The following is a 57,671-nucleotide window of genomic DNA, read 5'->3' as shown; positions in this document are numbered from 1 at the left end:
CGGTGGATGCCGCGACCTGAATGCGCACGTCGTCCGCCCCCAGCGGCTCCGGTTCCAGGGAGACGACTTCCAGCACCTCGGGCCCACCGTAGGCACGGAAACCAACGGCCCGTACTCGCTTGCCCGCATCGGTCGACATCACACGCGTTTCGTCTCGCACACGCGCGATCTTACACTTCGATATAAATATTTTGGCGGCGGCTGGTGCGGCGGACGGCGGGGTCGGCGTGCGAGTCATGCACTTGTGCGAGGTCACCGGGCAGATGGTGGCACTGCGCGCACCTGGCCACCAGCACCGACGGGGCCGATCTCAGGCGACTCAGCGCGCGAGAGCTTCACCCGTGCGCAGTTTCACCCGTGTGGCGTTCACCCGTGCGGTGTTCACCGGTGCAGATGATCACCGTGCGGAGTGCATCGACCGGGAGGCGGCGGACGGGCGCAAGCGCCGATCGGAGCGGGTCGTCCGGCGGACGCCCGTCACTGTGACCGCCTGCACGGGGTGGCGGTCGTGCCGACCGCGTGCGCTACCGGCACGACTCCCACCACGTGCGCTAGCCGGCTGGTATCCCTGCCACATGCACGAGCCAGGCTCGCATCCCCACGACCCGCAGCGACCAACCCGCATCCCCACCGCGCCCACTGAATGACCGGCGCTCCCACTGCATGCCCAGCCGACGGGCGTTGGCCGACGGGCGTTCCGACCCATGCCACTGAGCGGCACGAGTCCCCGCCACATGCACGAGCCAGCCCGCATCGCCGTACCCCGCGCTGACCAGCGGGCGTTCCCACTGCGCGCTGACCAGCAAAGGTTCCGGCGTGCGCTAGTTGGCCGGCGCGAGTGCCGCGGCCACGTCGTCGAAGCACCGCTGCACGGTGCGCACGACGTCTCCGCCCGGGTCGGCCAGCTCGGGCAAACCCGACCTGTCCACCAGCAGGCTGCCCAGCACCAGATCCACGAACGTCGCCCCGATCTGCTCCGCGGTCAGCTGACCGTCCGGCCGGAACCACGTCCACGCCCAGTGGCTGGATCCGAAGATCAGCAAGCTGCGCACGTCGACGTGCCCGGGACGGAACACCCCCTCCCGCACCCCGCGACGCAGCACGTCCCGCACCAGCTCCAGGTACTCGTCCCGCAGCGGCTTGCCCGCCGTGCCCGCGATGCGCGCGACCTCCCGCTGGAACGCCACCGTCGCATCGCGCTCGTGCACCTGGTACATGATCGAGGCGAACAGCAGCCCGGCAAGCTGCCGCTGCGGCGTGCCCAGCCGGCGGCAGATCAGCCTGGCCTCGGCCAGTCTGGCCTGCATGTACTTCTCGTGCAGCGTGGCGAGCAGACGGTCCTTGGTGCCGTAGTGGTGCACGATCGTGCCTTTGGAGATGCCGAGTTCGGCACCGATCTCGCTGAAGTTCGCCGCGTCGTAGCCCCGCTGAGCCACCTTGCGGGTGAACGCGGCCAGGATGTCGGATGCTCGTCCCCGGCGCTTGGCGCCCCCAGCACTCACCACGCCTCCCTCAGTCGGCCGTCGACCGCACTCGATGCGGGCACTCCATTCTTGCCCGGTCGTCGTCGCGGGAACCGTCCGCCTCTTCCTGTTCCAGATCGTCCGTTCCGTGCCTCCCGGATCGTCTGCCGTTGCGTGTTCAGGACGAATCTCCCTTCGCCGCCGCCCGGCCTCCCCGGACGGCCTTCCGCACATCGGATGCCCGCCTCCCCGGCATCCGGGCGCTCGCCCTCCTCCCACGTGGAAGGTCCGGTGCGGCATCACGGACCGTCCGAAGCACAGGCATCCCGGACCGTCCACCTGGTGAACCCGAGCGGAGCGGTCAGTAGCCCCGACGGATCCACTCCTCGCGGTGCGGAGCCTCCTCCCCGACCGTGGTGCTCTCGCCGTGGCCGGGATGCACCACGGTTTCCGGCGGCAGGCTCAGCAGCCGCCTGGTGATCGACTCGATGATCGTGGGGAAGTCGCTGAACGAGCGGCCGGTCGCGCCAGGGCCGCCCTTGAACAGCGTGTCCCCGGTGAAGACCACACCGAGATCGGGCACCGCGAAGCAACACGCACCCGGCGCATGCCCGGGCGTGTGCAGCACCTCCACGGTCGTGCCGCCCAGCGCCAGCCTGGCCCCGTCCACCAGGTCGGCGTCCGGTTCCAGATCGGGATGCGTCAACCGCCACAACGGCAGGTCGTCGGGATGCAGCCACAGCTCGGCACCGGTGCGCTCGGCCAGCGCGGGAGCAACCCGCACGTGATCGTCGTGTGCGTGCGTCAGCAGGATCGCCTCCACCGTGCGGTCACCGACCACGCGCATGATCGCGTCGACGTCGTGCGGGGCGTCGATCACCACGCACCGCTCGTCGTCACCGAGCACCCAGATGTTGTTGTCGACGTCGAACGTCTGGCCGTCCAGGCTGAACGTCCCCGAGACGACGGCGTGATCGATACGCACGCTCACAGCATCACCACCGAACGCAGCACGGCACCGGAGTGCATCTTCTCGAAGGCCTGTTCGACTTCGTCCAGCTTGATCTTCTCGGTGACGAACGCGTCCAGGTCCAGCCTGCCCTGCAAGTACAGATCGATCAGCATCGGGAAGTCGCGCGACGGCAGGCAGTCGCCGTACCAGGACGACTTCGTCGCCCCGCCCCGGGAGAAGACGTCGATCAGCGGTAGCTCGATCTTCATGTCCGGCGTCGGAACGCCGACCAGCACGGCCGTGCCCGCCAGATCACGCGCATAGAAGGCCTGGCGGAACGTTTCCGGCGTGCCGACCGCGTCGATCACGACGTCGGCGCCGAAACCCCCGGTCAGCTCGCGGATGGCCTCGACCGGATCGGCCTGACGGGCGTCGACGGTGTGGGTGGCGCCGAATCCGCGCGCCCACTCCAGCTTGGTGTCGTCGATGTCCACGGCGATCACCGTGGTGGCACCGGCCAGCACCGACCCGGCGATCGCCGCGCTGCCGACCCCGCCACAGCCGATCACCGCGACGGAATCGCCGCGGCCGACCCCGCCGGTGTTGATCGCCGCACCGATCCCGGCCATCACCCCGCAGCCGAGCAGCCCGGCCGCGGCGGGCGAGGCCGCCGGGTCGACCTTGGTGCACTGCCCGCTGTGGACCAGCGTCTTCTCGACGAACGCGCCGATACCCAGCGCGGGCGTCAACGGGGTGCCGTCCTCCAGCGTCATCGGCTGGGCGGCGTTGTGGGTGTCGAAGCAGTAGTGCGGCTTGCCCTTGCGGCATGCCCGGCACTCGCCACACACCGCGCGCCAGTTGAGAATGACGAAGTCGCCCTCGGCGATCGTGCTGACGCCCTCCCCGACCGCCTCGACCACGCCCGCGGCCTCGTGGCCGAGCAGGAACGGGAACTCGTCGTTGATCCCGCCTTCCCGGTAGTGCAGATCCGTATGGCACACCCCGCAGGACTGGACGCGCACCACGGCCTCGCCGGGGCCGGGGTCCGGCACCACGACGGTCTCCAACGTCACCGGCTCGCCCTTGCGGCGAGCGACGATGCCTCGAACCTGCTGCGACATGGGCGGCCCTCCTCGCGACGCTGCGGAAGTGTCGATCAACTCGGCTCGACCTTACGTCGTCGGCGGCCGCAACGGGATGCTCCGAACGAGTCGCGCTACCCCCGCGAGCTGGGCAAACGTCGATGACCGGCCGGCCGGATCACGCGAGTAGGTGACAGAGTGGTGTTGCGACCGGCGCACTCGCGTCACACCGCTGGTCCAAGGGGCGGCGGGCAGTGCGCCGGCCGGACAGCGGTCACCCCGACGACCAGCCCGCCAATGTCGCGAGAGCCCCCGACCGCGGCCGCAACGCCGCCGACGACGGCCGTGCCCGCAGGTATCCGGCCATGGCTCCGCCGCCGAACGCAGATGCACGAACCAACGGCATCGCGGCCGAGGAGTGACCGTACGAATGACCGCGGGTGACATACGAACACGGTGCAGGCGTACCTGCCGCACCACCGGTGCGAGCGGAATGCGGCCGAAGCCGGTCCGGCAGACCAACGAGGCGGGGCCCGGCCCGGCCAGCGGCGGTCAGGTCCGCACGGTCACCTCGTCCACCGCCCGGCGCGGTGTCGGCGCGACCGGGTAGCCGTAGCCGACCCGCAGCAGGGTGTGGATCTGATGCGGCCGGAACAGCTCGGTCAGCTGGGCGCGGGTCTGCGGCACCTCGAACGGCTGCGTCAGGAACGACGTGCTCAGCCCGAGGTCGCTCGCGGTGAGCAAGACCCGTTGCATCGCCATGCCCGCGACGACGTCCGCCGCGATCCCCTTGCCGTAGGTCAGCACCGCGGCGACCAGTGGCTGTTGCTCGAACTCCCGGCGGGGCGGCGCGGTGTCCCGCGGGAAGCTGCGCAGTCGCAGGACGCGGTCGTCGTCCGGCTCGGGACCGAACGCGGAAGCGGGCACACCGTCGGCCCGCTCCGGCCCCCCGCCGGACCAGCGCCGGGCTTCCCACTGGTACTCCGGGTCGTTCTGCTGCACCGAGTCGGCTTGCCGGACCAGCTCGGCGATGATCCGATAGCGCGGCGCGGTCTTGCCCTCCGGGTCCACCAGCTCCACCAGCGCACCTTCGGCACGGGCCGCCGCCACCAGGCCGCTGCGCAGCGGCGGCTCCACCTGGCGGTTCAGAAACGGCCGCCGGTTGGTGTGCCTGCGCTCGATCGCCCTGGCCAGCCGGTCCTCGGTGAGCGTCTTGGCCTGCGGGCCGGAGATGCGGACCGACGCCAGCAGATCGGGCTGCTCGGGGTCCGGAACGAGGTCCACCACGACGGCTCGCCCGTGCACCCGGATGCCGAGCCGGAGGTTGAACAGCGCCGCACCACATGCCAGGCGGGCCTGGCGCCCGTCCGGGTCGGACACCCGCAGTACCCGCTCGGGGTCCAGGAACAGGTCGATCCGTTCCCCGTCGACGACGAACCGCCACGGCTGCGTGTTGTAGGGCGAGGGGGCCTGCACGGCCTTGCCCAACGCCTCGGTCACTTCCGGTGCCAGAGCACTCATGGTCGCCTCCACCCGCTGCACGTCACCGTCGGCCTCGCCGTCGGACACCAGGCTCAACGTCAGGCACCACTGCACCGTCGATGCTGCCGAGCCGCACCGGTCTCTCGGCACGGCTGGAGGTCACCGGTCGGAGGGACCTTCGGCCGCTTCCGGCTCCGTCTGCTGCGTCTGCCGCACCAGCGCGACCGGGCAGTTTGCCCGGTGCAGCAGGGCGTGTCCGACCGAGCCGAGGGTCAGCCCGGCCACCGCTCCCCTGCCGCGCGAGCCGACCACCACCAGCTGGGCACCGTTGCTCAAGTCGACCAGGACCGGCTCCGGCCGCCCGGTCTGCACCGCGATGCGCACGTCGACCGTCGGGTACTTGTCCAGCCACGGCCGAAGCTGTTCGGCGACCGCCGACCGCACGGTCTCCTCGGCCTGCTCGCGCTCCTGCGCCGAACGGTCTCCCCGGCCCGCGCGGACGTGCACCACCAGCAGATCGGCCGCGCGCACCGAAGCGGTGTCGAAGGCCAGGTCCACGGCGGGATCGGACAATGCCGTGCCGTCGACCCCGACGACGATCGGCCGGCCCTCCCATGCCGATTCGTCGTCGCCGCGCACCACGACGACGGGGCACCTGCTGTGTGCCGCGGTGCCGACGGCGACCGATCCGATGAACAATCCGGCCACGCCACCCAGCCCGCTGGAGCCCACCACGACCAACTGCGCCTGGTGCGAAGCCGTGATCAGCGCCGGGGCCGCGGCCGTGACTTGGAGGTCGTGATCGACGTGGAGGTTCGGCGCAACCGCGAGCGCTTCCTGCTCGGCTTCCCGCAACGTCTCCCGCGCCTGGTCCAACAGCGCATGACGGGCGTCCGGCGCCAGCATCGCCTCGAACCGGTTCGGGCGGGGCAGTGCCCTGGCGGTCAGCAGCCGTAACGGAACGTCCCGTAGCGATGCCTCGCGGGCGGCCCAGCGCACGGCGCGCATCGCCGCCGCCGAACCGTCGACCCCGACCACGATGGCTCGCTTGTCGTCCATGCCGCCTCCCCTTGCTGTAGTGCGTCCGCGCTGCGGACGCGTCAGCCTCGAGTCACCCCGGCTTCGTGTCCGGCGACGAAGCCGTTACCGATTCACCCACACGAAGTGGGACACGGCACAAACACACCGCCGGTACTGCTGGTGAACGCAACACCGGCGGTGTGTCGGATCCGGAGTCAGGCGGTGGTGTGCCCTCCCGCGTGGCGCGGACGCAGGGCCATCGCCAGGCCGATCATGCCCACTCCGAGCACCAGGTGCAGCCAGTTGTCGGCCGCGTTCAACGGCACGAAGTTGGCGGCGCTGTCCTCGCTGATGACCAGCCCGTAGACCACCAGGCCGAGGTAGATGATCCCGCCGACCAGCAGGAACGCATTCGCCCCCGCCGCGGTGCGTGCCAGGGCCAGGCCGACCACGCCGAAGGCCAGGTGCACCAGGTTGTGCAGCACCGACACGTTGAACAGGCCCAGCAGCATGGCGCCGGATTCGTGGCCGGCGAACGTCATGGTGTCGAAGTCGCTGGTGATTCCCGGAATGAACCCCAGGATGCCGACCAGGAGGAACACCGCGGCCACCACCATGGCCGCCATCCGTACGGGTTCTTGCTTGCTTCGTGGCGTGACGTTCTGAGGGGGGATGCGCTCAGCCATGGGAACCTCCACAAATAGGCGCGCAACAAGTACGTCGACGCGACGTGAACCGCGATTACCCACTCTCGAGAATTTCGACACGCGCGCGACCTGTCCGTGCTCTTCCCGTGGCATTCGCTGCACCCTGCCCGGGCGACGACCACACCGAGGTTCAGCGGTCCGGACGGATGGGTATCCGTGGCCTGACGTGAACCCACCCGCTGCCCGTCGGCAGCACCACGCATGCGAGTCGAAAGGACGACGATGACCTCGGGCACCCCGATCACCGGGCCACTCAACGACGCCGATCAGCAGATGACCGGCAAGTACCTGCAGCAGATCCTGGTCGACCTCATCCAGCTGCACCTGCTGGCCAAGCAAGCCCACTGGACCGTGGTCGGCCGGTTCTTCCACGACGTGCACCTGCACCTGGACGAGCTGGTGACCTTGGCCCGCGAGTACGCCGACCAGGTCGCCGAACGCGCCGCGACCATCGGCGTCGTGCCGGACGGCCGCGCCCGCACGGTGGCCGAGACGTCCGGCTTGGCGGACCTGGAAGCCGCCTGGACCACCGACAAGAAGGCCATCGAGGTCACCGTCTCCGCCCTGGCCACGGCCATCGGCCACGCCAGGGAAGCGATCGACCCGCTGGACAAGGCGGACCCGGTGACCCAGGACCTGGTCATCGAGATCGCCTCGAAGCTGGAGGAAGCCCACTGGATGTGGCAGGCGCAGCTGGCCACGGTGTGACCTGCCTGCCCGTCCGCGACGGGTGAGCCTTCGTCCAGCTTGCCGGTGGGCGCCAGCCAGCCCACACAAGGGCGCCGAACATGATCGAGACCCCGCTTGTCGTCTCTGCGCCCACCGGCAAGCTGGTCCGATGCCGTCCCGAGCACGACCGGCTCCGCCGATCGGCGGCCGGCACGTCCTGCCGACGCTGTGACCAGGGAACCCGGTCGTGTGACGCACCTGCCCCACGGCGGGTGTTTCGCTCCGCCGATTGCCGGACACCAAGTAGACAAACCTGTCTGTCCGCGCCTATGGTGGGTCCGCCGGTTGAGAAGACAGCCGCTCATGACGACTAGAGGCTGCACGGAACCCGGCGGCCTCCGGCTGGAGGGACGCCATGACTACCAGCGTCACCGCACCGAGCGCGGGCGTGGTCGGCCAGCTCGCGGGCTCACCGGCACGGCCCGATCCCACCGACGCGGAAAGCACTGCAGGCGAGACGGAAGCACGTCCGGCTCGCCACGGCGAATACGACGAGTACGAGCCGCTGTTCCGGCAGATGCAGGACATTCCCGCCGGAGATCCGCGCCGGGAGGAGCTGCGCGAGCGGTTGATCGCCGCGCACCTGCCGGTCGCCGAACACATCGCACAGGTCTACCGGCACCGCGGCGAGCCCAGCCAGGACCTTCGCCAGGTGGCCACCATCGGACTGATCAACGCGGTCGACCGCTACGAGCCGCAGTACGGCCGTGGCTTCCTGCCGTTCGCCATCCCGACCATCCGCGGGGAGCTGCAGCGGCACTTCCGCGACTCGACGTGGACGCTGCGGGTGCCGCGGCGGCTGAAGGAGCTGCGGCAGACGCTCAACGAGGCCGCCACCGAGCTCACCGAGCTGCTCGGCCGGTCACCCCGGCCGAGCGAGCTGGCCGAACACCTCGGGCTGAGCACCGAGGAGGTCTACGAGGGCCTGTCCGCGTCGGCGGCCTACCGCCCCGAGTCGCTGAACCGGTCGCTCGGCCAGGGCGACACCGACACCGAACTCGGCGAGCTGATCGGCGACGCCGACCACGAGTTCACCACGGTGGAGAACCACGCCGTGCTGCGCCGCGCGCTGAGCCAGCTCGCACCACGCGAACAGCGCATCGTCGCCCTGCGGTTCTTCCACGACATGACGCAGAGCCAGATCGCGCAGGCCGTTGGCGTGTCCCAGATGCACGTCAGCAGGCTGCTCGCGGCGTCACTGGCCCGGCTGCGCGCGGCGCTCACCGAGCACCAGCCGAGCTGACCGAGCCGGCTGCCGCCGGCCTTTCCGTTCACCCACTGCCGTTGCTCCTGCCCGAGGACTGCCCATGACGACCGCCCCCATCCTTCCGACCGCAGGCGCGCCGGGCGACGAACCGACGCCGCACCAGACAGAACACGGGCTGCGCGCCTACGTGCGTCAGGTCGCCGCCGAGGTCGGCGCCGGGCCGGAAGCGCAATGGTGCGAATGGGCCGAGTCCGCCAACGCCTACATCGCGCTGGAGAACCGGCTGCCGGACAAGCCGACCCGCGACCTGGCGCTGATCTGGGACGACGAATGTGGGTGGGCGGTCGGTATGGAAACCGGCTCGGGCGAGGACCTGTTGATCCTGGCCTGGTACGTCGAGGATCTGCTGCCGCCGCCGAGGGCGGTGGCCACGTTCGTCCGCTGCGTGGTCCACGGCATCGCAGGCAGCAAGCACCCACCCAGCGGCGTTGCCGACCGCAGGAGTCTCGCCGGTCGCCTCGCCGCGTACGCGTAGCTCACGCCAGCCAGACCAGCGCCGCGATCAAGCAGCACAAGGTCATCGCGACGCCGGCGATCAACGCCGGGAGGCGGCCGTCGTCGAGCACGGCCAGCCCGTGCGGCGGCGTCGCGGACGGCCTCCGCCATGGCCGGCGGCGCATGGTCAGCCGGAGGACCAGCACTGCGACCGCGATGGTCGCCAGGCCCGCCACGCCGATCACCGGCTGGCCGGCGACCAGAGCCGTGCGGGTGATCAGCACGCTGATCACGACGAACCCCAGCGCGCAGCGCCGCCAGGCCAGGATGGTGCGCTCCTGCTGCAAGCCGTCCGGCCGGTAGACCACGCGCTACCCCCACACGCTCAACACGGCCAGCGCGGCGGCGATCAGCACGACGACCGCCACGACCACGATGCCGGTCCGGCTGGACGGCAACGGCCGCCGCTCGCGCAGGGCGCGTTCGGTCCTCGCCCATCCCCGCCATGCCTGCGCGGCGCAGAGCAGCCCGGTGACGGCCAGCAGCGCGGCGCCCGCCCTGGCAACGCCTTCGTAGCGGCCGAGATCGACCAGATGCACCGCCAGCGACCCGGCGAGCAGCCCGAGCGACGTGCGGATCCAGGCCAAGAACGTCCGTTCGTTGGCCAACGAGAAGCGCGGGTCGGGCTCGTCCCCGTGCCCGTACACCGAGCGTGGCCAGCGCCGATCGCCCGCCACCGGTTCGTCAGCACTCATCGCACAGCAGTATGCCTGCCGTCCCGCCGGCCCGCGGGGCGCGATCGTCGCGGCCGGTGACATGCCGGAACCTTGCGTACCGTGAGCCTATGGCGAGCAAAGGGAAGCCCCCGGCGGCCGAGCTGACGGTCGGCGAGCACACCGTGCGACTCTCCCATCCCGACCGGGTCTACTTCCCGAAGACCGGCGCGACCAAGCTCGACCTGGCGCGGTACTACCTCAGCGTCGGCGACGGCATCGTGCGCGCGCTGCGCGAACGGCCGTGCATGCTGCACCGGTATCCGGACGGGATCGAAGGCGAGAAGGTGCACCAGAAGCGGGTGCCGCGCGGCGCCCCGCCGTGGCTGGAGACCGTCCGGCTGTACTTCCCCCGGTTCGGCCGGCATGCCGACGAGCTGTGCGTGACGAAGCTCGCCGACGTGATCTGGGCGGTGCAGATGTCGACGGTGGAGTTCCACCCGTGGAACTCCCGGCGGTCCGACCCCGAGAAGCCGGACGAGTGGCGGATCGACCTGGATCCGATGCCCGAGTGCCCGTTCGACGTCGTGCGCCGGGTGGCCACCTCCGCCCACGAGGTGCTCGACGAGCTGGGCATCACCGGGTATCCGAAGACCTCGGGCGGCCACGGCCTGCACATCTACGTCCGTATCCGGCCCGAGTGGGAGTTCGGCCAGGTGCGGCGGGCCGCGCACGCCTTCGCCAAGGAACTCGAGCGGCGCAACCCCGACGTGGTCACCACCGCGTGGTGGCGGAAGGACCGCGACCCGAGTGCCCTGTTCGTCGACTTCAACCAGAACGCCCGCGACCACACCATGGCCAGCGCCTACTCGGTGCGTGGCACGCCGGAGGCCACCGTGTCCACGCCGATCAGGTGGGACGAGCTGGCGGACGTCGACCCGAGGGACTGCACGATGGCGACGGTGCCGAAGCGGTTCGCCGAGTTCGGCGATCTGCACGCCGGGATCGACGACGAAGCCTTCTCGCTGGAGGCACTGCTGGAATGGGCGGACCGCGACGACGCCGAGGGCGCCGGGCTGCCCGGCTGACGACCGGCGCCGCCGTCGGCGACGGGTGCACGGCCGCAGGTACCTTCAACGGCAACGCGGCAACACTTTCGCCGGATGCCCGCGCGGTCACCGGGTGGTAGCTTCCGGCATCGTTTCCACAGGGCGGAACCCGATCACGGGAGGGGGCATCCGATGACTGCGTCGCAACGGGATGGTGGCAGGTCCGGTATTTCCCGAGCCACGCTGCTGCGGGGCACCGTGGCGGCCGGGGCCGCGATCGCGGGCGCAACCGTTGCCGGGAACGCGGCACCTGCTGCGGCGGTCGACCTCGGCGGCTCACCGGTGCAGAAGATCCGGCGCGTGTATCGGCGCGAGATACGCCGCGCGGGAGGCCGGTGGCTCTCCTACGTCACGCTGCACACGGGGGAAGCCGAGCCGGTCGTGGTGATCGACGAGGACCGCGACACCGAGATCCGCGCCGCGAGCGTCAACAAGCTCGCCATGGCGGTGGCCGTGATGGACAAGGTCGACCGGGGCGATCTCCGCCTGGATCAGCGCCTCGAGCTGACCCAGGCGGACATCGAAATCGACCCGGACACCAGCGGCATCTGGCATCTGCAGAAGGTGTACGGGGACCGGCTGACGCTGGCCAACGTGCTGGTCACGCTGCTGGTGGCGTCGGAGAACTCCGCGCTGCCGCTGATCGCCCGGGTGTGCCCGCGCGACGAGCTCAACGGCATCCTGGCCGCCAAGGGGTTCACCGTGACCCGGGTGTCCGAGCACGACCAGGACCCGGACCAGTTCTTCCACGGCAGCACCACGCCCGCGGAGATGCACCGCCTGCTCACCGGGCTCACCCAGCACACCCTGTTGTCCGCGGAGTCGTGCGACTTCCTGCTGTCGATCATGCGCTGGACCGAACCGGGGTACACCGACGGCATCCGGCGGCTGATGTCGTCGCAGGAGCGCATCCGAGTGGCCGCGAAATACGGGGCATACGAGGACCGGCGGCACGAGGTCGGAGTCATCTACGACCGGGACGGCGCACCCACGCTGATCTTCTCGTTGTTCGCTGCCGAGCTGTCCGACCAGGCCAACTACGGAGCCACCCACCCCGCGGTGGAAGCACGGTCGGTGATCGGCCGCGCCATGCTCGACGCCGTCGACGAGCTGTGATCCCGGCTAGCTCGTTTCGCTTGCGTGGTCACGGCCGCGTTGGGATGCACGGTAGACGGGACCGCGGAGGCGGTTGAGCCAGCCGACCGGCTGCAGGCCGGGTACGGAGTTGCGGACGACGTCGAAGTGGGGGTCCGCACCGGTCGCCACGGTCAGCGTGAGCAATCCGACCTCGACCCAGGGGCCGCGCAGCTGAGCTACGGCGATCCGGAACGTCACAGGCACGGCACGTGCCACCGCGCCGACGTCAGCTGGTACGTCCGGCGTTCCCGGCTCGGCCTCCGCGCCGATCACTACGTGTCGCTCGCCGGCGCGATACAGCAACAGAGACGAGTAGAAGGCACGCGTGAAGCTGCGGCTGGGCATCAGCACGTGGCGGGCGACTGGTCGCTTGCCCGCCGTGGCCAGCGCGACGTCCAGGGGCGTGTCGCCGACATCGTGGACGCGAAATGCCAGCCCGAGGACGTCCGGGAACCTGCCGGGCGTCGACGCGGCCTTGGACAGCCGGGCCTGCGCACGGTACTCGCCCGCGCTGAGCGCGTCGCCGATCGGACCGGGCCGCACCAGGTCGAATTCGGCCTCGAACGTGCACCCGGCGGGATGGAAAGCGCGCCCGTGGCGCAGCGATCCGACGCGCTTCGCGGCGTTCATGGCTGCCCGGGTGAGTGGCCCGTCGACCACCATCCGCCGTGGCTTGTCCAGCAGGTTGCGCCATTGCTGCGGTTGCGGGGACACGGTCACCAGCTCCTGTCGGTCGGCCGATGCTGTTGCCTACCCGCCCAGGGAGCGGCTCACACGCGCGCGAGTTGATCGTGTCCGTAGGCGGCGTCATGGTCGTCCGTCCAGAACGGATCACACGCGCGCGGGTTGATCACCTCACCCGCCGGGTATCCCCGTGCATGACTTCCGAGGACGACGACCGACCACGCACGCAAGCGGATGACGACCGACCACGCACGCGCGCCGATTACGAACGCGGCCTGCCCGATTACCACGACCCGACCGCCGGGTGGGCCGGAGCGGCACCGACCTACAGCGCGCTGACGTTGCGCCTGTGGCTGGCAGGCATCGGCATCGTGCTCAGCATCGTGGTCGGCGTGCTGTGGATCGTCGTCGCCGACATGATCTGGCCGGCGATCGTGCTGTTCGTCCTGGCCGCCGTGCTGGTCGTCGACCTGGCGTGGGTCGCGCACCGGAAACGGCGCGGCGAGCCCGGCTGACCGGTGCCCGGCGCCGCGATGTAGCGCTGGGCACCGATCCCCCGGGGCACGGTCGGCTGGTGGCTGCGACATCGCAGCCGATCGGCGGCCGCCGGATCACTCGCCGGACGAACCGGCCGGCAACGGCGCGCACCGGGACAGTCATCGGCCGCCTCGGCACCCTCCGGCAGCTCGTCGAGCCCGAGCAGCGGCTATCCGACGGGGGACAACCAGCGGCACACCGGGACAGTCATCGGCCGCCTCGGCACCCTCCGGCAATTCGTCGAGCCCGAGCAGCGGCTACCCGATCGAAGTGAGGGCGTCCTGTGACTGCGGCGTCGCCGTGTCACCGGAAACGGCCGCCGAGCCCACGCCACCTCCGAGGAGGATCATCACACCAGGGCCGCGGCCGCTCCAGCCGTCTCCGCCTGCCCCATGAATCCCGGCCGGGGCAGGCCCGGGCCGCTTCTTGCCGCCGTTTCCGGGAACTCCGGTGTGTTCCGCCGCTTGCCCGGGGCCCGACCTTGCCGCCGAACTTAGCGAAATGGCGAAAAGCATTGACGAAAACGGTTGAAGGCGGCCTGCCTGGCGAGCCGGAAGAATTGTCTTGTTTGGTCGAAGTGTCGGGCAATGTGGCGGCCGGGCCGGGCGGTGGAAATCTTTCCCGTAATATGGAATACGCCTTGACCATTGCGCCGAACGGAGCAACCATCTACACCCATGGTGGTGTGCGTGCTCCTGACGAGGCGGCTTCACATCGACCTCCAACGCAGCTCGAGCGCACTCCCCAGGCCCGAGGCCAACGTCGGCTGACCGGGCCGGCGCACCCTGCCGTTCGCCGACCGGACGCGCTTGCCTGCGCGTTTCGGTCAATCAGCCCTGCGCATTTTCGATGCGGATAAATGCGCGCGTTGGCCAGGCACATCCTTCCGTCAATGACCGGAGAAAAACATGGCGAAAAAGAAATGGCGCGGCCGGAAGCTGGGCAGTTGCCTGGCGGTGGCCGTGTTGTCCGCGGGGTTGCTCGGCGCCTCCGGAGCGACCACCGCGGCGTACGCGGACGTCCAGGTACTGGAAAGCGCCGTCACCGCCGTCGACGGCAAGCGGTACTGGGTGCGCAACCACCTGGTGCCGGACTTGGCCACCAAGTCCGACGGCGAGCGGAAGAAGTGGTTGCTGGTGTGGGCCGGTGACGAGAACATCGCCGACACCGTGGTCAAGGACGTCAAGAACCTCCCGGGCACGATCGCCGGCGGCCTGAACAAGGTGAAGAACGCCCTCCCCGGCCCCGACTTCCTGGCGGTCATCGACGCCACTGAGGGCTCACCGAGCTACGGCAAAGTGGTCAACACGGCCACCGTGGGGCCGCTGGTGGAGAACGAGCCGCACCACATGCAGTACGTGTGGCACAAGGGCGACACTGTCTACGCCGGGGCGCTGTTCGCCGCCGTCACCTACGCGTTCGACGTGTCGGAGCTGCCGAAGATCAAGCTCAAGGGCGTCAGCTTGCCGACGCAGACCCTGGGCGGTTCGGTACCGGACGCGTACTGGACACTCAAGGACGGCACCACGTACGGCACCTACATGGGCGGCCCGGTAGTGCCCGGCCCCTACACCTACAAGAACGGCCAGACCGTCATCGGCAACGGCTTCGCGGGCAGCCCGGGCGCCCTGATCCGGTTCGACCGCAACGGCAAGGTGCTGTCGGAGACCTCAGCCGCCACGCCGCAGGGCGACAACGCCAAGATCTGCGAGAACCTGCCGACGCTCGGCAAGCCGACCTGCGCCAACCCGCACGGCATCCAGGCCCGCGAGGACCTGAACACGCTGGTGACCAGCGACTACGCCGAGCCGCGCAACATCATCCTCGACCCGGTCAAGCAGCCGTCGCCCTACCTGCGCCGACCGACCGTGCGCACGTGGGACATCTCCGACCGCAACAACCCGAAGCTGCGGGCGGTGTCCTACCTGCCGGAAGGCCCGCGGGCCAAGGACTACGACCCGTTGTTCTCCGAGAACCGCGCGGTCATGGAGGTCACCGTGACGAACCTGCCCGGCCACAAGGGCGCGTTCGCACAGACCATGCAGGGTGGCGCGGTGTTCTACACCCCGGACATCACGGCCAAGCGGCCGCGGTGGACGCAGGTGTTCGACGACGGCGCGGCCGCGGGCAAGATCTTCCCGGGCAACGATGCGATCGGCGCCAGCTCCAACGGCGGCTGGATCCAGACCAGCCCGGACGACCGGTTCCTGTACCGGGCGATCACCGGGCGCCAGCCCAAGACGCTCGGCCCGGACGACCCCGGCTCCACCGGCGGCGTCTACGTGCTGGACATCAGCAAGCTGGTCGCCGCGGGCACCGACTTCACGTGCAAGATCGACACCCGCTGGGAGTCGGAGAACGGCGGCAAGGAAGACGACTGCCCGACGGTGGCCGGTGCGGCGGCGATCAACCCCGGCGTCTCCGGCGCGGGACCGCACTGGGGTGCCTACGACAACTTCGTCCTCGACCCGTCCAGCGGCAAGTACGTCGAGACCCAGTCGCCGACCCGGCTGGCGGTGTCGAACTACTTCGTCGCCCGCTCCGGGCTGGACGGTGACCACAAGGTGAACATCGTCAAGCTCGGCAAGGACGGCACGGCGACCGTCGACCGCACCTTCCGGGACGAGTTCACCGGCCAGGTCGGTGTCAACTTCAACCGCAAGTCCTGGCCGCACGGCGACTTCGGCAACGCCAAGCCGCACTCCGAACTGTTCGTGATCGCCGAACGGGACCTCAGGTAGCGGCATCACCTTCGGGCGCGTGACCGGTGTCGCCCATGCGCGGCGGCACCGGTCATCGCGCCTGGTGACCAGGGAGAACGTCGATGGTTCACGATCACCTCGCCGACGTCGCGGCAAGCGTCGGGGCCGGCTGGCCGGAAATCGCCGCGCGGCTGGGGCTGTTGCTGCTGGCCGCTGTGGTCGCCGGGATCGGTTTGGTGGCGCCGTGGCTGCACCGCCACGCGCAAGCGGCAATGCCTCGCCGGCTCGTCCGGACGGTGTGGGCTGCCGGTGCGGGCTCGGCCGTGCTGGCCGTGGCGTCCGTCCTGATCTACGACGTCAGCGTCGTCGGCGGCGGGGTGCACGCCGCGCTGTCGCTGGCGGTGCCCGCCCTGTTGCGGTGGCCGGTGGCCGCCCGCTGGACGGCGGCGCCGCTGCTGCTGGTGCTGGTGGTGGAGTCCGCGGCGGGCCGGTCCGGACTGGAGTTCGCGCTGGACACCGGCTATGTGGTGGCCGCGACGGCGTGGTTCGGAATCGCCGCGCTGGTGCTCGGTGACCCAGCGGCGCGGCGGCGGCCGGTGCCTGCGCGCATCGGTCCGCTCGCGACGTCGCTCGCCGCGCTGCTGACCGGCGTCGGCGCGCTTCGGCTCGCGCTCTCCGGCATCGGGATCGACCGACGGCTGTTCTCGTCGGCCTACGGCCTGCTGCTGGTGGCCGTGGTCGTGCTGCCCGCCGCAGCCACGGTCGCCAACGTCCTGCGCGCCCGCGCCAAGCGCTCTCCCGGCGCGATCGTCACCACCTGTGCCGGCCTCGTCGCCGGGGCGCTGCTGGCGTGGACGGCGCTGGTGGCCGTACCTACACCGCCGGACCTTCCGGTGCCGGGCAAACCGTTGCTCGGCACCGTGCACCTGGAAGGGAGGGACGTCCCGGTGCTGGTGACACCGCACCGCCCGGGGCCGAACCTGGTGCATCTGCCGGAGTCGGCGGGGACGAACGTCACGATCAGCGCCGGTGGCGAGCAGGTGGTTGCCACCAAACGGCCGGGTGCCCAGGGCTTGTGGGCCGAGGTCCAGCTGCCGCCCGGGCGTAGCGATGTGATCTTCGCCCGCGGTGCGAGCAGCGACGAACTCGGCGTCGACACCGGTGAACTGGCCCCGCGCCCGTTGCCTGCCGACGACGGGCCGGAATGCGCCGCCGCCGCGCTGGGCAGCCTGGTCGCCGAACGCCCGCTTCCCGTGGACCGCTGCCCGTCGGACGTGCTGACCTCGGCCGACGAGACGGCGCTGCGGGAACTGGTGAGATACCTGGACAGCCACGGCGTCCGGGCCATCACTCTCGTCGCGGACGCGACCCCGCGCGGGCGGGCAGCCGGCACCGTCGTCCGGTCCGAGGCAGCCCGTGCCGGCATCCGCGTCCTGTCCGGGCCGGCCCGGCAATCCGCCCTGGTGATCGTGTCCGGCTGGCGTACGGCGCACCAGACCGCGGTGCGCGCCGCCAAGGAACAACTCGAGGCACCGACCTACATCCGTGGCATCTATCTGGCGCCATGGCTGCTCAACGAACCGATCGCCACGTCGGTGGCCAGCGCGTCGGTGCCGTTGCGCTTCGACCCGCGGGAACCGGCCGCCATCGACTTCACCGTGCGGATCGGCGATGCCTTCGGCGGGCAGCGTCCGTCCGTCGGCGCTTACCGGGAGTACCTGCGCGCGAACGGCCTGCCCGAACAGGGGCCACTGCGGGTGTTCGCCGTCGCACAGGTCAGCGTCATGTCGATGCCGCCGGGCGCCGAACACGCCCCCGGCATGGCCCCTCCCGGCGAAGGCCCAGGTCACTGGATCGCGCGCGCCACGGTCGTCCCCGTGTCGCTTCCGTTGGCGGATGCCGACGGCTGATCCGGCCGAACACAGAAAGGAGGTGAAACATGCGCAACGCTCTCCAGCGCGTCGCCGTGCTGACGGTGGCCGTGCTCGGCCTGCTCGGGCTCTCGCACGGTGTCGCCGGAGCCGCCGAGCTGCCGGTGTGGGTGCTGCCCGGCGTGGACGTCGGCGGCGTCGTCGGTCCGATCTCCCAGCTGCCGACGCAGGCACTAGCCCCGGTCTACCAGGTCATCACGCTGATCGCCGGCTGACTCCGCCCGGCTGCACAGAAAGGTTGTCGTCATGAAGCGAGCACTCGCCCGCGGTGTCGTCACCGCGGTGATCGCCGCCGCCGCGTTCACCGCCGCGGCGGCGCCTGCCCTGGCCGACGAACCCGAGGTGGTCGATGAGCCGGACACGTCGAACTACCACGACAAGTACACGTTCGCCCCGCTGGGAATTCCGATCATCGGGTTGATCAACTCGGTGGTCAACGCGCCGGGCAGGATCAGGCGGCCGGCTCGACACACCGGCTCAGCACACGCTGTCCGACGGCTTGGGATTGCCGAGGCCGAACAGCGGCCGCAGCTTCACCCCGATCCACGTTCCGCCGAGCGCGGCGGCGCCCCACAGCCAGCCGTGCAGGCTGCCGGTGGAGATGCCGCCCAGGTAGGCACCGATGTTGCAGCCACCGGCCAGCCGGGCCCCGATCCCCATCAGGATGCCGCCCAGCACCGCGGCCAGCGTGGTCTTCCACGGGATCTCGGCGCGGAACGTCCACGCTCCGGCGGCCGAGGCAGCCACAGCCGCGCCGACGATGATGCCGATGTTCGTCAAGCTGGTGGAGTTGGTGAAGATCGACGCGTCCAGGGCCTGCGCGTTCTTGGCCTGCTGCCAGAACTCCCAGCTCTGCACGTCGACCCCGGCCAGCTGCAGCAGCTTGGCACCCCACAACGCGAACGCGAACGTGACGCCCCAGATGCCGCCGGAGACCAGGAACACCGCGGCGGCGAGCACGCCGAGCACCACGGCGCCGGTCTGCAGCGGCCACGAGCCCCGGACGATCCGCGCCACGCCGTGCGCGGTCGGCGGCGGAGCCACCGGCGGCGGGGTGCGGCGCGCCTGCACCGCCCTGGTGAGCAGGACGATCAGCAGCAAGGCGCCGATGGTCACCGCCCACGAGCCGAACCATCCGATGTGGTCGGACAGCAGCACTCCGGGAACCTCCGGCCAGCCGGTGAACACCGGGTAGGCCCAGGTGTAGAAGACCGAGCCGGCGATGAATCCGCCGAGCGTGAGCACGATGGTCGCCTGACCGGCGCCGACCGCGAACAGCGTGCCGGACGCGCATGCCCCGCCGAGCTGCATCCCGATGGCGAACAGCACCGCGCCGACGAACAGCGGCAAGCCGATCGACCCGGCGTTGAGCTGGATCTGCGCATCGAACAGGGTGAACTCCGATGCCGCGATCAAGGCGATGAGCGTCGCGGCCGTCCCCAGCAGCAGCGAGTGGGCTCGCAACCCGGTGCCGTTGCCGACGGCGATGAACTGGCGCCATGCCGAGGTGAAACCGAAGCGCGAGTGGAACAGCGCGATGCCGAGGCCGAGCCCGAGCACCAGCAGGACGGCGAACTTGGTGCCGTACTGCGTCCCGACGTAGATGCTCGCCCCGACGGCGAGCACAGCGGCCACGACCAGCGACGGCACCTCGACCGGTCCCTCTGGCTCGGGCCGCGGCGGAGCACCCGACGTGGGCGAACTGAGCAGGAAGGTCTTCACCTCGTCCGATGCGGCCTCGGACGTCGCCTCCGGCCGCGCGGCCGCGGGTTCGCCCGCGGACTTGGCACTGTCAGGTTGGGCAGTCACGGTGACACTCCGTCGAAGATGTGTGCGAACGGACCAGATCCCGGCCAGGCTAGCCAGCACGCCACAATCTGAGAAATTTTTCCACAGTGTGGAAGTATTTGGTCGAGGATCGACCCTTCGGCGCGCTACGGCGTCACCGCCCGCTCAAGCCAAGCGAACCTTCCGCCGGCCGGAACCCCGGCAGCACCAGCGAAGACGTCGCAATCAGCCGACGGGTTCCCGCTCCGCCGGACCCTGCGCGAACCTGCCCGAGCCCACTGCGGCCTCAGTCGCCGTCCACGGCCAGCGCGATGATCATCGCCCGGCGTTTGCGCGGATCGTTCAGCTCGAGCGTGGTCACCTCGGCCATCTTGCGCAGCCGGTTGCGCACTGTGTTCGGATGCACGCCGAGCTGCTTGGCCGTCCCCGGCAGGTCACCCCCGGTCTCCAGCCACGCCCGCAACGTGGCGACCAGGTGCGTGCCGTTCTCGGCGTCGTAGACCCGCAGGTCCCCGATCGGGCCACGCTCCGGGCGCCTGCCCGCCTGCGCGACCACGCGCAGCCGCTGCAGCAGGATGTCGTCCCAGGATTCGTCGTAGGCCACCGGCGGGGACCCCTTCGGCCGTGTGGCGTGCAACGCCAGGCATTCGTCGGCTTCCTGCCTGCTGGCGGGCAGTTCGGCCACCGACGCCACCCCGCCGATCCCCGCGGTGACCTCCGCGTGCTCGGGAAGCGAGCCGCGGAGGTCGTCGATCCAGGCACGGGCGGCCGGCAGGCTGTCGCCGGCGAAGATCGTGTACAGCGTGTTGCCGATCAGCGCGCTGCGGTTCGGCCGGGACCAGCCGAAACCGGTGGTGGCGCGCTCGAAGGTCAGCAACAGCGCGGCGTGCCGTTCCTGGAGCACGTGCGCCTGCATGGCGATCACCCTGGCCGGGGTGTGCTGCAGCCCCAGCTGGCTGGCCACCGCGGTGTCCGCGGTGCCCTCCAGCAGCCGGATCACCAGGTCCGACTCGATCTGCCGTTCCAGATCGGCGCTCGCCCGGGAACGCAGCAGGTGCAGCGCCACCGCACGGGATCCGTCGACCAGCGCCTGGTACCGGTCACCGGTGATCGGCCCCGAGCACTCCACCCACACCGACCCGAGCACCTGCCGTCCCGCGCGCACCGCGACCACCATGCGGCCGGTGAGCCCCAACGAAGGATCACCGTCCACGTAGAACGGTTCGTCGGAGGCCGCCAGATGCGCGAAGACGCCCTGGCGCTCGAACAACGCACGCACGTCGTCGGGCACCCGCCTGCCCAGGATGGTCTCCAGGCGCGCCCGATCGGCCCCTTGTTGCAGGTCCGAGTAGGCCAGCACTCGGGACATCTGGTCCTCGATGGTGACCGGGCCGCCGACCGCGTCCGCGATGCTGTCGGCCAGCGCGAACAGGTCGGTGGGGCCACGTCCCGACTCGGTCTCCCTGCCTTCCAGGATCAGCCCGTAGACCACACCGGTGATCTGGCTCCACGACACCTCCGACTCCAGGGCGAGGATCGCCACCCCGTACCGTTGCGCCAGCGCCGCGCTGTCGGCGTCCGGCCCGTCGGTTGCGTTTCCCTGGCCACGCACCAGCACGACCACCGAGTGCGCGGCTGCGGCGAGCTCGACCGCACGGGCCACCGGCTCCACCCCCACGGCGATGTAGACGTCACCGCTGGTCAACCGGGGATCGGTGTCGTCGTGCACCACGACGCTGCGCAGTTCGCTGTCCCGGGACGCCGACGACGGGAAGAACCGCACGCCGTACCGGCCGAGCACGTTGACCAGGCGATCCAGCCGAACCATGCCCGAAACCCCTCCCCGGCGTTGTGGCAAGACCACAAGTCAAGCTAGTGAAACTGTTGTAAACGAACAAGCCAGCGCGCTCTGTGACCGGCATCATGGGGTCGACACCTCAGCACCAATCACCCCGTAACGACACATCGCCGGCAAGGCGTGGAGGTTCCCATGGCAGGCGTCGAGCGCATCGACGGTGGCCCCCGTTCGGTGATCGTGGTGGGAGCAGGCATCGTCGGCCTGTCCACTGCCTGGTTCCTGCAGGAACGCGGTGTGGACGTCACCGTCCTCGACCGCAAGGGCGTTGCCGCGGGGTCGTCCTGGGGCAACGCGGGCTGGATCGCCCCCGGCCTGGCGATTCCGCTCAACGAGCCGTCCGTGCTGCGCTACGGGGTGAAGTCGCTGTTCAACCCCAAGGCTCCGCTGCACATCCCGGTCAAGGTCGACCCGGCCCTGTGGGCGTTCCTCACCCGGTTCGCCGCGAACTGCCACTGGGGTTCGTGGACCAGAGCGGTGCGCACCAACCTGCCGCTCAACGAGGAGTCCATCGAGGCCTACGACGTGCTGACCGCCAACGGCGTGGCCGCCACCACGAACCCGGCGCCCATCACCGCAGGCTTCACCTCCCCGCGGGCGGCCACCGGCCTGCTGCGGGAACTGCGCCGGATGGCCGAAGCCGGGCAGCAGGTCCCGCACGCCGCGGTGGAACGCGACCAGCTGCGTGAGCTCGTCCCGCTGGCCTCGGACGCCCTCACCGCCGGTGTACGCATCGACGAGCAGCGGTTCGTCGACCCGGGCACCTTCGTGCACGCGCTGGCGGACTCGGTCACCGCGCGCGGCGGCGCGATCAGGATCGCCGAGGTCACCGACGTCGATGCCACCCCGTCCGGGGTCACCGTGCACGCCAGGGGCGGCCAGACCTTCCGCGCCGACGCCGCCGTGGTCGCGACCGGCGCGTGGCTGTCCCGCCTGGCCGCCGAGTGGGGCGTCCGGGTGCCGGTACGGGCCGGCCGCGGCTACTCGTTCACCGTGCCGGTGGACGGGGAGGTGCCGGGACCGATCTACCTGCCCGAGGTCCGCGTCGCGTGCACGCCGTACCAGGGGGCGCTGCGGGTCGCCGGGACCATGGAGTTCCGCGGGCCGGACGAGAAGTTCGTGCCCGCGCGCCTGGAGGCGATCATCGCGTCCACCAAGCCGCTGCTGAAGGGCGTGCGCTGGGAGGAACGCACCGACGAGTGGGTCGGTCCGCGCCCGGTGACTCCGGACGGCCGCCCGCTGATCGGTGCCACCCGCCTGCCCAACCTGTACGTCGCGGGCGGGCACGGCATGTGGGGGCTGGCGCAGGGCCCGGCCACCGGTCGCCTGCTGGCCGAGCAGATCACCACCGGCAAGCAGCCCGCGGCGCTGATCGACTGCGACCCGCTGCGCTGACCCGCGCCGGTAGCACACCACGGCTCGCGGTCGGCGCTCGCACATCGAACGCCGCGCCGAGCCCGCCTGCGCGTGCGCCGATCCGCCGGAGCCGCGAGGCCTGCCCAGCGACCGTTCGCCCGTCGTGCCGACGGCAGCCGAGCGCTCGGCATGAGCGGCGCGCCACGCCGGTTCCCCCCGAGAGAGCCGGCTGGCGCGCCGCTTGCCGGACTACCGTCCAGGCTTGGCGAGCAGTTCGACCTCGGCCACACGCGCGTCGCCGACGAACTCCAGCCGGTAGTAGGTGTACTTGCCCGGCTTGGCGACCTTGAACGGCCTGGTCTGCTGCCGCCAAGTGAACGTCTCGTCGGAGCGCTGGTCGAGCACCGTCCACTTCTTGCCGTCGCGCGAGCCGCGCAGCACCCACCTGCCCGGGTCGCTGCCCGCCGACTTGCCCGACGTGATCGTGTAGAACTCGACCAGCTCGCCCGGCCTCTTCGCCTCGAAGGTCACCTCGGTGACGGCCGCCTCGGTGTTCGAGTCGTCGTCGGTCGCCGCCGACGAGTTCGGCAGCACGTCGGCCAGTGGCTGCGGTACCTTGCTGCCCTTGGTCAGCGACGGCGGCAGGGCCGCGGCGCCGGTGCCCCACTTCGACGGCTTCGGCCCCATGGTGAACTCCAGCACGGCACCGTCGGCCAGCAGCGAGTGCGGCAGATAGGTCTTGTGGTACGGCTTGCCGTCGACCTTCAGGTCCTGCACGTAGACGTTCTGCGGGCTGTTGTTCCGCGCCTTGATCACCAGCTTCTTGCCGTTCTCCAGGTGCACCGTGGCCTTGGTGAACAGCGGCGAGCCGATCGCGTAGTTCGGGCTGCCCATCTGCAGCGGGTAGAAGCCCAGCGCGCTGAACACCCACCACGCCGAGTGCTCACCGTTGTCCTCGTCGCCCGGATAGCCCTGGCCGATCTCGCTGCCCAAGTACAGCCGCGAGGTGATCTCTCGGACCAGCTTCTGCGTCTTGGCCGGCTCACCGGCGTAGTTGTACATGTACGGGATGTGGTGCGACGGCTGGTTCGAGTGGCCGTACTGCCCCATCCGCACGTCACGGGCTTCCACCATCTCGTGGATGACGCCGCCGTAGGAGCCGGTGAACTTCGCCGTCTCCGGGGTGGCGAAGAACTCGTCCAGCTTCTTGGCCAGCTTGTCCCGCCCGCCGTAGAGGTTGGCCAGCCCCTGGCCGTCGTGCGGCACGGTGAAGGCCATGTTCCAGCCGTTGGTCTCGGTGTAGTCGTAGCCCCACACCCGCGGGTCGTACTCGTCCGGGGACAGCCGCCAGTTGCCGTCGTCGTCCCTGCCCTGGAAGAAGCCGACCCGCTCGTCGAACATGTGCACGTAGTTCAGCGCCCGGTTGCGCAGGTACTCGGCTTCCTCGGCGTACCTCTTCTTCTCCGCCGGGTCCTTCGCCCGGTCGGCCAGCAGCTGCGCCATGTTGGCCAGCCCGAAGTCGTTGAGGTAGCCCTCCAGGGCCCACGACATGCCCTCGTGGGTCGAGGTCGGCGTGTAGCCGCGGAAGATCGACTTGCGCAGGCCCTTCCGCCCCACGTTGTCGTTGGGCGGAGTGACGGTGGCGTTGCGCATGCCCGCCTCGTAGGCGCCCTTGACGTCGAAGTTCTCGATGCCCTTGGTGTAGGCGTCGGCGAACGCCACGTCGGAGCTGGTGCCGGTCATCAGGTTCGCGTAGCCCGGTGACGACCAGCGCGCGATCCACCCGCCGTCCCGGTACTGCTGGACGAATCCGTCGATCATCTCCCCGGCCTGCTTCGGGGTGAGCAACGCATACGCCGGCCACGTCGTCCGGTAGGTGTCCCAGAAGCCGTTGTTCACGTACACCTTGCCGTCGACGATCTTCGAGCCGGTGTGGGTCGGGGTGTCGTTGCCCTCCTTGGGCACGAACGGACTGGCGTAGGCGTATTTCGGCTTGTCCTTGGTCCCGACGTTCTCGAACCCGGAGTTCGGGTACAGGAACAGCCGGTACAGGTTGGAGTACAGGGTGATCAGCTGGTCCTCGGTCGCGCCTTCGACCTCGACGACCTTCAGCTTCTTCTCCCAGGCCCGCTTGGCCCGGTCCCGCACCGTCTCCAGCGTGTCGGACGGCGCGATCTCCAGCTCCAGGTTCTTGCGCGCCTGCTCGACGCTGATCAGTGACGTGGCGATGCGCATGGTGACCGTGTCGGCGTCGCCGAACTTGAAGAACCCGGTCACGTCCTTGCCGCCACCGCCGGGCAGCATGCCGCTGTCGGTCACCGGCTTGTCGAACGTCGCGTAGACGAACATCCGGCCCGCACCCTCCGACAGTCCGCTCTTGACGTCGGAGTAGCCGGTGACGGTCCGGTTCTCCGGGTCCAGGGTCAGGCCGCCGTCGTTGTTGACGTTGTCGAAGATCAGGTTCGCCGCGCCCGGGAACCGGAACCGGAAGATCGCCGCGTGATCGGTCGGCGCGAACTCGGTGACGATGCCGTTGTCGAACTTCACCCGGTAGTAGTGCGCTTTGGCCACCTCGTCGTCGTGGCTGAACGCCAGCGCCCGCTTCTTCCGGTCGGCGTCCGGCGTGCCCTCCGCGGGCGACGGCATCACCTGGAACGTCTGCCGGTCACCCATCCACGGGCTCGGCTCGTGGCTGACCGTGAACGCCTCGATGTCCGGCTTGTTCTCGGCGTTGTTGTGCGCGTGGTAGCTGTACAGCCACGAGATCGAGCCCGCGTCGGTCATCGGGGACCAGAAGTTGAAGCCGTGCGGCACCGCTGTCGCGGGGAAGTTGTTGCCGCGGGAGAACGCGCCACTGGAGTGCGTCCCCCTGGTGGTGATGACGTAGTCGGCCACGCTGTCGTAGCGCTTCTCCGGCTGCTTGGCGGTCAGCCGGATGTCGTCGATCCAGCCGCGGAACCCGCCGTCGCCGGCGGCCGGGTTGTCGTAGCCGACGAGGATGCGGTCCACGGTCTTGCCCGCGGCGACCTTGCCGATGTCGGCCACGATGTTGTTCCACTGGTCGGCGTAGAGCGTCTTGGCCTCGCCCTGGCGCCGCGGGTGCACCGGCACGCCGCGGCGATCCTTGGCCGAAAGGTCCGACAGGTATGTCCCGTCGGTGAACGCCAGGTCCACCGCGACGTAGGTGCTCGGGTAGGTCAGGTCGCCCAGCAGCTCGGGGAAGATCACGTATGACAACGTTGTCTTCGGTGTCACCTTGACGTCGACGTCGAAGACCTTGTTGTAGGAGTAGGCGCGGCCTTTGCCGGAGTGGGAGCCGACGAAGCGCAGCGCATGCGTGCCGGTGAAACCGACTTTGGTCTTGGCCGCAGGCGCGCTGGTCGGGCCGTTGCCGACCGCCGTTCCCATGTGCGGCTTGCTCGGCTTGGCGTCCTTGCCGGCGAACTGCACCTCGGCCAGCTGCACGATGTCGCCGCTGCCGTTGCGGGTGATGTCCAGCCGGTAGTAGCGGTAGGCGGTGCCGGTGTCGACGGCGTACTCCTTGGTCTGGAACCGGTCGGAGAAGCTCTCACCCTGCCTGCTGTCGATCTCGGCCCAGTCCTCGCCGTCGACCGAGCCGAGCAGCGTCCAGTCCCGCGGATCACGCTCGGGGTGGTCGTTGGCCGAGGTCAGCGCGTAGCGGGTGATCGTGACCGGCTGGTCGAAGCGGAACTGCGCCCAGCCGGTCGGCTCGAACACCAGCCACTTGCTGCCCGGGTCGAAGTCGACCAGGTTCTCCGCCACCTCGCCTGCGCCGGTGTTCTCGCCGTTGGCGGTGACCTCGACGATCTGGTCGGAGATGTCACCGGCGATCCTGGTGGGGTCGGCCGAGGTGACGCCGCCCGTCTTGGGCTTGCCGGACGGTCCGGTCTCGACGGTGTCGGTCCACGTGGGGCGCGGATCGCCCGGTTCGAACGAGGAGAAGAACTCGGTGTTGCCGGCCGGCTCGGCGGTCGCGGTCGATGCGAGCGGGACGATCAGCGCCCCCGCCACCACCACACCGGTGGCCACCGCCGTCAGCCGAGCCGAGGAAGAACGGAACCAACCACGCGGACGCACCATCGCGTTGTCCTCCCCGACGAGAAGTGCCGCAGTGTTCGGTGCTCAGTATGACAACGTTGTCAACCCCTACCGGGTGATCACCACGGCGGCCGGTCGAGTGGCAACCGGACACGACGATCGACGGATTCCCGCGTGGTGATGCGGCCCCTAGCGTGCCCCCGCGTCAGCGGTTTCCACCCCTGCTGAAGAAACCGATGCACGACACAAGCGAGGGACCCATGCTGTATCGACGCAGATCAGCCCTGTTCAGCACCGTCGCCGCGACCGTGACCGCCGCCGGAGCGGTCGCCGCGCTGACCGTCGCCCCTGCCGCGCAGGCGCAGCAGGCCGGCGACGGACCGGCACCGACGATCATCGACGGCGGCACGGCCGAGAGCGGTCCGTGGGCCGCGCGGTTGTTCACCAACGGCCGGGAGAACTGCTCGGCCACGATCATCGCGCCCACCTGGATCCTCACCGCACAGCACTGCGTGACCGGCGGGAACCTGACCTTCCGCATCGGTGACGTCGACCAGACCAAGGGCATCGAAGCCGCCCAGGTGCCCGGCGGCATCCACCAGCACCCGACCGCCGACCTGGCGCTGGTGAAGATCGACCGGCCGGTCGACACCGAGTACGCCGTGCTCGGCGGCCCGGGTTCGGTGCACCCAGGCGACACCGTGCGGGTCTACGGGTGGGGCGCCACGTGCACCGACCGGCCGGAGATCGAATGCCAGTCGCAGCTGCTCAAGGTGGCAGACGTGACCGTGACCCGGGTCGGCAACGGCTGCACCGACTACCGAGGCGGCGAGGCAGTGTGCGCGCGGCGCGGTGACGGCATCCCGGCCGGTGGCGATTCCGGTGGGCCGATGTTCGCCGGGAACGTGCAGGTAGGCGTGGCTTCCACCAGCGACCGGCAGACGGCTACCTCCTACACCCACGTCGCGCCTTACCTCGGCTGGATCAACCAGGTGATCAGCGGCTGACGCCGCCGGGTCGCTGCATGCCCCGAACAGATCGGAAGACATGCGCGGATCGCGGGTTCGGCAGGCGGACTTTGCTCGGTCGGCCGAACCCGCGATCGTCAGCACCGGCGGACGCCAGCCGTGGTGTCACCGTGGACGACAACGGGTAGCCGCCGGGATGGCTTCCGCACTGCAGACCATCAAGTCCTTCTTCCAGTCCCTGATGCCGTCCGGACGGCCGACACCCAAGCCGGAGAGCGACGCGCCAGGAGATTCCGCCGTGGCGAGCACCCGGGCGACCGGCGGTGACCCGGACCGCTCCGGCACCGATGCCAGCACGACCGGACCGGGCGAGAACGACACCTTCGTCGGCCGGGTCAGCGGGCAGGACGAGGGTTACGCCGGGGAGACGGGCGCCGAGCGGCGCAGCCGCGAGTAGCCGTACGGCGCTTCTGGTTCGCCTTCGGCCAGCACGAAACAGATCGAGTCGACGGCCATGCCGCTACGGCGATCGTCGCCGCGGTGTGCGTGGCCGCCGCCTGTGCCCGGCGCGGGAGCACGACACACCCGGCAGGCGTCGTTGACGATCGCTCGACCGAATGGCACATCATCCCTCATTGGTAGACATGCAGTGACAGACGCGCGTCACAAGAAGGTCGCTTCGCGTCTTGATTGCCGCCATCGGGTGGGTATAGGCAACGGATCGTGCATCGGAATCCCCTTCGGAGGAGAAGCAACATGCGCGCGCGTACCTTTCTGGCCCTGCTCGCCGTCCCGGTGGCGATGATCGGCGTGGTGGGCAGCAGTTCGGCCGCCCCGGGCGACGGCAAGGGGAAGGCGCACCGCGACGAGCCCCTGGCCGAGGCCATCCGGCAGGTCGATCGGTCGACCGCATGGCGGCTGGTGGACCGGATCCCGCTGGCCTTCGAGACCCATCACCCGCAGGGGCTGGCCGCGGTCGGCGACAAGCTGTTCCTGTCCAGCGTGGAGATCATCGAGCGGCCGACACCGTACCCCGAGCCGGACGAGGACGGCTACGACCGTTCGCCGGGCAAGGGCGTGGGGCATGTCTTCGTGCTCACCCGCGACGGCAAGCTGATCCGCGACATCGAGGTGGGCGAAGGGCCCGAGGGCACGATCTACCACCCGGGCGGCATCGACTACGACGGCCGCCACGTGTGGGTGCCGGTCGCCGAGTACCGGCCGAACAGCAGCGCGATCATCTACCGGATCGACCCACGCACCTACCGCGTCACCGAGGAATTCGGCTACCGCGACCACGTCGGCGGTGTCGTCGTGGACCGGGTCACCGGTGACGTGCACGGGGTGACCTGGGGATCGCGGCGGATGGTGCATTGGAACCGGCACGGCCACCTGCGCAAGGTCGAGCAGAACGTCAGCCACTTCATCGACTACCAGGACTGTGCGTACGTCGGCAGCCGCAAGCAGCTGTGCACCGGGATCACCGAGCTGGCGACCGCGGACGGCGGCCGCTTCGAGCTGGGCGGTGCGGCGCTGCTCGACCTGCGTGACAACGCGATCCTGCACGAGGTGCCACTGCCCGGCTTCTCCACCGCCGGCCACACGATCACCCGCAACCCCGTGCTGTTCGAGGTCGACGGCGACACGCTCCGGATGATCGCGGCGCCGGACGACGGCGAGGAAGGCGCCGGGACCGAGCTGTTGGTCTACGAGACGGATCTGTCGTAGCGGCAGACCCGGACCAGGGCGGCCCGGCCGGTACCTCGCCCGGACTCCACCCGTACGGCGGACACCCGACGCACGCGCCGCCGGCGAGACGCGCTGAGCGCCGCCCTGGTCGCGGGCCAGCCCGCTACTGCCCTACCCGGCCGTCTATGCACTCGCGCAACAAGTCGACGTGCCCAAGGTGCCGTGAGTACTCCTCGATCATCCCCACCAGCACTTCCCGCAGCGAGATCGCACCACCGCCGCTGCCGTGTTTGTTGCCCGGGTCGGCCGCGGTGACGTCCAAGCTCGGCACCTGGGCGACGAACCGGGTGGCGAAGTCCACCTCGGACCGCCACACCGCCCACGCCTGGTCCACCAGCGACTGATCGGCGACCGCGCCGTCGAAGTCGCCGTCCGGATCGCCCGGCCCGCCGAACCAGCGCGGGGCCCGCTGCCCCGCCATGAGCTCGCGGAACGTCGCGCGCTCGACATCGGCCAGATGGCGGACCAGCCCGAGCAGCGACATGGTGGACGGGGGAACCGCCCGCCGCGCCATCTGCTCCGCGGTCAGCCCCGCGCACTTCATCTCCAGCGTCAGCCGGCACTTGCGCAGGGACTCGCTGAGTGTGGTGCGTTCGTCGGCCAATCTCGGCCCGTGCTCGCGCGGATCGTCGTCCGACGGCCTGCCGTCTTCGGTGAACATGTCGGCTCGGCGGCGTGTGCCCATCTGGTCATTGTCGACACAACTCCGACGACCGGCCACCGGAAGCGCCGGGAAGCACGCCGCCCGCGCCGGCCGCCGTCGCACCCGGCGGCGTGCGGTCGCGCGGTCATCCCGTCATGCTGACAGCCCGGGCACCAGTACCTCACCTGCGGCTCCGCCGAACCGAACCAAGCCCGCCGGACGGCCGTACCACAACGGCAGCAAGCACGCCCGCCACACCAACGAGCCGTCCGTGCCGCGCTACGGGCTGCGCAGACCCACAACGGACGCGCGGTCATCCGGCTGGCAGCCCGGACACCAATACGTCACCCGCGGCTCCGCCGAACCGAACCAAGCCCGCCGGACGGCCGTACCACAACGGCGACAAGCACGCCCGTCACGCCCGTAGACCCACAACGGACGCCGGTAGTCCCCCGTGGTGATCCTCCTGCCCGGCCGCCGATTCGCACGCAGCAGCGTCCGCGACCGTTCGGCCAGATCGTGCAGCCTCGCGAAGTCAAGCGTGGCGATCGGCTGCGCCGGATGCAGCCGCTCGAGGAACGCGACCTCGCACTTGTAGACATTCCCCACACCCGCCATGACGCGCTGGTCGAGCAGGAAATCCGCCACGGTCGTGGCCGGGTCGGCGCCCCGTGCCCGCTTGGCGAAGTCGTCCCAGTCGAACTCGTCGGCGATCAGGTCCGGCCCCAGCGGGCCGAGTACCCGCGCCTCGATCGCGGGGGTTCGATCCGCCTCGACGTCGCGGGTGCCGCTGACCGTGACCACACCCTGGGCGGTGGCGAGCAGCAGCCGCGCCGGACCGGGCCGCACCGGGCCGGCAGGCCGGACGCGCAGCGTGCCGTTCATGGCCAGGTGGACGTGCACGCTGTATCCGGATTCCAGATCGATCACCAGGTGCTTGCCGTGGGTGCGCACGGCGGTCACCGTGCTGCCCAGGATGCGGGCCGAATACCGGCGCACCGACGGCGCCGAGCCGGCCACGGTGAGGACTTGCTCGCCGAGGAGCACGGGCCGCGCCGCATGCGCGGCGTGCACGTAGGAATCACCCTCCGGCACGGGGGCTCCAGCGCATCCCTCGGGCGGTGGGGACGAAACCGTGCTCGCCGAGCACGGCCGCGAAGCCGGAACGGTGCACCGGCTCGCCGTCCACCGTCGCCACGACGAACCGGCGGGTCCGCCGCGCCAGGCCTGCCAGCGCCGCCGCGACCTTGCCGTCCAGGTCAGGGCTCGGATCGAGCCGACGCAGTGCGCGGCCACCGCCTTCGACGTAGGCCACCAGGCGGCCGTCAACCAGCACCACCGACGCTCCGGCGACCCTGGCCAGCCTGCCCATGGACACCGAAGGCCATTCCAGCGTCGCGCCGTACGGGTTGGCCGGGTCGGTGGCCGCCAGGACCTGCACGACGCTTTGGTCGCCGCCGTCGGCCGCCCGCAGCCGCCCGATCGCGCCGGGCAACGCGAACTGGGCACCGCCGAGCCCTTCGACGAAGTAGCCTCGCCGGGCCCGGCCGGTTTCCTCCAGCTGGGCCAGCACCGGGTACAGGCCGCTGAAGCCGCCGGGGATTCCTTCCGCGGCCACCGCGGCGCGCGTGACCACGCCGTGCCGCTCCAGCAGCTGCTCGGTCCACGCCGCGGCGAACTGCGTCGGGGACAGCTGCGGGTTCAGCAGGTCGGCCACGAGCGTCCACCGCCCGGCGGCACGCGGGGGCACGGCGCTGCGCCCACGCACCGTCCGCCCTCGGCCGACGAAGGCACGCACCGGCGCGAACGTGTCATTGCTGACCACGCCCGCCCACACCAGGTCCCACAGCGCGCTCAGCGCCTCTTCCTGGTCGCACCCGGCGGCACGCTGCAGCTGGGGGAAGAAGCTCGCGCCTCGCTCGCCGAGGTGCTGCACGATCGCCGCGTGCGGTTCGCCCTCCGGCGGCTCGCCGCCCGACCGGAGCAGCAGCTCGGCCTGGTCCCGCAGGTACAAGGCCACCTTGCCGTCCCGGGACCCCAGCGCGCCCGCACCCACCCAGACCACGGCACCTTCCGCCATGAGCGCGTCCAGCATCGGCGCGGGATCGGCGACCCGGGCGGCCAGCACGTCCGACTCGAGCACCGTGGCCGGGATCGGCACGCCCTGCAGCTTCTCGACGGCCGCCACCAGTGCATCGCGGCCGGACGGGGGATCGTCGCTCACGCCGTGCCATGCAGGCAGGAACGTCCCGAGCCTTTCCGCAGGCACCGGCTCGATCTCACCACGCAGCTCGGCCAGCGATCCGCGCTTGATGCGCCGCAGCACGTCGGCTCCGGCCCATTCCGTTCCCTCGCCACGCGGGTCGAACGCGCCGTGCACCACCGAACCGCCTGCCGCCAGCCGCTCCAGGGTCGACTCCACCACCGCGACGGGCAGCCCGAGCGCTTCCGCCGCATCGGCCACCGCGAAGGGGCCGTGCGTGCGCGCATACCGAGCGACGACATCTCCCAGCGGATCTGCCACCGGCTCCAAGAAAGCGTCCGGTACTCCTTGTGGGGGCTGGATCCCCAGTGCATCGCGCAGGCGCGCGATGTCCTCGGCCGCGGCGACGTGCACCTCTCCGCGGATGCGCACCTGACAAGCCCGTCGCGCGTCCAGCAGCTCGGCGACGTACCCCTCCGCCGCCGAGGGCTCGGCACAACGCACCGCGATCGCCGCAGGAGTCAGCGGCCCGAGGTGGCGGAGCATGTCCGCGACTTCCTCGGCCGAGCGGGCCTGCCGGTCCTCGGTCAGCCGTTGCAGATCGTGCTCGACGGCGGCGATGACCTCCGCCGACAGCATTTCCCGCAGTTCGGACTCGCCGAGCAGTTCCGCCAGCAGCTCACGATCCAACGTCAACGCCATGGCGCGCCGCTCGGCCAGCGGCGCGTCCGCCTCGTACAGGTAGGCGGCCACGAAGGCGAACAGCAGCGACGAGGCGAACGGGCTGGCCGACGGCAGCTCCACGTCGACCAGCCGGATGCCGCGGCGCTGGATCTCGCCGAGCACGTCCAGCAGGGCGGGCAGGTCGAAGTCGTCCTGCAGGATCTCCCGGTAGCACTCCAGCACGATCGGGAACGAGCCGAACTGACGGGCGACGGACAGCAGATCCGCGGCGCGCCGCCGCTGCAACCACAACGGGGTACGTGAGCCGGGCCTGCGCCGGGGCAGCAGCAGCGACCGCCCGGCGGCCTCCCGGAACCGGGCGGCGAACAACGCCGTGCCGGCGAGGTGGTCGACGACCAGCTGCTCGACCTCCTCCGGGTCCAGCTGCAGGTCCGCAAGCGACGGCACCTCGTCGGCATCCGGGAAGCGGAACGCGATGCCGTCGTCGGAGTAGATCATGTCGACGTCGTAGCCGAGCCGGGCGCGCAGCCGCTGGGTCAGCGCCATCGCCCACGGCGCGTGCACCTTGGCCCCCAGCGGGGACAGGATGACCACGCGCCAGTCGCCGATCTCGTCCCGGAACCGCTGCACCACGATCGTGCGGTCGTCCGGCAGCACCCCGGTGGCCGCTTTCTCCTCGGCCAGGTAGGTCAGCAAGTTGGCGGCGGCGAACTCGTCGAGGTGGTACTCCTCGCGCAGCAGCCGGGCGGCCTGCTCGGCGGGCAGCGAGGAGAGCCGCCGGACGAACCGGCCCACCGCGCGCCCGGCCTCGATCGGCCTGCCCGGCTGGTCGCCGTGCCAGTACGGCAGCTGGGCGGCGGGTTCACCGGGCGCCGGGGTGACCACGACGGTGTCCGGCGTGATGTCGACGATCCGCCAGCTGGTGGAGCCGAGGACGAACACGTCGCCCTCGCGCGACTCGTACACCATTTCCTCGTCGAGCTCGCCGACACGAGCCCCGTCCGGCAGGGCCACCCGGTACATGCCGCGATCGGGGATGGTGCCCGCGTTGGTGCTGGCCAGCACCCGGGCGCCGGGCCGGGCGGTGACGACCCCGGTGATCCTGTCCCACACCACGCGCGGCCGGAGCTCGGCGAACGCGTCGGACGGGTAACGGCCGGCCAGCATGTCCAGCGTGGCGTCGAACGCCGAGCGCGGCAGCTGTGCGTACGGGGCGGCACCACGCACCAGGTCGTAGAGCTCGTCGGCGGTGAACTCACCGGTGCACACGATGGCCACCAGCTGCTGGGCCAGTACGTCCAGCGGGTGCCGGGGCACGACCGTGCGCTCCACCTGTCCCTCGGCCATGAGCTTGCCGACCACGGTCGCCACCAGCAGGTCGCCGCGGTGCTTGGGCAGGATCTTGGCCCGCGAGACCTCGGCGACCTGGTGCCCGGCGCGGCCGACACGCTGCAGCCCGGACGCCACCGACGTCGGCGCCTCCACCTGCACCACCAGGTCGACGGCGCCCATGTCGATGCCCAGCTCCAGCGACGACGTCGCCACCACGGCCTTCAGCGCGCCCCGCTTGAGGGCCTCCTCGATCTGGATGCGCTGCTCGCGCGCGATCGAGCCGTGGTGGGCACGGCTGATCTCCTCCCCCGCCAGCTCGTTGAGCTCGTTGGACAGCCGCTCGGCCTGCCGCCGCGAGTTGACGAAGACGATCGTGGACCGATGCTCGTCGATCAGCTCCAGGATCCGGGGACGGATCGCGGTCCAGATGGTGGTGCGCGGCAGCGGCCGTGCCGCCTGCTGATCCTCTTCCGCGGGCGCGGCGGGGTCCACCGGCGCGGTCATGTCCGCCACCGGCACGGTCAGCTCCAGCTCCAGCGACGGCGCGCCACCGGCGTCCACCACGGTGACCGGACGCGGCCGCCATGCGCCGCCCGGCCCGCCCGGCTCGCCACCGGCCAGGAACTCGGCGATCGTCTCGATCGGCCGCTGGGTCGCGGACAGGCCGATGCGCTGCAATGGCTCGACGGGGCGGCCGGTGTCCCGGCGGCGGCGCTCCTCCAGCCGTTCCAGGCAGAGCGCCAGGTGAGCGCCGCGCTTGGTGCCCGCGACGGCGTGCACCTCGTCGACGATCACCCACCGCACCGACGCCAGGACCTCCGCGGCCTGGGACGTCAACAGCAGGTGCAGCGACTCCGGCGTGGTGATCAGGATGTCCGGCGGCTGCCTGCGCATCCGCCCGCGATCCGCGGCCGGGGTGTCCCCGGTGCGCACGAAGGTACGCAGCTCGGGCAGGGGGCCCGCGCCCATGCGCTCCGCGGCGTGCCGGATGCCGTGCAGCGGGGCGCGGAGGTTGCGGTCGATGTCGTGCGCCAGCGCCTTCAACGGCGACACGTAGAGCACCCGGCACCGTTGCTCGTCGGGCACGGACGGTTCGGTGTAGAGGCGGTCGATCGCCCACAGGAACGCGGCCAGGGTCTTGCCCGATCCGGTAGGCGCGTGGATGAGCGTGTCGACGCCAGAGCCGATGGCCGCCCAGCCTTCGGTCTGCGCCTTGGTGGGTGCGTCGAACGACGACCGGAACCAAGCCGCGGTCGGGGCAGTGAAGTGCTCGAGGACGTCCACCGACCCGAGCCTACGGCAGCACTCCGACACCGCACGGCCGCTCGAGGACGGCCGGCCGACGCTACGGGGCCGTCCCGAGGTCCAGCCGGCCCGCACGGTGCAGGGTGAGCAGCGCCTGCACCGTGGCATGGCCGCGCCACTCCAGCGCGGCGGCGGGCGAGAAGCTGGCGAAGTCCACCGCCCACCCGCCGTCGGGAAGCTGCCGGGCGGCCAGGGCGTCCAGTTCGGCTTCGATCACGCCGTCGTCCAGCAACCGGCTCGCCGGCGAGCCCGGGGCCGGCGCGAAGTCCAGCGCACGCATCGTCTCGCCTTCCGCTCCCCCGGCGACGGGGACCCGGCCGTCGCCCGGCACGAAGCGGCCGAGACGATCCAGCAGCCGCTCGGCTTGCGGGTAACGCGGAACGGCGGCGTCGAGGAAGCGCACGGCGAACGCCAGCTCGATGGCATGCGGCGCTTCGTCGATCGCTTCCACCGCCGCGAAGCAGTAGCGGCAGGCACGATCCAGCCACGGGTGCTCGGCCACCGCGGGATCATGGGCGGCGACCCGCAGCGCGGCCCCTGCGGCGAAGGCGGTGCTGTGCAGCGCAGGCACTTCCGGGTCGGCGTCGACCCAGAACGGGGCGGAAGCGGACGGGTCACGCATCGGGAGCGCGAACGGCAGCCCACCGTCGGGCATCGTGACCGAGGCCAGCCAGTCGCACAGTTCGGCGGCACGTGGCGAGGTGTGCGGCGCGATGTCCTCGAAGACCTCGAAGGCGTGCAGGGCCCCGCCCGGCTGGCTTTCCGCCGCGCGCAGATCGGGTTCGAGGCCCCAGCCGTATCCACCGTCCGGGTTGCGATACGCCTCGAGCGCGGCAAGGACGGCTTCCGGGCTGCCGCGACCGGTCAGCAGGTCGAACCGGCGCCGGTCGAGCAACCGGGCATGGGCAGCCAGAAACGACGCGGCGGCGGCGAGATCGACGCTCACCCCGCGGAGTATGCCACCGGCCTCCGGCATGCCGGTGCTCACTGCTGCCGCTGTGCTCGGCCTTCCGAAGCGTCCAGCCCGAGCATCTCCAGCAGCATCGCGCATTCCTGCGCGTCGGCCGACAGAGAGGCCACCGCACGGGTGGCGCGGCGCCGCTGCTCGGCTGTCATCGCTTCCTCGGCGCGCATCACCGCAGCGGGGAGGCGTGCCTTGGTCGCAGTCATGCCGCTCGGCTACCCAACCCCACCACGGTCCACACGTGCGGCCGTCCCCCATCCGGCACCCGGCGCCACCGTGGCCTTCGGCCGTGCGCACACCGGCCGCCGGTCAGTCGTCACTGACCGCGGAGTCGACGACCAGCGTGCCCGCTTCGGCGTCCATGGTCGCCCGCACGCCCAGCGGGATGGTGAGCTGGCCGGTGCCGTGCCCGAGCTTCAGCCCGCCGAGCACCGGCACCCCGAGTGCGCCGAGGCGGTCCTTGAGCACCCCCACCGCGTCCCACTCGCCCGCATCGTGCTTGCTGTCGGTGACCTGCCCGACGACCACCCCGGCCACTTTGCGCAGCCCGCCGGAGCGCATCAGCTGGGTGAGCATGCGGTCGATGCGGTAGTTCTCCTCGCCGACCTCCTCGAAGAAGAAGATCGCGCCCTCCAGGTCGAGCTCGTCCCGCGTGCCGATGGAGGACGCGACCAGCGTGAGGTTGCCGCCGAGCACCACCCCGGACGCCTTGCCCGGCACCATCACCTGCGCGGTCGGCTCGTTCGGGTCCCGCCGCAACCGCACTTTCTCGCTGGTCATCACCGCCGCGCGCAGCGCATCGGCCGACTCCTGGCCGACGCGGTCGGCGTTCCAGGTGACCATCGGCCCGTGGATGGTGGCCAGCCGGGTGGAGGCCCACAGTGAAGCCTGCAGGCTGGTGATGTCACTGAAACCGACCAGGACCTTCGGATCGTGCCGCAGCGCGGAGACGTCGATTCCGTCGGCGATGCGCTGGCACCCGTAGCCACCACGCGCGGTGAACACCCCGCGAACCTCGGGGTCGCCCAACGCCGCATTGAGGTCGGCCAGCCGGTCCTCGTCCTTGCCTGCCAGGTAGCCGTACTTGTCGAAGACGTGCTTGCCCAGCTCGACGGTCAGCCCCCAGCTGCGCAGGATGGCAATTCCGCGCTCGAGCGCGTCCTTGTCCGGGGTGCTGCCCGGCGCCACCACCCGTACCTTGTCACCCGGCCGCAGCTTGCGCGGCCGCAAGCTCTTCACCACTGGCTTGCGATTCTTTCCCACCGGCCTGCGCGCGGTGTGCTCGTCGGCCATGCTGCTCGACACGTCCTGGGCGGGCGGTGGCGTGCGGGGCCCCGCTTCCGGCCGTGCGGTCACCGCGGTCGCACACGAGGTCGCCATGGCTGCAGCTGCCGCCAGCGATGTGCCGAGCAAGCGCCTTCGGTCGAACGTGCCGTCTCGCGAACTGGTCATGTCGGGCCTCTCTAACGGCCCACCACCCCGAAGACAGCTGCACTCTATCGTCGGCCCAGGCCGGCACGTCACCCTGGTTCGTCGGAACGTGCGCTCCCGGCCTGCACGCTATTCGTCGTCCGACGGCGCGTAGACCAGGTGCACCACACCGGTGTCGAACGTGGCCGACGACAGCAGCTGCAACGGGACGGTCGGCCCGTCGTCGAACAGTCGCTGCCCCCTGCCCACCACGATCGGGTGCACCAGCAGGTGCAGCTCGTCCAGCAATCGCTGTTCCAGCAACCACCGCACCAACACCACGCTGCCGGTGACGCCCAGGTTCATTTCCTGCTTGAGCTTGCGCAGGTGGCCGGCCACGTCGGTGCTGATCAACGTGGTGTTCTGCCAGGTCGCCTCGGTCAGCGTGGACGACACGACGAACTTGCGTGCGTTGTTCATCTGCTGCGTCATCGGGTCGTCCGGATCGGCCTTGGGCCAGTACTCGGCGAATCCCTCGTAGGTGACGCGGCCCAGCAGCGTGGCATCCGCCTCGCTCATCAGCCTGCCGACCGCCGCCCCCATCTGGTCGTCGATGTAGGACATGTGCCATTCCTCCGGCGCTTCGACCACACCGTCGACCGACACGAACAGTCCTGACTTGATGGAACCCATGGCTTCTCCTCGATTGCCGGTGTCGATTGCTGGTTGCTGACGAGATTTCGGCGGTGTCCTCGACCGGTGGCCCGGCCGGCCGCGTCGCAGCGCTGCCGTGCCGGTAATTCGTTGGCCGGTTGCCGCACCCGGTGCTTACCGTGACTGCCATGCGTGCCGCTCTCCGTGCGGATCTCACCGCCGCCATGAAGGCCAAGGACCGGATCGCAGTGTCGGCGTTGCGTTCGGCGCTTGCCGCGATCGACGACGCCGAAACGGTGCCCGCCGCGCCGCAGCCCGGCGTCGAGGCCAGTGAGCACGTGGCAGGTGCCGCCGCCGGGATCGGCGCGGCCGACGTGGCGCGCAAGCAGCTGACGGAGGAGGAAATGCGAGCGGTCGTGGCTCGCGAACATCGGGAGCGGGTCGCCGCTGCCATGACCTACGCGGAACTCGGCAGGAACCAGGACGCCAGCCGGGCCCGGGCCGAGGCGGACGTCCTGGCCCGTTACCTCTGATCAGCCCTGCTGATCGTTCTTCGGCCGGTACGCCAGGTACATCACGCCGTTGTCGTAGACCTGGGCATCCTTTCGATCCCACGTGGCCGGAGCCATGCCTTCCGGCCACAGCCGGGGCCCTCCGCCCCGGGTGACCGGGTAGACGCACAAGTTCAGTTCGTCGACCAACCCGTCGGCCAGCATGGTGCGCACCAAGGTCGCCGAGCCGCTCACATACAGGTCGCCGATCTCTTCCTTGAGCTTGCGGATGCGCTCCGGGTCGTACGGCCCGAGCACCGTGCTGTTCTGCCACGCGCTGGTGTCGGTCAGCGTGCTGGTGACGACGTACTTCTGGGTGTCGTTGAAGAACGGGGCACCCTCGTCGTCCTCGACCGTCCTGACCGACCACGCGGGCGCGAACATCTCCCAGGTCTTCCGCCCGAGCAAGATGCCCTTGCAGTTGCTGGTCACCTCGCGCAGCGCGTCCGCCATGCGCGGGTCCCAGGGGTAGTCGAACGTCCAGGTCGGCGCGTCGATCACGCCGTCCAGGCTGACGAACTCGTGCACGTGGATCTCACCCATCACCGAACCTCCGTGATCGCCGGACTCGCCCATGCGGACCGGGCGCGATCTGCGAGCTCATCGCCACGACGACCCAATGTGAGACAGATCACATGAGCGGCTCTCGAGGCGCGCCGACGGAGCCCGGCCGACGGTGTGGCAGGCTGCGGGCATGGCCATCCCCACGGTGATCGTGACCGGCTTCCTCGGTTCGGGGAAGACCACACTGCTCAATCACCTGCTGCGCAACCGGCAAGGCATGCGCATCGGCGCGATCGTCAACGACTTCGGCGCCGTCGGGATCGACGCCATGCTGGTCTCCGGCCAGGTCGACGCCATGGTCTCGTTCGCCAACGGCTGCCTGTGCTGCGCGGTCGACGCCAGCGGGCTGGACGCCATGCTCGGCAAGCTGGCCGACAGCCAAGCGGTGGACATGATCGTGATCGAGGCCAGCGGCCTGGCCGAGCCGAAGGACCTCATCCGGTTGATGGCGGGCAGCCGGCACGACGGCGTGGCCTACCAGGGCCTGATCGAGGTGGTCGACGCAGCGGAGTTCACCGCCACCCGCGAGCGGCATCCGCAGCTGGACGAACACCTCAAGGCAGCGGATCTGGTGGTGCTCAACAAGATCGACCGCGCAGGCGACCCGGAGCGGATCACCTCCCTGGTGCGCGAGCTGGCCTCCGGCACCCCGGTGCTGGCCGTGGAGTACGGGCGGATCGATCCGCAGATGCTCGTCGACCTGCCGCGCAGGCAGGAACCCGCGGAACGGCAGCTGTCGTTCGCCGACCTGCTGGACGACGAGACCGACGAGCACGACCACCTGCACGCCGCGTACGAGGCGATCGACTTCACCACGGACACCCCGCTGGATCCCCGCGCCCTGCTGGCCTTCCTGGAGAACCAGCCCGCCGGGATCTACCGGATCAAGGGCTTCGTGCACTTCGCGGTGCCGGGGCACGAGCAGAAGTTCGTCCTGCACACCGTCGGCGGGTTCGTGCGCGTGGAACGCCGACGCTGGCGGTGCGACGAACGGCCGCACTCCTCGTTGGTGCTGATCGGTGCAGGCATGGACACGAGCGAGATCCAGCAGCGCCTCCGAGCGTGCGAACACCTCGGCACATGCGCCGTGGACGAACAAGCAATGCTGGGCATCCTGCGCTTTCTGTGACAGCACCCGGCGGTGTCACCACACCCGCACCGCCGGACACCGCGCAACCCGGTCGGGCACTGCTGCGCCGAGCCGCCGCGCCCGCTCCCGGAGAGCACCAGCCGCGCCAGCTAGCCGTCGCTGACCGCGGGCTCAACGGTCAGCGTTCCTGCCGCGGCGTCCATCGTCGCCATGGACCCCAGCGGCACCGTGAGCTGCCCGTCGCCGTGTCCCAGCTTCAGCCCGCCAAGGACGGGCACCCCGAGATCACTGAGCCGGTCGGTGAGCACACCGACCGTGTCCCACTCACCGGAGCCGTGCGAGCTGTCCGTGATCTGCCCGATCACCACGCCCGCCACCCGCGACAACGCGCCGCTGCGCCGCAGCTGGGTGAGCATGCGGTCGATGCGGTAGTTCGCCTCGCCGACGTCCTCGAAGAAGAAGATCGCGCCGCGCAGGTCGAGCTGGTCCCGGGCGCCGATCGAGGTGGTCACCAACGTCAGGTTCCCGCCGAGCAGCACCCCGCGCGCCTTGCCCGGCACCATCACCGCCGCGGTGCTCTCCGCCGGGTCGCGCTCGAGCACGATCGGCTCGGTGGTCATCACCGCCCTGCGCAGCGACTCGATCGACTCCGGGCCGGTGCGGCCGTCGTTCCAGCTCACCATCGGGCCGTGCACGGTGGCCAGCCGGGCGGACTGCCACAGCATCGCCTGCAGGCACGTCAGGTCGCTGAAGCCGACCAGCACCTTCGGGTCCCGCCGCACGGCGCGCAGGTCGATCCGGTCGGCGATGCGCTGGCAGCCGTAGCCGCCGCGCGAGGCGAACACGCCGCGGACCTTCGGGTCGGCGAGCGCTGCGTTGAGGTCGGCCAGCCGATCCTCGTCCTTGCCCGCCAGGTAGCCGTACTTGTCGAACACGTGCTTGCCGAGCTCGACCTTCAGCCCCCAGCTCTCCAGGATCTCGATCCCGCGCTCCACCAGCCGCGGATCCGGGCTGCCCGCCGGTGAGACCACGCGGACGGTGTCTCCGGGCCGCAGTTTCGGCGGCCGCACGGTCTGCCCTCGGCGCAATCGCTCCAGCCGCCCCGGCAGCGGTGCCATGCCCGCGACCTCCGTGCCGCGCGCCTGCTCCGACGCCGCGGCCGTCCCGGTGGCCGCCACGGTCATGGCCGCGGCTGCCGCCGAAGCGCCGAGCAGTGCTCTCCGGTTGAGTGTTCCGACGTCCGGTCGTGCCATCGTGTGGCCTCCCTCGCCGCGTGGTGCCTGCCCTCGAGTCGGCTGACCCTAGTCGGCGTGATCCGGTGGCGACACCGCCTTTCGGGGTGGCACGTTCCCACTGCGGCCTGCGGCGACGGATCGAGCAGCCCTGGCCGACGCCCCTGGCCCCGGCGGCGGCAAGGCAGCGGACCGTGCCGGTAGCCCGCCGCAGCCAGGGCGGACACGCCTGCGGCCGACGTGATCGAGCCCATGATCGGCAGCCGGCGGCTGCCGTGTTGCGTACGGTCGTTCTCGATCGATCGGGAGGACACCATGACGCGACCAGGGCCGTTGCGCTGGCTGTGGTACGCGGCCGGCGGGCGATTGCCGGACCGCTACCGCGAATGGGTGCTCAAGGACGTCACCGGACCGGGCTGGATGTGGCGGCACTTCGCCAGGGCCAGCGTGATCATCTGGCCGCTGGCGGCGGTGTGGTGGCTCCTGCCCGCGGACACGCTGGTCCATGCCGGGATGTCGGTGCTGGCGCTGCTGATCAGCTACTTCTACTCGGGCGCCTACATGACCGAGAGCGCGGAGAACCGGCTGGCCAAGCACGGGTTCCCGCCGGGCACGTTCCGCAGCGTCCGGGATCGGCTCAACCAGAAGAAGTTCGCCGAGGCGCGAGCACGCTACGACGCGGTGTACCGACGCTGACCCGACGGGCGACCGCACGCCTGCCGCGGGTGCAAGCGAGTGTCATCGGATTCCCCGGCCTGAGAAGGGACCCGCCGCTCGGTCACCCGGCACGCGGGTATCCCAGCTCATGCCCCGCGACCAACGGGCGACGCCGAGCGCTCACGCCCGAGAAACCCGCCACCCCATCACCCCACACACAGACAACCCCGCCCCCCACAACCAACCGGCGACACCGAGCACCCACGCCTACTGTGACCGCGCCCGGCAGCCCCGTTCCGGCCGCGTCAGGCGCGCCGCCGCGCCGAGCCACAGGCGTTCAGCCCCTTCTCCCTCGGCACCCACTGCCGCGCACGCTTCGTGGTCGGTTACGCCTGGCCGTTGTCGCTCTTCGGTGACTCCGTGCGCACCGCAACGGTGGTGTCGATGGTGGCTTGCAGGAAGCGCACAATGGTGGCTCGCTCGGCGGCGTCGAATCCCGCCCACGCCCGCGCGTAGGCCTCGCCGAGCGGACCGAACAGTTGCGCGCCGAGCCGCAGTGTGCGTTCCGGCATGACCAGGTGCACCCGGCGACGATCGTCCGCACTGCGATCCCGGCGCAGGTGACCGGCCTTTTCCAGCCGGTCCAACACCGCGGTCGTCGCCGATGCGCTCAGGTTCAGCGCCTTGGCCAGCCGGGTCGGGGTCATCGTCTCACCGCGGCGATTGGCGTCCATGATCACGACCAGCGCGCTCAGGTCGGTGCGATACAGGCCGTGCGCCTGGCCGAACATCTCGGCGAACCGGTCGAGCTCGACGTTGAGCTGCCGGATCAACTGCACCAGCAGCTCGTCGGAGGCCTCCGGTGCGGCCGGGCGAGCACGCCCGCGCCCGGACCGGTCAGACACCCGCGACACCACCATGTGCCGAGCCTACCGACGACAGGTAGTTTGAACATCGAAGTTTCTGGGCAGTCGCCACAGCGCGTCATCCCCAGCACACCGGCAGGCGAGGCCGGTGGTCGTCGGCAAAGTCATCGAACACTGTGGGTGGAACCGTGGGTGGAACCGTAGGTGAACGGCAGAAGAAGCGGACGAGCACGGCACGGTGGCTGATCCCCGCCCTGCTGATCATCGGCTGGTTGCTCGTCGGCGGATTCGGTGGGCCGTACGCGGGCAAGCTGAGCGAGGTCGCGGAGAACGGCAACGAAGCGTTCCTGCCGGAATCGGCGGAGTCCACCGACGCCAACGCGCTGGCCAGGCAGTTCTCCGACAGCGACGCCGTGCCCGCCATCGTGGTCGCCGAACGCGACGGCAAGGTGACCGCCGCCGATCGCGCCTACCTGGCCGAGTTCGGCGAGCGGGCGGCCGGTGTCGAGGGCGTCGGGCGGACCTCGCCACCGCTGCCGTCGGAGGACGGCGAAGCGCTGCAGCTCATCGTCCCGATCGAAGCGGACGCGGACATCGGCGTCGCCGTCGACGAGCTGCGGGAGCTGACCGAGCGGGACAAGCCGGCCGGGTTGACCGTGCTGGTCACCGGCCCCGCAGCGCTCGGGGCCGACCTCGGTGAGGCCTTCGCCGGCATCGACGGTCTGCTGCTGCTCGTGGCAGGCGGGGTGGTCGCGCTGATCCTCATCCTCGTCTACCGCAGCCCGCTGCTGCCGTTCCTGGTGCTGCTGTCCGGCGTGTTCGCGCTCAGCCTGTCCAGCCTCGCGGTCTACCTGCTCACCGACGCCGACGTCATCGACCTGAACGGCCAGAGCCAGGGCATCCTGTTCATCCTGGTGTTCGGCGCGGCCACCGACTACGCGCTGCTGCTGGTCTCCCGCTACCGGGAAGAACTGCGCGACACCCCGGACCGGCTCACCGCCATGCGCACCGCACTGCGGGCCACCATCGAACCGATCGCCGCGTCCGCGGGCACGGTCATCGCGGGCGTGCTGTGCCTGCTGATCAGCGACCTGCGCTCCAACTCCGGCCTGGGGCCGGTGGCGGCCATCGGCATCGCCGCCTCGCTGCTGGCGTCCACCACGTTCCTGCCCTCCCTGCTGGCCGTCTTCGGCCGGGTGGCCTTCTGGCCGTTCCGGCCGACGCTCGGCTCTCCGCACCCGGAGACGGGCAGCCTGTGGGGCCGGGTGGCCACGGGCGTGGACAAGCGGCCACGGCTGGTGTGGGTGGTCAGCACGCTGATCCTGGTGGCCGCCGCCGCGTTCCTGCCCCAGCTGAAGGCGTCCGGCACCGCCGAGACCGACTACTTCCTCGGCGAGGTCGACTCGGTGGCCGGCCAGGAAGTGCTGAACGAGCACTTCGTCGCCGGGGCGGGCAACCCGACGGTGATCATCGCCAAGGCCGGCTACCTCGACGAGGTCGCCGACGCCGCGCAGGTCGACGGGGTCGCCGAGGTCGAACCGGTGCAGCAAGGCGGCCGGCCGCGGGTGGAACAGGGCATGGTGATGCTCGAAGCCACCCTCTCCGACCCGCCGGACTCCACCCGGGCCGTCGACACCGTGGAGCGACTGCGGGCGGCCGTGCACGCCGTGGACGGCGCGGACGCCAAGGTCGGCGGGCGGACCGCGGTGCTGCTGGACACCCAGAACATCAGCAGCCACGACCGGACCGTGATCATCCCGCTGGTCCTGCTGGTGATCTTCGTGCTGCTGGCGGCCCTGCTGCGGGCGCTGCTGGCGCCGTTGCTGCTGATCGCCACGGTGGTGCTGTCGTTCGCCGCGACCATGGGGATCTCCGCCATCGTGTTCAACGAGATCCTCGGCTTCCCCGGCGCTGACCCGGTGGTGCCGCTGTTCGGCTTCGTGTTCCTCGTGGCGCTGGGCATCGACTACAACATCTTCCTGATGACCAGGGTGCGCGAGGAAGCGCTGCGCTCGGGCAACCGGGAAGGCGTGCGGCGCGGCCTCACCATCACCGGCGGCGTCATCACCTCCGCGGGTGTGGTGCTGGCCGCCACGTTCGCCGCGCTGTCGGTGATCCCGCTGCTGTTCTTGGCGCAGATCGCCTTCATCGTGGCGTTCGGCGTGCTGCTGGACACCTTCCTGGTGCGTTCGCTGCTGGTCCCGGCCCTGGCGCTGGACATCGGACCACGCATCTGGTGGCCGTCCCGGCTGGCCAAGGCCGGACAGCCCGCCCGGCCGCCCGCCACGGCGGAAGACCTGACCACGGGCTCCCGCTGACTTCAACCCTGTTTCCGGCCTCGAGGCCGGGCCTCCCGGTGCGGGAAGCCCGGCCTCACCTGCGACAGGAGAAGGATCCCGGCTCAGCGTCCGGTCCGGAACAACTCGGCCACTTCGCTGCCGGACAGCGCGCGGTCGAAGACCCGCACCTCGTCGATCGCGCCACGCCAGTGGTCGACCTGGTTGCCGCCGAACTTCGCCCGGCCGATCACCGTGTTGCCCTTGGCGTCGATGTCGGCGCACGAGGTCGCGGTGCCGACCAGTTGGCCGTCGACGTACAGCTTCAACTCGTCCGAGACGGTGTCACGGACGCCGACCAGGTGGTACCAGCGCCCGGTCTCCGGCTGCTCCCCGGCCAGCGCGCGCACCCCGACGAAGCTGAACGCGAACCGGCGGTCCTCCCCGGAGTACTGCAGGAAGAAGGCGCTGTCCCGCTCGCCGTCCTGGCTGACCGCGGTCTGGAAGCCGTCCAGGCTGTCCAGCTTCACCCAGGCCGACACCGAGTAGTTGCCCGCAGTGTTCAGCAGCGCCCGGCCGGTGTCCACGTACGAGGCGCCGTCGAACTGCAGGCCGCTGCCTTCCTTGCCGGTGGTCCACGTCGGGCTGCCCACCAGCGTGGCGTCCGCCGGGTCGTCACCGCCCGCGCGGTCGGCCGTGGTCGTGCCCGAGCCCTCGCTGAACGGGTAGTAGTGGATGCCGGTCAGGCCGGGCGTGCCCGGCCCCGGCTGCTGGCCGGGGTCGCCGGTACCGTCCGCGCCGTCGATGATCTCCTTGTTGACCGCGCGCACCTGCGCGAAGTCCATCTTCTCCACCTGACGGTCGTAGGTGAAGAAGCCGTTCACCTCGTGTTCGACGTCGGTGATCTGCGTGTACACAGCACCGGAGATGCCGCACTGCTGCGCCGCGGCGAGCACGTCGCGCTGGTTCTCCACGTAGCGCCGGGTGAGCGTGGCCGAGTCCGGCGTCATCTCGTAGGCGTGCCCTTCGCCGAACCACATGTGGCCTTCCACCTCGAGCCCGAAGCCGCCGTGCTCGCCGTCGACGGCCACCCGGTTCGCCTCCGGGGCCACCCTGGCCGGGCCGACATAGGCGTGGTGGTCGATGATGTGGCCCCGCCCGGAGTCGCCCTTCGACCGGCAGCAGTTCACCCCGCTGTGCGCGTCGACCAGCCTGCTCGGGTCCTGTGCGGCGACCTCGTCGGCGATCCGCCCGGTCTCGGCCCGGTCCCATTCACCCCAGCCCTCGTTGAACGGCACCCACACGACCACCGAGGTCCACGCGTCGTGCTGGTCGATGATCCGGTGCAGCTGGCGTTCGAACTCCGCGCGCGCCTCGGGCGGCGGGAGCTGGTCGGTGTCCTTCATCGACGGCATGTCCTGCCATACCAGCAGGCCGAGCCGGTCGGCGTGGTAGAACCAGCGGTCCGGTTCGACCTTGATGTGCTTGCGCACCGTGTTGAAGCCGAGCTTCTTGTGCTGCACCAGGTCGAACGCCAGCGCCTCGTCGGTCGGCGCGGTGTAGATGCCGTCCGGCCAGTAGCCCTGGTCCAGCGTGGCCAGGTGGAACAGGATCTTGCCGTTGAGCGTCATGCGCAGCTTGCCGTCGGCGCCGCGCTTGGTTCCGATCTCCCGCATGCCGAAGTAGGAGCCGACCTCGTCGACCGTGCGCTTGCCGTCCAGCACCCGGATCTTCAGGTCGTACAGGAACGGCGAGTCCGGCGACCACAGCTTGGGGTCGGGCACCGGCAGCCGCAGCGGCTCGTTGGACGAACCGCGCACCTTGCCGACCTTCTTCTTGCCGTCGAAGGCGACAGCCTCCACGGTCGCCTTCGACGGCGTGTGCACGGTCAGCCGCAGGCTTTCGTCGGCCAGGTCCGGCGTCATGTCCAGCTCGGTGACGTGGTTGGCCGCCACCGGCTCCAGCCACACCGTCTGCCAGATGCCGGACGCACCGGTGTAGAAGATGCCGCGGTCGGGCACCCGGCGCTGCTTGCCGAGCGGCTGCCACGTGGCGTCCGCGCGGTCCTCCACCCCGACGATCAGCTCCTGCGGCCCGGACGTGGTCAGCGCGTCGGTGATGTCCACCGAGAACCGGTCGTAGCCACCGCGGTGGGTGGTGACCTTCTTGCCGTTGACCCACACCGTGGCGTCGTAGTCGACCGCGCCGAAGTTCAGCATCAGCCGCTGGCCTGCCCGGCCCACCCGCCACTTGGCGGGCACCTGGAACGTGCGGCGGTAGAACATCCGCTCCTCGCTGCGCTGGATGCCGGACAGCGCGGACTCCACCGGGAACGGCACGAGAATCCGCTCCTCGAGCGTCCGGCCGGTCGGCGGCTTGGACAAGTCGTCGGCCGCAGCGAATTCCCACACGCCGTTGAGGTTCTGCCAGTCCTTGCGCGTCAGCTGGGGGCGCGGGTACTCCGGCAGCGCGTTGTCCGGTCCGACCTGGTCGGTCCATGGCGTGGACAGCGGCGGGTCCTTCGGTTGCCACCCAGGATCGGCCCCGGCAGGCGTCACGGCCAACGCCGCCACGGTCACCGCCGCGCCGATCACCCCGAGAACTTTCCTTGCTCCAGCCACGGCCCGACCTCCTCGCGACACTGCGATCGAAATCGGTCGAATTCAGTCACGTTCGAACGAAAACTGTCAAGGACGGTCGGGGCGACCGGAGTCCTCGGTCCGGGCGGAACGGCCCTTCCGGGCAGAGTGCACTGCAGCGACGTGCACTTCGACCCCGTGTTCGCGCAGCGCGTCGAGCTCGCCGGTCTCGGCCTTGTCGTCGGTGACCAGGTGCGTGATGTTCTCCGTGGCCACGGTCTGCAGCAGCGCGTCGGTGCCGACCTTGGTGTGGTCGGCCAGCACGACGACTTCCTCCGCCGCGGCCGCGATGGCCCGGTCGACCTCGGCGACCGCCAGGTTCGGCGTGGACAGCCCCCGCTCGGCGGTCAGCCCGTTGCCGGACAGGAAGGCCCGGGTGCCGCGCACCCGGCCGAGCGCTTCCTCGGTGGTGCTGCCCACCGTGGCGAAGATCGAGCCGCGCAGCAGCCCGCCGGTGAGCACGACGTCGACGCCGTTGGCTCCGGCCAGGCTCTCCGCGACCCGCAGCGAATTGGTCACCACGGTCAGTTCGGTGAACCGGGTCAGCCGGGCGGCGAACGCCCTGGTGGTGGTCCCGGCGCCCACCACGATCGCGTCGCCGTCGCTGACCAGCTCGGTGGCCAGCCGGGCGATGGCGGCTTTGGCGTCGGCGGCGACCAGGGCCTTCTCCGCGTACGGCTGCTCGTGCGCCAGACCGCCCGGCACGACCGCCCCGCCGTGCCTGCGGTCCAGCATGCCTTCCGCCTCGAGCGCCTTCAGGTCGCGCCGCACCGTGACGTCGGACGAGCCCACCTCACGGGCCAGCTCACGCAGCGAGATCGCTCCGTTGGAGCGCACCAGCTCGAGGATGCGTTGCCGTCGTTGTGCCGCGAACACGCACCGACAGTAACGCGGAACACCGGGGATGTGGGCTGTCGAGCACCTTGCTGCGGCCTGCGGGACCGCGGCGCAGCGGACCGCCCATCCCGGCCACGAAGGTGACCAATCGGACAGTGGTCTGTGTCACGATAGGGCCGTGACTGCACCGACGTACCCGAGCACGGTGGGCCGGATCCTGGAACGTACCGCCCGGCGCCTGCCGGACAAACTGGCCCTCACCTTCGCCGATCGCCACTGGACCTACGCCGAGCTGGATCGCGCGGTCAGCCGCGTCGCGGCCGGCCTGCGCGCGCAGGGGCTGTCACCCGGGGACCGGGTGATCGCCTTCGGCAAGAACTCCGACGCCTACTTGCTGTCCTACCTCGGCTGTGCCCGCGCCGGACTGGTGCACGTGCCGGTCAACTTCAACTCCAAGGGCGAAGAGCTGGCGTACTTGCTGACCCAGTCCGAGCCGTCGCTGGCCTTGGTGGACCCGGAGCTGGAGCCGCTGGTCGACGAGGTGGCCGACCAGATCGGATCGCTGCGCCGTGGTTCGCTGCGGGACAGCGACAACGAGATCGACGTGCTGCGCTGGGCGCTCGATCCCGAGGGCCCGGAGCACGAAGAGAGCGGCGTGGGCGACGAGGACCTGGTCCAGCTGCTGTACACCTCCGGTACGACGTCGCGACCGAAAGGCGCGATGCTCACCCATCGCGCCCTGGTGCACGAATACGCCTCGTGCATCGCCGCGCTCGACCTGCGCCAGGACGACGTGCCGCTGCATTCGATGCCGCTGTACCACTCGGCGCAGATGCACGTCTTCCTGATCCCCGGCCTGGCCGTCGGCGCCACCAACCACCTGGTGGCCGCGCCGAACCTGGACGAGATCCTGCAGCGGGTGCCGCAGGACGGGATCACGTCGCTGTTCTTCCCGCCGACGGTGTGGGTCGGGCTGGCCAACCACCCGGGCTTGGCCGACGCGAACCTGAGCAGCCTGCGCAAGGCCTACTACGGCGCGTCGATCATGCCGGTGCCGGTGCTGCAGAAACTCCAGCAGGCGCTGCCCGAGGTGGGCTTCTACAACTGCTTCGGCCAGTCCGAGATCGGCCCGCTGGCCACCGTGCTGCGCCCGGAGGAGCACGCCAAGCGGCCGGATTCGGTCGGCAGGCCGGTGCTGTTCGTCGAGGTCCGGGTGCTGGACGAGAACGGCAACGACGTCGAGCCGGGCGGCCGGGGCGAGGTCGTCTACCGGTCGCCGCAGCTGTGCCGGGGCTACTGGGGCAAGCCGGAGGAGACCGCGGAGGCGTTCACCCCCGACGGCTGGTTCCGCTCCGGTGACCTGGTCCGGATCGACGAAGAGGGCTATCTGTACGTGGTCGACCGGATCAAGGACGTGGTCAACACCGGTGGTGTGCTGGTGGCCTCGCGCGAAGTGGAGGAAGCGCTCTACGGCCACCCGGCGGTCGGCGAGGTGGCGGTGATCGGGCTGCCGCACGAGAAGTGGATCGAGGCCATCACCGCGGTGGTGGTGCCCAAGGCCGAGGTCACGCCCGACGAGCTGATCGCCTACGCCAAGGAGCACCTGGCGGCGCACAAGGTGCCGAAGCAGGTGTACCTGGTCGACGAGCTGCCCAAGAACCCGTCCGGCAAGCTGCTCAAGCGCGAGCTGCGGGCCCGCTACGGCGGCTCGCCGGACGCCGTCGGCTGACGCCGGCCTCCCACGCGCAGCTCAGGTGGCCGCGGCCGGGAGCGGAAAGGCCCAGGACGCCGGCGGGCCGGAAGCGGCAGGGCAGCGCGGCCACCTCGCTCCCAGCACCCGCTGCAGCACGCTGCGCTACCGCACACCGCGGGCCCGCGACAGGTCCATCGGAAGAAGTCGGCGTGAGCAGGTCGTCCTGGCACGGCGCCGTGGTACGAGCCGTGGGCTCGTCCCGGCGGCGTGCCGGGGACGGTCGGCCAGCCCGGCCACGACCGGGAAGTGCTGCGGCACCGCCCGCTCGAGAAGGCAGCAGTCCCACGACCGGAGGCGCCCCGAAGCGGTACGTTGACGCGGCTGCACTGTCCGCAGCGCCGGATCCGCCAGCCGTCCGCAGCGCGCCGCGTTACCGCTCCCGGGTCCACCGCGCCCCGGTCTGCGCCACTCCCCCGGTCCGCCTCACCACTTTCGGCCTGCGCACCACCCCCGGTCCGCCCCACCACTCCCGCCCTGCGCACCACCCCCGACGTGCGCACCACCCCCGGAGCACCCCGCCACTCCCGGCGTGCCCACCGCCACTTCCGAGTGCACACCGCTACCCCTCCGGGGCGCCCACGACCGGCGGCCGGCACGACAAAGCCCGCTCGCCGTGTGGCGGGCGGGCTTCGCTTCGCGCGCGATCAGGCCTGCTTGATCGCCGAGATCTCGAACTCCAGCGTCACCTTGTCGCTGACCAGCACGCCGCCGGTCTCCAGGGCGGCGTTCCAGGTGATGCCGAACTCCTTGCGGCTGATGGTGGTGCTGCCTTCGAAACCGATCCGCTGGTTGCCGAACGGGTCCAGGGCCGAACCCTCGAACGTCAGCGGAATGGTGACGGGCTTGGTGACGTCCTTGATCGTCAGGTCGCCGGTGACCTCGAAGGTGTCCTCGCCGGTCTGCTTGATCTCGGTGGACCGGAACGTGATCTCCGGGTACTTCTCGGTCTCCAGGAAGTCACCGCTGCGCAGATGCGCGTCACGATCGGCGTTGCGGGTGTCGATGCTGTCGGCCTTCATCGTCACCGACACGCTCGACTTGCTCGGGTCGCTGCCGTCGATCTGCGCGGTGCCGCTGAACTCGTTGAATGCACCGCGCACCTTGGTCACCATCGCGTGCCGGGCGACGAAGCCCAGCCGGGTGTGCGCCGGGTCCAGCTGATAGGTGCCGGTCAACGCGGCACGGTCGATCTGCGTGGCAGTCATCTACTCGGTTCCTCCAAATCGTTGATACATCATCTACCTTAGTCGATAATGGTGATACGTCAACTATCTGGGTAGACTGGATCGTGTGACAGCGGAGACCACAGCGGAGACACGGTGGCTGACGGCCGAGGAGCAGTGCATCTGGCGCACCTTCCTGGCCATGACCAAGCAGCTCAATTCGGCGTTGGCGCGGCAGATGCAGGCCGAGTCCGACCTGTCCATCGCCGACTTCGAGGTGCTGGTGGCGCTGACCGACACGCCGGACGGCACGGTCCGCTGTGCCGAGCTGGCCCGCTGCCTGGCCTGGGAGAAGAGCAGGCTGTCGCACCACATCACGCGGATGCAGAAGCGCGGCCTGGTCGACAAGCGGGCGTGCCCGACCGACGGCCGCGGCGCCCTGGTCGTCATCACCGACCGCGGCAGGCGGGCGATCGAGCAGGCGGCGCCGCGGCACGTCGAGACGGTGCGCCGGCTGGTGTTCGACAAGCTGACCGAGGACGAGCTCACGCAGCTGCGTACCATCTCCGCCCGCATCCTGGAGGGCCTGGACGGCGAACTGCCGGAGTGAGCCCGGTCAGTCGATGCGCTCGTAGGCAGGCAGCGTCAGGAAATCGACGAACTCGTCCGCGAGCGCGACCTGCTCGAACAGCTCCGCGGCCGGGCCAAGCAGCTCGGCGGGCACCTCGTCCGCCAGCTCGGCACGCACATCGGCGAGCACGTCCCGCACCAGCTTCGCGGTGACCTCGGTACCGTCCTCCAGCCGCACGCCGTTGTTCACCCACTGCCAGATCTGCGAGCGGGAGATCTCCGCCGTGGCGGCGTCCTCCATCAGGTTGTGGATGGCCGCCGCCCCGTTCCCGCCGAGCCACGAGGCGATGTAGCGCACACCGACGTCGACCGCGCCGCGCAGGCCTGCCGCGGTCGCCGCCCCCGGCGTCGACGCCACGTCGAGCAGCTGTTCGGCGGTGACCGCAACGTCCTCGCGTAGCCGGTCGAGCTGGTTCGGCCGGTCCCCCAGCACGCTGTCGAACACCTCCGCGCACACCGGAACCAGGTCGGGGTGCGCCACCCACGATCCGTCGAAGCCGTCGTTGGCCTCGCGCGTCTTGTCGTCGCGGACCTTTGCCAGCGCCCGCTCGGTGACCTCCGGATCCCGCCGGTTCGGGATGAACGCGGCCATGCCGCCGATCGCGTAGGCGCCGCGCTTGTGGCAGGTGCGCACCAGCAGCTCGGTGTAGGCACGCATGAACGGCGCCGTCATGGTCACCGCATTGCGGTCCGGCAGCACGAACTTCTCCCCCGCGTCCCGGAAGTACTTGATCACGCTGAACAGGTAGTCCCAGCGGCCCGCGTTCAGCCCGGAGGCGTGTTCGCGCAGCTCGTAGAGGATCTCCTCCATCTCGAACGCCGCCGGGATGGTTTCGATCAGCACCGTGGCGCGCACCGTGCCGTGCGGGATGCCGAGCTCACGCTGGGCGAACGTGAACACGTCGTTCCACAGCCGCGCCTCCAGATGCGACTCCATCTTCGGCAGGTAGTAGAACGGCCCCTCGCCGCGTTCGGCCAGGTGGACGGCGTTGTGGAAGAAGTGCAGGCCGAAGTCGACCAGCGCGCCGGCCGCCGGCTTGCCGTCGACGAGCAGGTGCCGCTCCGGCAGGTGCCAGCCACGCGGGCGCACCACCACCGTCGGCAGCTCGGCGTCGGTGCGCAGCTCGTATCGCTTCTGCGGCGTCTCCAGCGAGATCGTCCTGCGGGCCGCGTCGTATAGGTTGACCTGCCCGCTGACCACATTGCGCCAGTGCGGCGTGTTGGCGTCCTCCAGGTCCGCCAGCCACACCTTGGCCCCGGAGTTCAAGGCGTTGATGGTCATCTTGCGCTCGGTGGGGCCGGTGATCTCCACCCGGCGGTCGCGCAGCGCCTCGGGCGCCTCCGCCACCCGCCATTCGCCGTCGCGCACGTCGGCCGTGGACGGCAGGAAGTCCAGTCGCCCGGTGCGGGACGCCTCCAGCCGTCGCTGCACCCGAGCGGCCAGCAGCTCGTCGCGCCGCTTGGCGAACTGCTCGTGCAAATGGCCGACGAATCCCAGCGCTTCCTCGGTGAGGATCTCCTCGCCACGCTCGACCGGTGGTCCCACAACCTGAATCTCCGCCATGGCCTCCACTCCACCCCAGTTCGGCGGTGCAAGCAAGCGCCGGAAGACCCCGCATCCACCCGGCCGTCCGTGCGCTGCGGCGATCGGCTCCGCGTGTCCGGCGGACGTTCTCCGCAAGCCGGGCACCAAGAAGGGCGCAGTCGATCGGCTCCGCGTGTCCGGCGGGCGTTCGCCAGCACGGCCGTCGTGCCACCGGCAACCCGACGCGCGTCCTCGCGGCGCGCGGCATTGCCGAAATCACAGCGCAGAACAGGTCCCAGGTGTTGTCGCGCGGTCCGTCACTTGGCAGGGTGACACCGTTCTTTTCGCGGAGGTGGGCATGGCGGTGAACGACCAGAAGACCAGGACGTCCGAGGGCGGGCTGCTGGACCGCTATTTCCGGCTGTCCGAGCACGGCACCACGGTGGGGCGCGAACTGCTCGCCGGCCTGACCACCTTCCTGGCGATGGGGTACATCCTGTTCGTCAACCCGCAGATCCTGGGCGAGGCGGGCATGGACCGGGAGGCGGTGTTCGTCGCCACCGGGCTGGCGGCGGCGCTGAGCACGCTGGTGATGGGCCTGTGGGCGCGCTACCCGATCGCCCTGGCGCCGGGCATGGGCGTCAACGCCTTCTTCGCGTTCACCGTCGTGCAAGGCTTCGGCATCCCCTGGCAGACCGCGCTGGCCGGGACGCTGGTCAGCGGGTTCCTGATCTTCGTGCTGGTGCTGACCGGGCTGCGCGAAGCGATCATCAACGCCATCCCGATGCCGCTCAAGCTGGCCACCGGCGCGGGGATCGGCGCATTCATCGCCTTCATCGGGCTGCGCAACGCCGAGATCGTGGTGGCGGACGAGTCGACGTTCGTCGCCCTGGGCGACCTGGGCAAGCCGAGCACCGTGCTCGCCCTGTTCGGCCTGGTGGCCACCGCCGCCCTGCTGGTCAAGGGCGTGCGCGGAGCGGTGTTCTACGGCATGCTGCTCACCGGCGCGGTGGGCGTGATCTTCGGCGTGATCGAGCCGCCGTCCGGCATCGTGTCCGGCGTGCCCAGCCTGGCGCCGACCTTCGGCCAGGCGGTCACCAGCCTGCCCGACCTGTTCGTCGGCCAGATGCTGGTGGCCATCGCCACCATGATGTTCGTCGACTTCTTCGACACCTCCGGGACGCTGATCGCCATCGCCAACCAGGCGGGCTTGCTGCGGGACGGCAAGCTGCCGCGTGCGCGGGCTGCGTTCGTGTCGGACTCGGTCGCTGCGATGGGCGGCGCGGTCCTGGGCACCTCCACCACCACCGCCTACGTCGAATCGTCCGCGGGCGTGGCCGCGGGCGGCCGGACCGGGCTGACCTCGGTGGCCACCGCGGTGCTGTTCCTGCTCGCGTTGTTCTTCTCCCCGCTGCTGGGTGTCGTCACGCCTGCGGTGACCGCCCCGGCTTTGATCGTCGTCGGGGTGCTGATGGCGCGCGGGCTCGGCGAGGTCGACTGGACCAGGATCGAGTTCGCCATTCCGGTCTTCCTCGCCGTCATCACCATGCCGCTGACCTACTCGGTGGCCACCGGCATCGCCGTCGGTCTGTTCTTCTACCCGCTGACGATGGTCGCGCGCGGACGCTGGCGGGAGGTGCACCCCGTCGGCTACGTGCTGTTCGCCGTGGTCGTGGCGTTCTTCATCTGGCTTGCCTGAGCGGTGGGTGAGCACGGGCCACAATGAGCTTCATGTCTTCGGGTGATCACCACGCATCGTCCAGTGGCGGCCGCGTGCTGGCCGTCGGTCCGTTGCCGCCGTGGCTGCAGGCGGTGGTCGACAAGCACGACCCGCTGGTGCTCCCCGGCGGAGCAGAACGCGAGGCGTTTCTCGCCGAGCACGCCGCCTCCGTGCACGTGGCTGTGACGACGTCGTTCACCGGCGTCGGCAGCGAGCTGATGGCGGCGCTGCCGAACCTGCGCGCAGTGATCAACTTCGGCACCGGCTGCGACTCCACCGACCTCGCCCAAGCCGAGCGCCGCGGCATCGGAGTCAGCAACACACCAGACGTGCTGACCGACTGCGTCGCCGACACGGCGGTGGCGCTGCTGCTCGACGCGCTGCGCGGCTTCGCCGCGGCGGACCGGTACGTACGGCAAGGCCGCTGGGAGACCGAGGGCCCGTTCCGCCTCACCCGCAAGGTCGGCGGGACCCGCGTCGGCATCCTCGGCCTGGGCCGGATCGGCCGCGCGGTCGCGGCGCGGCTGGAGCCGTTCGGCTGCCGGATCGCCTACCACAACCGGCGCCGCGTCGCCGACGTCGGCTACCCGTACTACGACTCTCCTGTTGCGCTGGCCGAGGCGGTGGACGTGCTGGTCGTGGCGGTCACGGGAGGCCCGGAAACCGCACGACTGGTCGACCGTTCGGTGCTCACCGCGCTCGGCCCCGACGGCTACCTGGTCAACGTCTCCCGCGGGAGCGTCATCGACGAGGAAGCACTGGTCGAGTTGCTGGCCACCGGCGGGCTGGCCGGCGCCGGGCTGGACGTCTACACCAACGAGCCCCATGTGCCGGAGCGCCTGCGCGAGCTGGACAACGTCATGCTGCTGCCGCACGTCGGCAGTGGGACGGTGGAGACCCGCAAGGCGATGTCCGACATCGCCGCAGCCAACCTCGAACAGTTCCTGAAGGACGGCACGCTGCTCAACCCGGTGGTCGAGCCCGCAGAGACGAACTGATCCGGGGCGGCGGCCGACACCGGATGTGCCGGTCTCCGCCCGGACCGGTCAGGGCGGCCGCCGGTGAGCCGAACCGGTCCTGCGCCGCCCCGGGGTGGCCCGACCGTCATCCGGAACGGATCCGCGCCCGACAGGCCCCTCCGGATGGAGCCGGCCGGGATGCTCACCCGGCCAGGATGCGCACCTCACCATCGGGAAGCCGCCGCCACCAGTAGTGACAACGCCGGAACACGGCGAGCTCCCGGTCACC

Annotated in this window: 49 protein-coding genes (1 of these 49 running past the window's edge); 22 read left to right on the top strand and 27 right to left on the bottom strand. The window is 70.5% G+C overall.

Annotated features, from left to right (window positions below; all coding sequences use genetic code 11):
• From CXP56_RS14480 to CXP56_RS14450, 7 genes are all read right to left on the bottom strand, one after another.
• Positions 1–160, bottom strand: partial view of an NADP-dependent oxidoreductase gene (locus CXP56_RS14480; protein ID WP_286901451.1) — the 5' portion only. 821 nt of this gene lie to the left of the window's left edge; the window shows 160 of its 981 coding nt (coding positions 1–160); its start codon is at positions 158–160; the stop codon falls past the left edge of the window.
• A gap of 661 nt (positions 161–821) precedes the next feature.
• Positions 822–1,502, bottom strand: coding sequence for a TetR/AcrR family transcriptional regulator (locus tag CXP56_RS14475; RefSeq protein ID WP_028847807.1), 681 nt, complete (start codon positions 1,500–1,502; stop codon positions 822–824).
• A 322-nt stretch (positions 1,503–1,824) separates the two neighbouring features.
• Positions 1,825–2,454, bottom strand: coding sequence for an MBL fold metallo-hydrolase (locus tag CXP56_RS14470; RefSeq protein WP_028847806.1), 630 nt, complete (start codon positions 2,452–2,454; stop codon positions 1,825–1,827).
• Positions 2,451–3,536 (bottom strand): S-(hydroxymethyl)mycothiol dehydrogenase, encoded by a 1,086-nt coding sequence (locus CXP56_RS14465; protein WP_286901449.1) that lies wholly within the window; start codon positions 3,534–3,536, stop codon positions 2,451–2,453. The genes CXP56_RS14470 and CXP56_RS14465 overlap by 4 nt, the downstream gene beginning before the upstream one ends.
• Before the next feature lie 513 nt (positions 3,537–4,049).
• Complete coding sequence (locus CXP56_RS14460) at positions 4,050–5,093, bottom strand: Acg family FMN-binding oxidoreductase (protein WP_286901448.1); 1,044 nt, start codon at positions 5,091–5,093, stop codon at positions 4,050–4,052.
• A gap of 45 nt (positions 5,094–5,138) precedes the next feature.
• Positions 5,139–6,038, bottom strand: a complete 900-nt coding sequence (locus CXP56_RS14455; protein WP_038045043.1) for a universal stress protein — start codon at positions 6,036–6,038, stop codon at positions 5,139–5,141.
• Between the two features lie 176 nt (positions 6,039–6,214).
• Positions 6,215–6,625, bottom strand: coding sequence for a DUF4383 domain-containing protein (locus tag CXP56_RS14450; RefSeq protein WP_479267806.1), 411 nt, complete (start codon positions 6,623–6,625; stop codon positions 6,215–6,217).
• A gap of 303 nt (positions 6,626–6,928) precedes the next feature.
• On the opposite strand from CXP56_RS14450, the gene CXP56_RS14445 reads away from it, so the two are divergent.
• The 3 genes from CXP56_RS14445 (at position 6,929) to CXP56_RS14435 (ending at position 9,177) form a co-directional block, all read left to right on the top strand.
• Positions 6,929–7,414: a Dps family protein gene (locus CXP56_RS14445; RefSeq protein ID WP_028847802.1), complete on the top strand. Its 486-nt coding sequence runs from the start codon at positions 6,929–6,931 to the stop codon at positions 7,412–7,414.
• A 376-nt stretch (positions 7,415–7,790) separates the two neighbouring features.
• Positions 7,791–8,678, top strand: a complete 888-nt coding sequence (locus CXP56_RS14440) for a SigB/SigF/SigG family RNA polymerase sigma factor (protein ID WP_286901445.1) — start codon at positions 7,791–7,793, stop codon at positions 8,676–8,678.
• Between the two features lie 64 nt (positions 8,679–8,742).
• Positions 8,743–9,177 (top strand): DUF6292 family protein, encoded by a 435-nt coding sequence (locus tag CXP56_RS14435; RefSeq protein WP_286901444.1) that lies wholly within the window; start codon positions 8,743–8,745, stop codon positions 9,175–9,177.
• Position 9,178: 1 nt separating this feature from the next.
• Here the strand turns inward: CXP56_RS14435 and CXP56_RS14430 are convergent, their stop codons facing one another.
• Both CXP56_RS14430 and CXP56_RS14425 read right to left on the bottom strand, forming a co-directional pair.
• The gene (locus CXP56_RS14430) at positions 9,179–9,505 is read right to left on the bottom strand and encodes a DUF202 domain-containing protein (protein WP_286901443.1); all 327 of its coding nucleotides are present in this window, start codon (positions 9,503–9,505) and stop codon (positions 9,179–9,181) included.
• Between the two features lie 3 nt (positions 9,506–9,508).
• Positions 9,509–9,892, bottom strand: coding sequence for a YidH family protein (locus CXP56_RS14425; protein ID WP_286901442.1), 384 nt, complete (start codon positions 9,890–9,892; stop codon positions 9,509–9,511).
• 89 nt (positions 9,893–9,981) lie between these two features.
• Here CXP56_RS14425 and ligD point away from each other — a divergent pair, with 89 nt between their 5' ends.
• Both ligD and CXP56_RS14415 read left to right on the top strand, forming a co-directional pair.
• Positions 9,982–10,938 (top strand): non-homologous end-joining DNA ligase, encoded by a 957-nt coding sequence (ligD, locus tag CXP56_RS14420; RefSeq protein ID WP_286901440.1) that lies wholly within the window; start codon positions 9,982–9,984, stop codon positions 10,936–10,938.
• A 153-nt stretch (positions 10,939–11,091) separates the two neighbouring features.
• Positions 11,092–12,075, top strand: coding sequence for a serine hydrolase (locus CXP56_RS14415; protein WP_286901439.1), 984 nt, complete (start codon positions 11,092–11,094; stop codon positions 12,073–12,075).
• Between the two features lie 6 nt (positions 12,076–12,081).
• Here CXP56_RS14415 and CXP56_RS14410 read toward each other — a convergent pair whose 3' ends face one another.
• A complete protein-coding gene (locus CXP56_RS14410) occupies positions 12,082–12,810 on the bottom strand; it encodes a hypothetical protein (RefSeq protein ID WP_286901437.1) in 729 nt (242 codons plus the stop codon).
• Between the two features lie 164 nt (positions 12,811–12,974).
• On the opposite strand from CXP56_RS14410, the gene CXP56_RS14405 reads away from it, so the two are divergent.
• The 5 genes from CXP56_RS14405 (at position 12,975) to CXP56_RS14390 (ending at position 18,165) form a co-directional block, all read left to right on the top strand.
• The gene (locus CXP56_RS14405; RefSeq protein WP_286901436.1) at positions 12,975–13,295 is read left to right on the top strand and encodes a hypothetical protein; all 321 of its coding nucleotides are present in this window, start codon (positions 12,975–12,977) and stop codon (positions 13,293–13,295) included.
• A 699-nt stretch (positions 13,296–13,994) separates the two neighbouring features.
• Complete coding sequence (locus tag CXP56_RS19080) at positions 13,995–14,087, top strand: putative leader peptide (RefSeq protein WP_353744565.1); 93 nt, start codon at positions 13,995–13,997, stop codon at positions 14,085–14,087.
• Positions 14,088–14,225: 138 nt separating this feature from the next.
• The gene (locus CXP56_RS14400) at positions 14,226–16,058 is read left to right on the top strand and encodes a hypothetical protein (RefSeq protein WP_286901435.1); all 1,833 of its coding nucleotides are present in this window, start codon (positions 14,226–14,228) and stop codon (positions 16,056–16,058) included.
• Between the two features lie 83 nt (positions 16,059–16,141).
• The gene (locus tag CXP56_RS14395) at positions 16,142–17,929 is read left to right on the top strand and encodes a hypothetical protein (protein WP_286901434.1); all 1,788 of its coding nucleotides are present in this window, start codon (positions 16,142–16,144) and stop codon (positions 17,927–17,929) included.
• Positions 17,930–17,958: 29 nt separating this feature from the next.
• Entirely contained in the window at positions 17,959–18,165 is a 207-nt protein-coding gene (locus tag CXP56_RS14390; protein ID WP_286901432.1) for a hypothetical protein, read from the top strand.
• Between the two features lie 262 nt (positions 18,166–18,427).
• On the opposite strand, the gene CXP56_RS14385 is transcribed toward CXP56_RS14390, so the two are convergent.
• A complete protein-coding gene (locus CXP56_RS14385; protein WP_286901535.1) occupies positions 18,428–19,672 on the bottom strand; it encodes a YeeE/YedE family protein in 1,245 nt (414 codons plus the stop codon).
• Positions 19,673–20,024: 352 nt separating this feature from the next.
• Positions 20,025–21,566, bottom strand: coding sequence for a PucR family transcriptional regulator (locus CXP56_RS14380; protein ID WP_028847796.1), 1,542 nt, complete (start codon positions 21,564–21,566; stop codon positions 20,025–20,027).
• 162 nt (positions 21,567–21,728) lie between these two features.
• Between CXP56_RS14380 and CXP56_RS14375 the strand changes: the two genes are divergently transcribed.
• The gene (locus CXP56_RS14375) at positions 21,729–22,988 is read left to right on the top strand and encodes an NAD(P)/FAD-dependent oxidoreductase (protein WP_286901429.1); all 1,260 of its coding nucleotides are present in this window, start codon (positions 21,729–21,731) and stop codon (positions 22,986–22,988) included.
• Between the two features lie 210 nt (positions 22,989–23,198).
• Here CXP56_RS14375 and CXP56_RS14370 read toward each other — a convergent pair whose 3' ends face one another.
• Positions 23,199–27,050 (bottom strand): GH92 family glycosyl hydrolase, encoded by a 3,852-nt coding sequence (locus tag CXP56_RS14370; protein ID WP_286901428.1) that lies wholly within the window; start codon positions 27,048–27,050, stop codon positions 23,199–23,201.
• A 218-nt stretch (positions 27,051–27,268) separates the two neighbouring features.
• Between CXP56_RS14370 and CXP56_RS14365 the strand changes: the two genes are divergently transcribed.
• The 3 genes from CXP56_RS14365 (at position 27,269) to CXP56_RS14355 (ending at position 29,704) form a co-directional block, all read left to right on the top strand.
• Entirely contained in the window at positions 27,269–28,015 is a 747-nt protein-coding gene (locus tag CXP56_RS14365; protein ID WP_038045039.1) for a S1 family peptidase, read from the top strand.
• 157 nt (positions 28,016–28,172) lie between these two features.
• Positions 28,173–28,433 carry a hypothetical protein gene (locus CXP56_RS14360; RefSeq protein WP_286901427.1) on the top strand — a complete coding sequence of 87 codons (261 nt, stop codon included), beginning with the start codon at positions 28,173–28,175 and terminating at the stop codon, positions 28,431–28,433.
• 299 nt (positions 28,434–28,732) lie between these two features.
• The gene (locus CXP56_RS14355) at positions 28,733–29,704 is read left to right on the top strand and encodes a DUF6454 family protein (RefSeq protein WP_286901426.1); all 972 of its coding nucleotides are present in this window, start codon (positions 28,733–28,735) and stop codon (positions 29,702–29,704) included.
• A gap of 124 nt (positions 29,705–29,828) precedes the next feature.
• On the opposite strand, the gene CXP56_RS14350 is transcribed toward CXP56_RS14355, so the two are convergent.
• The 7 genes from CXP56_RS14350 to CXP56_RS14320 form a co-directional block, all read right to left on the bottom strand.
• Complete coding sequence (locus CXP56_RS14350; protein ID WP_245566650.1) at positions 29,829–30,410, bottom strand: DinB family protein; 582 nt, start codon at positions 30,408–30,410, stop codon at positions 29,829–29,831.
• 237 nt (positions 30,411–30,647) lie between these two features.
• Positions 30,648–31,463 (bottom strand): DNA-formamidopyrimidine glycosylase family protein, encoded by an 816-nt coding sequence (locus CXP56_RS14345; RefSeq protein WP_051310179.1) that lies wholly within the window; start codon positions 31,461–31,463, stop codon positions 30,648–30,650.
• Entirely contained in the window at positions 31,450–35,871 is a 4,422-nt protein-coding gene (locus CXP56_RS14340) for an Lhr family helicase (protein ID WP_286901423.1), read from the bottom strand. The genes CXP56_RS14345 and CXP56_RS14340 overlap by 14 nt, the downstream gene beginning before the upstream one ends.
• Before the next feature lie 61 nt (positions 35,872–35,932).
• Positions 35,933–36,838, bottom strand: coding sequence for a hypothetical protein (locus tag CXP56_RS14335; protein ID WP_286901421.1), 906 nt, complete (start codon positions 36,836–36,838; stop codon positions 35,933–35,935).
• Positions 36,839–36,876: 38 nt separating this feature from the next.
• Positions 36,877–37,062 carry a hypothetical protein gene (locus CXP56_RS14330; protein WP_028847789.1) on the bottom strand — a complete coding sequence of 62 codons (186 nt, stop codon included), beginning with the start codon at positions 37,060–37,062 and terminating at the stop codon, positions 36,877–36,879.
• A gap of 103 nt (positions 37,063–37,165) precedes the next feature.
• Positions 37,166–38,308 carry a S66 peptidase family protein gene (locus tag CXP56_RS14325; protein ID WP_245566649.1) on the bottom strand — a complete coding sequence of 381 codons (1,143 nt, stop codon included), beginning with the start codon at positions 38,306–38,308 and terminating at the stop codon, positions 37,166–37,168.
• Positions 38,309–38,416: 108 nt separating this feature from the next.
• Positions 38,417–38,959, bottom strand: a complete 543-nt coding sequence (locus tag CXP56_RS14320; protein ID WP_028847787.1) for a dihydrofolate reductase family protein — start codon at positions 38,957–38,959, stop codon at positions 38,417–38,419.
• Between the two features lie 149 nt (positions 38,960–39,108).
• Between CXP56_RS14320 and CXP56_RS14315 the strand changes: the two genes are divergently transcribed.
• A complete protein-coding gene (locus CXP56_RS14315) occupies positions 39,109–39,453 on the top strand; it encodes a GatB/YqeY domain-containing protein (protein WP_286901419.1) in 345 nt (114 codons plus the stop codon).
• Here CXP56_RS14315 and CXP56_RS14310 read toward each other — a convergent pair whose 3' ends face one another.
• Positions 39,454–40,014, bottom strand: coding sequence for a dihydrofolate reductase family protein (locus CXP56_RS14310; protein WP_028847785.1), 561 nt, complete (start codon positions 40,012–40,014; stop codon positions 39,454–39,456).
• A gap of 151 nt (positions 40,015–40,165) precedes the next feature.
• Between CXP56_RS14310 and CXP56_RS14305 the strand changes: the two genes are divergently transcribed.
• Positions 40,166–41,164 carry a CobW family GTP-binding protein gene (locus CXP56_RS14305; protein ID WP_028847784.1) on the top strand — a complete coding sequence of 333 codons (999 nt, stop codon included), beginning with the start codon at positions 40,166–40,168 and terminating at the stop codon, positions 41,162–41,164.
• A gap of 110 nt (positions 41,165–41,274) precedes the next feature.
• Here CXP56_RS14305 and CXP56_RS14300 read toward each other — a convergent pair whose 3' ends face one another.
• A complete protein-coding gene (locus CXP56_RS14300; RefSeq protein WP_286901418.1) occupies positions 41,275–42,378 on the bottom strand; it encodes a S66 peptidase family protein in 1,104 nt (367 codons plus the stop codon).
• Between the two features lie 294 nt (positions 42,379–42,672).
• Here CXP56_RS14300 and CXP56_RS14295 point away from each other — a divergent pair, with 294 nt between their 5' ends.
• Positions 42,673–43,053 (top strand): DUF5313 family protein, encoded by a 381-nt coding sequence (locus CXP56_RS14295; protein WP_286901417.1) that lies wholly within the window; start codon positions 42,673–42,675, stop codon positions 43,051–43,053.
• A gap of 347 nt (positions 43,054–43,400) precedes the next feature.
• Here CXP56_RS14295 and CXP56_RS14290 read toward each other — a convergent pair whose 3' ends face one another.
• On the bottom strand, positions 43,401–43,919 hold the full coding sequence (locus CXP56_RS14290; RefSeq protein WP_245566647.1) for a MarR family winged helix-turn-helix transcriptional regulator: 519 nt from the start codon (positions 43,917–43,919) through the stop codon (positions 43,401–43,403).
• Positions 43,920–44,068: 149 nt separating this feature from the next.
• Here CXP56_RS14290 and CXP56_RS14285 point away from each other — a divergent pair, with 149 nt between their 5' ends.
• Complete coding sequence (locus tag CXP56_RS14285) at positions 44,069–46,198, top strand: MMPL family transporter (RefSeq protein WP_286901416.1); 2,130 nt, start codon at positions 44,069–44,071, stop codon at positions 46,196–46,198.
• A gap of 83 nt (positions 46,199–46,281) precedes the next feature.
• Here the strand turns inward: CXP56_RS14285 and CXP56_RS14280 are convergent, their stop codons facing one another.
• Positions 46,282–48,777, bottom strand: coding sequence for a LamG-like jellyroll fold domain-containing protein (locus tag CXP56_RS14280; protein WP_502694574.1), 2,496 nt, complete (start codon positions 48,775–48,777; stop codon positions 46,282–46,284).
• A 66-nt stretch (positions 48,778–48,843) separates the two neighbouring features.
• Positions 48,844–49,671: a DeoR/GlpR family DNA-binding transcription regulator gene (locus CXP56_RS14275; RefSeq protein WP_084609207.1), complete on the bottom strand. Its 828-nt coding sequence runs from the start codon at positions 49,669–49,671 to the stop codon at positions 48,844–48,846.
• A 139-nt stretch (positions 49,672–49,810) separates the two neighbouring features.
• On the opposite strand from CXP56_RS14275, the gene CXP56_RS14270 reads away from it, so the two are divergent.
• On the top strand, positions 49,811–51,361 hold the full coding sequence (locus CXP56_RS14270) for a fatty acyl-CoA synthetase (protein ID WP_028847778.1): 1,551 nt from the start codon (positions 49,811–49,813) through the stop codon (positions 51,359–51,361).
• Between the two features lie 668 nt (positions 51,362–52,029).
• Here CXP56_RS14270 and CXP56_RS14265 read toward each other — a convergent pair.
• A complete protein-coding gene (locus CXP56_RS14265; RefSeq protein WP_028847777.1) occupies positions 52,030–52,590 on the bottom strand; it encodes a YceI family protein in 561 nt (186 codons plus the stop codon).
• A gap of 160 nt (positions 52,591–52,750) precedes the next feature.
• Here CXP56_RS14265 and CXP56_RS14260 point away from each other — a divergent pair, with 160 nt between their 5' ends.
• On the top strand, positions 52,751–53,158 hold the full coding sequence (locus tag CXP56_RS14260; RefSeq protein ID WP_051310257.1) for a MarR family winged helix-turn-helix transcriptional regulator: 408 nt from the start codon (positions 52,751–52,753) through the stop codon (positions 53,156–53,158).
• Between the two features lie 6 nt (positions 53,159–53,164).
• Here the strand turns inward: CXP56_RS14260 and aceB are convergent, their stop codons facing one another.
• Positions 53,165–54,742 (bottom strand): malate synthase A, encoded by a 1,578-nt coding sequence (gene aceB / locus CXP56_RS14255; protein WP_028847775.1) that lies wholly within the window; start codon positions 54,740–54,742, stop codon positions 53,165–53,167.
• 319 nt (positions 54,743–55,061) lie between these two features.
• Between aceB and CXP56_RS14250 the strand changes: the two genes are divergently transcribed.
• The gene (locus CXP56_RS14250; RefSeq protein WP_051310177.1) at positions 55,062–56,402 is read left to right on the top strand and encodes an NCS2 family permease; all 1,341 of its coding nucleotides are present in this window, start codon (positions 55,062–55,064) and stop codon (positions 56,400–56,402) included.
• Between the two features lie 32 nt (positions 56,403–56,434).
• On the top strand, positions 56,435–57,421 hold the full coding sequence (locus CXP56_RS14245; RefSeq protein WP_286901413.1) for a 2-hydroxyacid dehydrogenase: 987 nt from the start codon (positions 56,435–56,437) through the stop codon (positions 57,419–57,421).
• Positions 57,422–57,671: the final 250 nt, after the last annotated feature.

The sequence above is a fragment of the Thermocrispum sp. genome (genome assembly GCF_002919275.1).
Taxonomy (GTDB): Bacteria; Actinomycetota; Actinomycetes; order Mycobacteriales; family Pseudonocardiaceae; genus Thermocrispum; species Thermocrispum agreste.
This window is presented reverse-complemented; position numbering and strand designations above follow the sequence as displayed.

Excerpts from the sequence above, each read along its gene's own strand:
- CXP56_RS14370 (WP_286901428.1), bottom strand. The coding sequence starts at position 27,050 with ATGGTGCGTCCGCGTGGTTGGTTCCGTTCTTCCTCGGCTCGGCTGACG.
- CXP56_RS14330 (WP_028847789.1), bottom strand. The coding sequence starts at position 37,062 with ATGACTGCGACCAAGGCACGCCTCCCCGCTGCGGTGATGCGCGCCGAG.
- CXP56_RS14415 (WP_286901439.1), top strand. The coding sequence starts at position 11,092 with ATGACTGCGTCGCAACGGGATGGTGGCAGGTCCGGTATTTCCCGAGCC.
- CXP56_RS14265 (WP_028847777.1), bottom strand. The coding sequence starts at position 52,590 with ATGACTGCCACGCAGATCGACCGTGCCGCGTTGACCGGCACCTATCAG.
- CXP56_RS14305 (WP_028847784.1), top strand. The coding sequence starts at position 40,166 with ATGGCCATCCCCACGGTGATCGTGACCGGCTTCCTCGGTTCGGGGAAG.
- CXP56_RS14310 (WP_028847785.1), bottom strand. The coding sequence starts at position 40,014 with ATGGGTGAGATCCACGTGCACGAGTTCGTCAGCCTGGACGGCGTGATC.
- CXP56_RS14325 (WP_245566649.1), bottom strand. The coding sequence starts at position 38,308 with ATGACCAGTTCGCGAGACGGCACGTTCGACCGAAGGCGCTTGCTCGGC.
- ligD (WP_286901440.1), top strand. The coding sequence starts at position 9,982 with ATGGCGAGCAAAGGGAAGCCCCCGGCGGCCGAGCTGACGGTCGGCGAG.
- CXP56_RS14355 (WP_286901426.1), top strand. The coding sequence starts at position 28,733 with ATGCGCGCGCGTACCTTTCTGGCCCTGCTCGCCGTCCCGGTGGCGATG.
- CXP56_RS14425 (WP_286901442.1), bottom strand. The coding sequence starts at position 9,892 with ATGAGTGCTGACGAACCGGTGGCGGGCGATCGGCGCTGGCCACGCTCG.
- CXP56_RS14350 (WP_245566650.1), bottom strand. The coding sequence starts at position 30,410 with ATGGGCACACGCCGCCGAGCCGACATGTTCACCGAAGACGGCAGGCCG.
- CXP56_RS14315 (WP_286901419.1), top strand. The coding sequence starts at position 39,109 with ATGCGTGCCGCTCTCCGTGCGGATCTCACCGCCGCCATGAAGGCCAAG.
- CXP56_RS14375 (WP_286901429.1), top strand. The coding sequence starts at position 21,729 with ATGGCAGGCGTCGAGCGCATCGACGGTGGCCCCCGTTCGGTGATCGTG.
- CXP56_RS14245 (WP_286901413.1), top strand. The coding sequence starts at position 56,435 with ATGTCTTCGGGTGATCACCACGCATCGTCCAGTGGCGGCCGCGTGCTG.
- CXP56_RS14455 (WP_038045043.1), bottom strand. The coding sequence starts at position 6,038 with ATGGACGACAAGCGAGCCATCGTGGTCGGGGTCGACGGTTCGGCGGCG.
- CXP56_RS14260 (WP_051310257.1), top strand. The coding sequence starts at position 52,751 with ATGACCAAGCAGCTCAATTCGGCGTTGGCGCGGCAGATGCAGGCCGAG.
- CXP56_RS14320 (WP_028847787.1), bottom strand. The coding sequence starts at position 38,959 with ATGGGTTCCATCAAGTCAGGACTGTTCGTGTCGGTCGACGGTGTGGTC.
- CXP56_RS14380 (WP_028847796.1), bottom strand. The coding sequence starts at position 21,566 with ATGGTTCGGCTGGATCGCCTGGTCAACGTGCTCGGCCGGTACGGCGTG.
- CXP56_RS14365 (WP_038045039.1), top strand. The coding sequence starts at position 27,269 with ATGCTGTATCGACGCAGATCAGCCCTGTTCAGCACCGTCGCCGCGACC.
- aceB (WP_028847775.1), bottom strand. The coding sequence starts at position 54,742 with ATGGCGGAGATTCAGGTTGTGGGACCACCGGTCGAGCGTGGCGAGGAG.
- CXP56_RS14360 (WP_286901427.1), top strand. The coding sequence starts at position 28,173 with ATGGCTTCCGCACTGCAGACCATCAAGTCCTTCTTCCAGTCCCTGATG.
- CXP56_RS14465 (WP_286901449.1), bottom strand. The coding sequence starts at position 3,536 with ATGTCGCAGCAGGTTCGAGGCATCGTCGCTCGCCGCAAGGGCGAGCCG.
- CXP56_RS14450 (WP_479267806.1), bottom strand. The coding sequence starts at position 6,625 with ATGGCGGCCATGGTGGTGGCCGCGGTGTTCCTCCTGGTCGGCATCCTG.
- CXP56_RS14390 (WP_286901432.1), top strand. The coding sequence starts at position 17,959 with ATGCGCAACGCTCTCCAGCGCGTCGCCGTGCTGACGGTGGCCGTGCTC.
- CXP56_RS14435 (WP_286901444.1), top strand. The coding sequence starts at position 8,743 with ATGACGACCGCCCCCATCCTTCCGACCGCAGGCGCGCCGGGCGACGAA.
- CXP56_RS14295 (WP_286901417.1), top strand. The coding sequence starts at position 42,673 with ATGACGCGACCAGGGCCGTTGCGCTGGCTGTGGTACGCGGCCGGCGGG.
- CXP56_RS19080 (WP_353744565.1), top strand. The coding sequence starts at position 13,995 with ATGGTGGTGTGCGTGCTCCTGACGAGGCGGCTTCACATCGACCTCCAA.
- CXP56_RS14400 (WP_286901435.1), top strand. The coding sequence starts at position 14,226 with ATGGCGAAAAAGAAATGGCGCGGCCGGAAGCTGGGCAGTTGCCTGGCG.
- CXP56_RS14405 (WP_286901436.1), top strand. The coding sequence starts at position 12,975 with ATGACTTCCGAGGACGACGACCGACCACGCACGCAAGCGGATGACGAC.
- CXP56_RS14440 (WP_286901445.1), top strand. The coding sequence starts at position 7,791 with ATGACTACCAGCGTCACCGCACCGAGCGCGGGCGTGGTCGGCCAGCTC.
- CXP56_RS14250 (WP_051310177.1), top strand. The coding sequence starts at position 55,062 with ATGGCGGTGAACGACCAGAAGACCAGGACGTCCGAGGGCGGGCTGCTG.
- CXP56_RS14300 (WP_286901418.1), bottom strand. The coding sequence starts at position 42,378 with ATGGCACGACCGGACGTCGGAACACTCAACCGGAGAGCACTGCTCGGC.
- CXP56_RS14445 (WP_028847802.1), top strand. The coding sequence starts at position 6,929 with ATGACCTCGGGCACCCCGATCACCGGGCCACTCAACGACGCCGATCAG.
- CXP56_RS14395 (WP_286901434.1), top strand. The coding sequence starts at position 16,142 with ATGGTTCACGATCACCTCGCCGACGTCGCGGCAAGCGTCGGGGCCGGC.